Raw genomic sequence first — 57,671 nt, forward strand, 5'->3', positions numbered from 1 at the left:
CGTGGGGCATGCGCTCGCGGGCCATGCGCTAGGGTGCGTCCCATGTCCGCGCTTTCGCCCCGGAACGGTTCGGCTCAGAACCCTTCCACCCCGAACTGGTGGTGGCCCGCTTCTCCGGCGGCCCACTGACCTTGTAGCGCGTACGCAAGACTTCGCGAAGGCCGCCCGAGGGGCGGCCTTCGGCGTTCGCGGACCGCGCGGCGCGTGCGGGTCGGCCCTCCCACACACCGAGGGACCACGACCGATGAACCGACCGACGAAGCAGCCGACGAACCGGCCCACGGACCAACCGACGAAGCAGCCGATGAAGCAGCCCACGGGCCTGCTCGGCCTGCTGGACGATCCCCGCCCGTTCGCCCTGCTGCGCCGCCGCACGCCCGGCCACGACGACGCCGTGGTGGAGCTGCTGCTCGGCCCCGTCACCCCCCGTGAGCGCCTGGCCGACCTTCCCGACGAAGGGCTGGCGCTCATCCCCTTCCGGCAGATCCGGGAGCGCGGTTTCGACGTGCGCGACGACGGCACCCCGTTGCTGGTGCTGACCCCCGAGGAGCGCCACGAGATCCCGCTCGCCGAGGCCCTGGAGCAGTTGCCCACGCATGACGTGCGGGTTCAGGACGGCGGCTTCGACGTCGACGACGAGGAGTACGCCGGGATCGTCGGGCGGGTGCTGCGCGAGGAGATCGGGCGGGGTGAGGGCGCCAACTTCGTGATCCGGCGGACGTACGAGGGGGAGATCCCCGGATTCGGGCGGGCCGACGCGCTGGCGCTGTTCCGGCGGCTGCTGGCGGGCGAGCGGGGCGCGTACTGGACGTTCGTGGTGCACACCGGGCAGGAGGCGGGAGGGCGGACGCTGGTCGGGGCGAGCCCCGAGGTACATGTGCGGGCGTCCGGCGGGACGGTCGTGATGAACCCGATCAGCGGCACCTACCGCTACCCGGCCGGCGGGCCGACCCCCGAGGATCTGCTGGAGTTCCTCGCCGACGGCAAGGAGATCGAGGAGCTGTCGATGGTCGTCGACGAGGAACTCAAGATGATGTGCACCGTCGGTGACATGGGCGGGGTCGTGATCGGGCCCCGGCTGAAGGAGATGGCGCACCTCGCGCACACCGAGTACGAGCTGCGCGGCCGGTCCTCGCTGGATGTGCGGGAGGTGCTGAAGGAGACCATGTTCGCCGCGACCGTCACGGGGTCGCCGGTGCAGAACGCCTGCCGGGTGATCGAGCGGTACGAGCCCCTCGGGCGGGACGGCGCCGGGCGCGGCTACTACGCGGGGGCGCTGGCGCTGCTCGGCCGGTCCGCGGGCGGGGCCCAGACCCTCGACTCCCCCATCCTCATCCGCACCGCCGACATCGACGCGGCCGGGCGGCTGCGGGTGCCGGTCGGCGCCACCCTGGTGCGGGGCTCCGACCCGGCGGGCGAGGTCGCCGAGACCCACGCGAAGGCTGCCGGGGTGCTGGCCGCTCTGGGGGTGCGCCCCGGGCGGCCGCGTGAGGAGTCCGTACGGCCGCGGCTGGCGGACGACCCCCGGGTGCGGGCGGCACTGGACGGACGGCGGGCCTCGCTGGCCCCGTTCTGGCTGCGGATGCGGGAGCAGCGGCCGTCGGACGGCCCGGCCGGCCCGGCACCGGACGATCGGGCCCTGGACGGTCACACGCTGGACAGCCATGCACTGGACGGTCATGCGCTGGACGGTCATGCGCTGGTCGTCGACGGGGAGGACACGTTCACGGCGATGCTCGCGCATGTGCTGCGCGCGTCGGGACTCACGGTCACCGTCCGGCGGTACGACGAACCCGGGCTGCGGGAGACGGTGCTCGGGCACGACGGCCCGGTCGTGCTGGGCCCCGGCCCCGGTGACCCGTCCGACACACAGGACCCGAGGATGCGGTTCCTGCGCGGTCTGACCGCCGAGGTGCTCGGGGCGGACCGGCGCCACGGCGTCCTCGGTGTCTGCCTCGGCCACGAGCTGATCGCGGCCGAGCTGGGGCTGGGGACCGTCCGCAAGGAGGTGCCGTACCAGGGGGCGCAGACCGAGATCGACCTGTTCGGGCGGCCGGAGACGGTCGGCTTCTACAACAGCTTCGTCGCGCGCTGCGACGACGAGGCGGCGGCGGAGCTGGCGGCGCGCGGCATCGAGGTGAGCCGCGCGGCGGACGGCGAGGTGCACGCGCTGCGCGGGCCCGGCTTCGCGGCGCTGCAGTTCCACCCCGAGTCGGTGCTCACCCTGAACGGCGCGGCGATCGTCGCCGAGCTGGTCGGTCAGCTGCGCGGGACCAGGACGTTCTCCGAGCGGCGGCCCTCGGTGTAGTCGAGGACGTTGGCCACCGTGGTGTCGATGATCTGGCCGACGGCGTCCACGGTGTAGTACGCCTGGTGGGAGGTGACCAGCACGTTCGGGAAGGTGACGAGGCGGGCCAGGGTGTCGTCCTCGATGGCCTCCAGGGACTTGTCGAGGAAGAACAGGCCCGCCTCCGCCTCGTACACGTCCAGCCCGACGCCGGTGAAGCGGCCCGCGCGCAGTTCGGCGACGAGGGCCGCGGTGTCGACGAGTCCGCCGCGGCTGGAGTTCACCAGGATCGCGTCGTCCCGCATCGTCCGCAGGGCGGCCCCGTCGATCAGGTGGAGGGTCTCCGGCAGCAGCGGGACGTGCAGGCTGACCAGGTCGGACTCCGCGAGCAGCTGCTCCTTGGGTACGTAGGTCATGCCGAGGTCCCGGCAGGCGGGGTTCTCGGCGACGTCCCAGCCGAGCAGCCGCATGCCGAAGCCGTGCGCGATCCGGGCGAACGCCTCGCCGATCTTGCCGGTGCCGATGACGCCGGCGGTGCGGCCGTGCATGTCGCGGCCCATCAGCCCGTCGAGTCGGAAGTCGAAGTCGCGGGTGCGGTTCGACGCCCGGACGATACGGCGGTTGACGGCCATGGCGAGGGCCCAGGCGAACTCGGCGACCGAGTGGGGCGAGTAGTACGACACCCGGGCGACCGTCAGGCCGAGCCGCTCGGCCGTCTTCAGGTCGACGTTGTTGAAGCCGGTGGACCGCTGGGCGATCATCCGGGTGCCGCCGGCCGCCAGGATCTCCAGGACTCCGGCGCCGAGGTCGCAGTTGACGCTGGTGGAGATCACCTCGTGGCCCGCCGCGATGAGGGCGGTGTCCTCGTTGAGGAAGACATGCAGGCCGCGCACCTCGTGGTGCCCCTGGAAGGCTCGCTCGATCAAGGGCTTCTCGTCGGCCTGCACACCGAACGCGAGGATCTCCACAGGGCCCCTCCCAGGGTCGTGCCGGGAACTCTTCCGCACGCGACGGCCGCGTACACGGCGGCTGCCGTGCGCGACGGCTGCCGCATGCGCGAATATACGGGGCCGGGAGCGGATGGACGCACCTGGGCCGAACGGGGCAGGCGCGGCACGCTTTCGGTCCCGGTCCCGGATTCGGCCGGGAGGGCCGACTCCCCGGAGGACCGGGCCGGTCGGCCGACCGACCGACCGACCGACCGGTGCTACTCGTCGTCCAGACCACGTTCGATGGCGTAGCGGACGAGTTCCACGCGATTGTGCAGCTGGAGCTTGCCGAGGGTGTTCTGTACGTGGTTCTGCACCGTGCGGTGGGAGATGACGAGCCGTTCGGCGATCTGCTTGTAGCTGAGGCCCTTGGCGACCAGGCGCAGTACCTCGGTCTCCCGGTCGGTCAGCCTGGGTGCCTTGGACGCGCCGCCCTCCGGGGCGGGTGCCCGGTCGGAGGCCAGCCTGCGGTACTCGCCGAGGACCAGTCCGGCCAGGCCCGGGGTGAACACCGGGTCGCCCGCGGCCGTGCGGCGCACCGCGTCCTGCAGGTCCTGGGTGGAGGCGGACTTCAGCAGATAGCCGGTGGCACCGGACTTCACCGCCTCCAGGACGTCGGTGTGCTCGCCGCTCGCCGAGAGCACCAGCACCCGCAGCGCCGGGTTCGCGGCGACGACCTCCTTGCAGACCTGGACGCCGGGCTTGCCCGGCAGGTTCAGGTCGAGGACGAGGACGTCGGGGGCGGCGGCCTTGGCGCGGCGCACGGCCTGGTCGCCGTCGCCCGCGGTGGCGACCACCTCGAAGCCGGACTCGGACAGGTCCCGGGCGACCGCGTCGCGCCACATGGGGTGGTCGTCGACCACCATCACTCTGACCGGGCCCGGCCCGCTCCCGCCCGGCCCTCCCCCGGGCTCTCCGCCCGGCTCTCCGGCTGTCGTGTCGGTCATCGCCGCTCCGCCTTCCCCCGTACGTCCTGTTCGTCGCTGTGGTGCTTGGGCACCCTCAGCTCGACCTCCGTGCCCTGCCCGGGCACCGAGATCAGCTCCGCGCTGCCGCCGAGGTCGCGCAGCCGCCCCCGGATCGACAGGGCCACCCCGAGCCGCCCCTCGCCCTCGGCCTGGGTGAGCCGGCCCTCGGGGATGCCGGGCCCGTCGTCGCGGACGGTGACGATCACCTCGTCCGGTTCGTCCTCGACCAGGATCCAGGCGCGCGCGTCGGGCCCCGCGTGTGTGCGTACGTTGTCCAGGGCGGCCCCGACAGCGGCGGTGAGCTCCCGCGCGGCGGCCGACGCGAGCGGCACCGGCGCCCCGGGTTCGGCGAGGCCGACGAGGGTGCCGGCGTACGGGGCCAGCAGGGCACGCAGGTCGACGGGGCCGTCGCCTGTGCCGTCCCCGGCCGCGTCGGCGGTCCCGGCCGCGGTGCGCAGGTCCGCCGCTTCCCCGGCCGTGTCCTCCGCCCTTCTGGGGAGGGGGACCAGGCCGCCGGAGACCAGGGTGCGCAGTGCCACCTCCTGGTCTCCGGCCATCCGGCCCAGCTCGGCCGCCTCGCCGCCGATCGCCGCGCCGCGCCGCTGCACCATCGCGAGCACCTGGAGCACGCCGTCGTGGATGTCCCGCGCGAGCCGCTCCCGCTCCCTGGTCGCGGCCTCGATCTCCAGGGCGCGGGCGAGGGTGCGCTCGGAGACTCGGGCGACCTCGACGACGTAGCCGATGGCGATGGCGGCGACCCAGACGAGGATCACGTTGTGCACGGTGTCGCGGGCGGGGCCTCCGCGCTCGATCAGGTTGGCGACGGCGACCAGTGTGGAGGCGAGGGCGGCCCAGCGCCAGCCGCCCTTGATCGCGAAGGCGAGCACCGCGCCCGCGGTCCATATCGACGGCATGGTCGGGCCGCCGGCCGCGATCCGCTCCGGGGCGTCGGCGACGGGGGTCAGCAGGATGCCGGTGAGCGCGATGGTCAGGTCGGCGGCGAGGAAGCGTCTGGTGCAGGCGGCGGCGTTCGCGACCCGGGCCAGGGTGGCCAGGGTCCATACGGCCAGCAGGGTGAAGTAGGCGACGGCGAGCCAGGGACGCTCGAACCTCTCGTAGTCGGCGGCGAACAGGCCGACCGCGTACACCATGGTGAGGACCCGGTAACCGGTGAGCGCGCGCCACAGCGGCTGCTCGACCGACATCCTCATGACTCTCTCGCGCCTGGGCATGTCTCCCCCACCTTCGCCCCCGGCCCCCCGCCCGCAGGCCCTAGGGGTCGGACCGCCGCTGCTCGGCCGCTTGTTCCCTCTGGGCTTCCTTCTCCGCTTCCCTCCGGAGTTCCTTCTGAAGTTCCTTCGCCGCTTCCCTCTCCGCTTCCCTCTCCGCCCTCTCGGCGCGGGCGAGCTCGGCCTTCGCCGCCTTCTCGGCGTCCTTCTCGGCCTTCGCCGCCTCCGCGAGCTGCCGCTTCATGGCGGTCGCGTACATGTCGACGTACTCCTGGCCGGAAAGCTTCATGATCTCGTACATGACCTCGTCGGTCACCGCGCGGAGCACGAAACGGTCGTGCTCCATGCCCTGGTAGCGGCTGAACTCCAGCGGCTTGCCGATGCGGATGCCCGGCCGGATCAGCTTCGGGACGACCTTCCCCGGTGGCTGGACCTTCTCGGTGTCGATCATGGCGACCGGGAGCACGGGCGCGCCGGTGGCGAGCGCCACCCGTGCGAGGCCACCCGGCTTGCCGCGGTAGAGACGGCCGTCGGGCGAGCGGGTGCCCTCGGGGTAGAGGCCGAACAGCTCACCGCGTTCGAGGACCTCTATGCCGCTCCTGATCGCCGCCTCACCGGCGCCGCGCGCGCCGGAACGGTCCACCGGGAGCTGCCCGGCGCCCTTGAAGAAGGCGGCCGTCAGCCGACCCTTCACCCCCGGTGTGGTGAAGTACTCGGCCTTGGCTATGAAGGTGACCTTGCGGTGGAGGACGGCCGGCAGGAAGAAGGAGTCGGAGAACGACAGGTGATTACTGGCCAGGATGGCGGGGCCCTCGGCAGGGACGTTCTCCAGGCCCTCCACCCAGGGCCTGAAGGCAAGCTTCAGCGACCCTCCGACGGTGACCTTCAGCGCGCCGTACAACAACCGAGTGCCTTCCTCTACGTGTGGCTCAGACCCTAACCCGGAGTCCCGTCAATGGCTCCGACGGCCCTGGTCGGTGTCAGTGCGGTCGCGTACGGTGAAGGTCCTGCAACCCGTGTGCAGCCCGTCGGCTTCCTCGGCTCTTTCCACGACTTCCAACGCTCCGACGACTCCGACGACTTCCACGACTCCGACGACTCTTACGACCGGGAGGCCGAAAGTGCCGCTCCTGACCGGAGCCGAGCCGTATCGCCACGAGGGCGGGGAGGCCGCTGTCCTCCTCTGCCACGGCTTCACCGGTTCGCCTCAGTCGCTGCGCCCGTGGGCGGAGCATTTCGCCGAGCACGGCCTGACCGTCTCGCTGCCCCTGCTCCCGGGGCACGGCACCCGCTGGGAGGACCTGCGGACCACCGGCTGGCAGGACTGGTACGCGGAGGTGGACCGTGAGCTGCGACTGCTGCGGGACCGCTGTTCGCGCGTGTTCGTGGCCGGTCTGTCCATGGGCGGCGCGCTGGCCCTGCGCCTGGCCGCGCGGCACGGCGACGCGGTGAGCGGTGTCATGGTCGTCAACCCGGCGAACCGGGTGCACGGTGTGGCCGCACACGCCCTCCCGGTGCTCCGTCATCTCGTCCCTGCGACGAAGGGCATCGCGAGCGACATCGCCAAGCCGTCGGTCGAGGAGCTGGGCTACGACCGGGTGCCGCTGCACGCGGCACACTCCCTGCGCACCTTCCTGCGCCTGCTCGACGGCGAGCTTCCCCAGGTCACCCAGCCGCTGCTGCTTCTGCGCAGTCCGCAGGACCATGTGGTGCCGCCCGCGGACTCGGCCCGGATCCTCGGCCGCGTCTCGTCGCTCGACGTGACGGAGGTCCTGCTGGAACAGAGCTACCACGTGGCGACGTTGGACCATGACGCGGAGCGGATCTTCCAGGAGAGCACCGCGTTCATCGGGCGGCTCGCACCCGGCGCCGTCAAGGAGCCCGGTCTCGGCAAGGAAGGGACGACCACAGGTGGCTGAGCACGACTCGGACCGCGAGGACCGCGAAGGGCGTGAGGACCAGGAGGCCCGCGAGGCACGGGCGGGCCAGGGGCGTGGCGGCAGTGGCGGCAGTGGCCCGGAACATCAGGACCAGGACGTGCCCTTCGACGAGGACGCCGCGTGGGAGGCGATCGTCGCCGGATACGGGAACGAGCCGCCGGACCCGGCGGGTGCCAAGCCGTTCAAGTCGGTCGAGGACCTGGCGCTGCTGGAGTCCGACACCAACACCGACACGCGCACCGAGGCCGCCGACGACGGGGCACCGGCCGAGGCGCCGACGCGGGCCGGGGACAAGCCGGTCAAGCCGCTGGGTGGTTCGGTCGCCTTCGCACCGGGTGTGGGCGGCCCGCGCGACTACAGCGTGTCCGAGCCGTCGGAAAACGACTTCGAGGACGGCGACGAGGGCCACTTCGTGCCGCCGGAGCCCCCGCCGCTGCCCGAGACCGACGTCACGTCCAAGTTCGCGTGGCTGGGGGTCCTGGGCGGTCCGGTGCTGCTCCTGCTGGCGATACTGCTCGGCTGGGAGATGACCTGGTTGCTGACCACCCTGTGCATCGGCGGCTTTCTGGGCGGCTTCGCCACGCTGGTGATGCGCATGCGCACGGACGACGAGGACGACGACCCGGGCCGGGGCGCGGTGGTCTGAGGACGCCCTGGATCAGGCGGCCGGGATTCTGAGGGCGGCCAGGACCGGAAGGTGATCCGTGGCCGCCCGCAGGTCGGTCCCGGTCACGCCGGGCTGACCGTGCGGCACCCCGCAGCCCAGGACCTCGACGCCCTTGGTGGTGAAGAGCGCGTCGATGCGCTGGTGCGGATCGACGGGGGTCGAGGTGTACTCACCGCCCCAGGGCGCAGCCGCCCGGCAGTCCGTCAGCCCCTCGCCCACCAGCCGCCGGAAGGTACGGCCGTCCGGCCGCTCGTTCAGATCGCCGCCGGCGACCGCGTGCTCCACGCCCATCCCGGCGAGTCGGTCCAGGAGTATGCCGCCCTGTGCGTACCGCTCGTCCTTCTGCAACGACAGATGGCAGCTCAGCACGCCCAGCCGGGCCCCGCCGAACCGTACGACGGCGGTGGCGAACCCGCGCCGGTGCAGTCCCGGGGTGAGCGGCAGCAGCACGTCCTCGGTGCGCTCGACGGTCGTCCGCAGCGAGCACAGGATCGCGGGACCGGCGGCCGTGGCACCTCCGGAGAGGGTCACCAGCCCGGAGGCGGAGGCCAGCCGGGCCAGTTTCTTGCGCCAGCGGAAGAACCGCGGTGCTTCCTGGACCAGGACCAGATCGGGGGCGCACGCGGTGATCACCCGGGCGAGGGCATCCGTGTCGTCGTACATCGACCGGATGTTGTAGCTCAGGACACGGATCACGGCCGAACCGTCCGGCTCGGTGCGGGAGTCCGGCAGCAGCGGAGTCGTCGCCATGCGGATCAAGATACGCCGCACCGCACGGCCGAAGGCGTCATGCGGGCCGGCATCGGCACGGAATGAACCGGTCGGCGACCCGCGCACCGGGGAAATCGCGCCACGCGAACGAGGAGACCACGAACCGCTCCGCTGTCCGTCCTTCTCCTGGGAGTCGCGCACGGGGCCGGTGAACGGGGCCGGGTTCGCCGGTACGGCTTCGCGAGGGCGTGGACCGCGCCCCGCGCGAGGTGCGGGGTGCGGACGTGGGCCGCGTCGCCGGCCGAGGCCGCCCGGCCCACGTGCCACGGCTCGTCGACCGTCACCTGGGGGACGCGGGAGTACACCACGGCGGACGGGCCGGTGCCCGTGGTGGGGGCCTCGGCAACCGGGCCCGGGAACATCGTCAGCCGTTCGACGAGCCGCTCATGGGCACGCTCCGGATCCGGCCGCGAAGGCCCGGCACGGAGAACCGATACGGAGAACCGGCACGGGGCCCGGCACGGAGAACCGGCACGGGGCCCGGCACGGAGAACCGGCACGGGGCCCGGCACGGAGAACCGGCGTGGAGAACCGGCGTGGGGGACCGGCGTGGGGGACCGGCGTGGGGGATGGGTGCCGGGAGGGCTGCCCGGCGCGCCGAGCCGACCCGGACCCGGTTATCGTGACGGCCACGATCGAAGGTCAACTCCCGGGCGCGACAAGGGGAATCACGGTGGATCAGCAGGACGCGGGCATGGACACCCCCATACGGATCGACACCAGCAGGCCACACCCCGCGCGGATGTACGACTGGTTCCTCGGCGGCAAGGACAACTACCCGGTGGACGAGGAGCTGGGCCGGCAACTGGTGGGGTTCGCGCCGGTCATCCCGGTCATGGCGCGGATGAACCGGGCTTTCATGCACCGTGCCGTCCGCTGGGTGGCCGGCCGGGGAGTGCGCCAGTTCCTCGACATCGGGACCGGCATCCCGACGGAGCCGAACCTGCACCAGGTGGCCCAGGAGGTCGCTCCCGAGACGCGCGTCATGTACTGCGACAACGACCCGATCGTGCTGGCCCACGCCGGAGCACTGCTCCGGGGCACCCCCGAAGGGGTCGTCGACTATGTGCAGGCGGACGCCCACGACACCGCCGGCATCCTGGAGCACGCCCGCGGAACGCTGGACTTCGGACGGCCTGTCGCGCTCTCCCTGATCGCGCTGCTGCACTTCATCGGCGACGAGGACGGGGCCTACGAGCTGGTGGAACGCCTCAAGGAGGCCCTGGCACCGGGCAGTTACCTGATCATGTCCCACCTCACCCCCGACTTCCACCCGGAGGAGGCCTCGCGGAAGGTCAGCGACCTGTACAAGGCGGGTGGGCTCACCATGGACATGCGCAACCGGGAAAGGTTCGCCCGCTTCTTCGAGGGGCTGGAGCCCGTGGAGCCGGGCATCGTGGCGGCCGAGGACTGGCACCCGGAACTGGGGGAGCCGGTCCCTGGCCAGGAGAACGTCCTCAGCGGGTCCTATGTGGCGGTGGCACGCAAGGGGTGATCCCGGCACGAGGACGGCCCACGGGCGGGGCACGGCATCTCGTGCGACCTCGTGCGAAAGGTGGAGGTGCGTGGGCACCCACACATGAGTACCGCGGGGCTCGCCCTCCCCGAACACGGCGGCGCCCGCCGTCCCCGGAAGGGTCGGGCGGGCGCCGCCGTGCGCATGTGGGTGCGGAGGTCACATCACCGGGTCGGGTTCCCGGGCCAGGTCCGCCGCGCCCACCAGACCGGCCTTGTTGCCGAGCTCGGCGGCCCGGACGTCGGCGACCGGGCGCCAGTTGCCGCCCACCAGCCAGCGCTTGTACGACTTACGGATCGGGTCGAGGAGCAGTTCCCCTTCGTCGGAGAGGCCGCCGCCGACGATGAAGGCGGAGGGGTCGAAGAGGGAGGCCAGGTCGGCGAGGCCGGCGCCGACCCAGCGGGCCAGCTCGCGGTAGGAGTCGACGGCCACCGGGTCGCCCTGCCGGGCGGCCATCGAGACGTGCTTGCCCTCGATGCCCTCAGGGGTGCCGTCGCCGAGGGCGAGCAGCGTCTCCGCGTTTTCCGGGGTCGCGTTGGCGCGCTGGGTGGCGTACCGGACGAGGGCGCGGCCGGAGGCGTACTGCTCCCAGCAGCCCTGCGAACCGCAGCCGCACAGCAGGCCGTCCGGGACCATCCGGATGTGCCCGAACTCGGCGGCCACGCCGAAGTGGCCCCGGCGCAGCTTGTTGCCGATGATGACGCCGCCGCCGAGGCCGGTGCCGAGCGTGATGCAGATGACGTTGCGGTGCCCCTTGCCCGCGCCGAACTTGTACTCGCCCCAGGCGGCCGCGTTCGCGTCGTTCTCCACGACGACCGGGAGATCCACGCGGGCTTCGACCTTCTGCTTCAGCGGCTCCTGACGCCAGTCGATGTTGGGGGCGAAGTACACCGTCGAGCGTTGGCGGTTGACGTATCCGGCCGCACCGATTCCCACGCCGACGATGTCGTTCCCCGCGCGTGCGCCCTCCACCGCGGAGGCGATGGCGTCCACGATGCCGTCGGGCGTGTCCGGGGTCGGCACCTTGTGGGTCGAGAGGATGTTGCCTTCCTCATCGACCACGCCGGCCGCGATCTTCGTGCCGCCGATGTCGACGCCGATGGTGAGTCCCATGAATCCCTCAGTTCCGGTCGAGCCCCGCTACCGCCCACGGTACCCGAGGCCCCGGGGTCGGCTTCCCGGTACGGGAGACCTGCGCGGGCCTTCGGGGCTCTTCCGGAGGATCTCCGTCGGCAGGGGTCCCCGGTCCGTCACCGCTCCTCAGTCCAGGTCGATGCGCTCCCCGCCGGAGCCGGGCTCGTCGCCCCGGTCGCGGCGGTGGTCCTCGCCCGTGGCGCTGTCGCCGTCGTGCTCCCGGCTCCCGTGCGTGTCGTCTGCGCTGTCCTTGGCGCCCTTGGCGTCCTTGTCGTCCTTGGTGCCCTTGTCGTCCTTGGCCTCGTCCGGGTCCCAGGGGCGGGTGTCGCGGGTGGTCCAGCGGCGCTCCTGGTCCTGGACCGCGGAGCGGTAGGCGGCGAGGAGTTCGTTGCCGGCGGCGGCGAGGTGGTCGAAGACGTCCGGGTTGCGTTCGACGACCGGTTCCGCGGCCGCCTTGGCCTGCTGGACGACCTGACGCACCACCTGCTGCGCCGCCGGTCCGGCGACCGCGCCGAACAGCGGCGCCCCGAGCCCGGTGAGCCGGTCGAGCTTCTCCGCGACCACGTCGACGAGTTTGCGCAGCTCCTCGGCGGCCGACACGGGGGGCGGCCCGTACTGAGCGCGGCGGCGGGCCTTCTCCGCCTCGAGGTCCTCGGCGCACGCCGTCGCCCAGGCGTCCGCGTCGACGGCCCGCCCGTCGGAGTCACCGGACCGTACGTCGTCGGCGGCGGCGGCCGTGCGCGCTTCGGACGCGGAATCGCCCACGGGCTCGTCCCCGGTGTCGTCGGGCGGGGGGAGCTGTTCGCTCATGACGGACTCCTGACTACGGTCGGCCCTTCCGACGGTACCCGAACGGAGGTACCGGCTTCACGGGGTGCGCGGCCACAGCCGCGGATCCGGCCGGAACCGGATGCGCAGTTCGCCCTCGCGCAGGGCCGCGCCGTCGACGGTGCAGCGGCGCAGCACGGAGGGCAGCGGGACCGTCCGCCGGAACGGTCCGGCGGTGACGGCGATCTCGTCGCCGTGCCGGATCAGGTCCAGTTCCTCGCGCCGGGCGCCGGGCAGTGGGATGTGCCAGACCAGGACGCCGTCGTCGGCGGTGGGGGTCCCCCCGCTCGAGCTGATCCGTGAGTGGGGGAGGCCGGTGACGGGCCACTCGGCCACCGCGGGCCCCGCCGTGGCGTCGGACGCGCCGGATGCGGATGCGGCGGATGCGGATGCGGCGGATGCGGATGCGCCGGGTGCGGCGGGCACGCCCGGTACGGCGAGCGCGGTCAGGTCGTCCGGGCCGCGCGGGTCGCGGCCGAGATGGGCGACGGGGCGGACGTCGTATGTCTGGCGCCACTCGTCCAGCGTCTTGCGCTGCTGGGCGACCGGGCCGGCGAGCCAGCCGTCCCCGACGTCCTCGGGCAGTACCCGGTCGGCGACCAGCACGTCGGTGCGCAGTCCGCGCAGGGCGAGGCCGAGTCCCGCGGTGCGTACGGCCTCGGCGCCGGCGGGGCCGGGTTCGGCGACCAGCCGTACGGTGGTGTCCCGGTCGGCGAGGACGGCTTCGACGGCGGCCAGTTCGGTGTCCCACCGGGCGGCCGTGCCGTACAGCCATTCCGCGGGCATCGGGACCCCGGCGAGGCGGCCGAGCACGGGGCGCAGGGCGCGGGCGGCCTGGCGTTCCGGCGGGAGCAGCCTGCCCAGGGCACGGCGGAGGTCCTCGGGGAGGGCGAACAGGGCCAGGGCCCGCTCGGCGGGCGGCAGGTCGACGACGAGCAGGTCGTACGCCCGGGACAGTGCGGCGTCCCGCAGGGCGCGCAGCACGGAGAGTTCCTCGGCGCCGGGCAGCGGGCCGAACTGCTCAGGGTCGAGCCGGGACGCGCCGAGCAGGCCGAGCGCCGAGGCGGCCCGGTCCTGCAGCGCGGCCAGGTCCGCGCGGAAGTCCTCACCGGCGTCGACCCGTCGCGCGGTGAGGCCCTCGGCGACCTCGACGGGCGCGGCGCCGACGGGCGTGCCCAGCACCGCGCCCAGCGTGTCCGTCCGGTCCGTGCCGAGCAGCAGGACGCGGGTGCCCGCACGCGCGGCGGCGAGCGCGGTGGCCGCCGCGACGGTGGTACGTCCGCTGCCGCCGGGGCCCGTGATCAGGAGGGTGCGCATGAGGGTGAACGCTACCGGTGCGCGCACCCGCGTCCGACCGGCCGCAAGAGCGACAGCGCGCTACTCGGCGCCCGGCTTCCCGCCGGACCCGGTTCCCGGTTCGGTGCCGGGCCCGGTCCCGGTGTCGGTACCCGGCTCCTCGCCGGCCTCCACCCGCTTCTTCAGTCCCGCCAGGGCCCGGTCGATGATGACCTTCTCGGCCTTGCGCTTGATCATGCCGAGCATCGGGATCTTGACGTCGACGGTGAGCCGGTAGGTGACCTCGGTGGCGCCCGCGCCGGCCGGCTTCAGGAGGTAGGAGCCGTCCAGGGAGCGCAGCATCTGGGACTTCACCAGCGTCCAGGACACCTCGTGCTCACCGGTCCAGGTGTACGCGAGGGTCTGGTCGTCCTTGATCGCGCCGGCGTCCATGACGAGGCGTACCTGCTCCGCACGGCCCCGGCCGTCGGTTGCGAGGACCTCCGCCTCCTTCACCTCGCCGGTCCAGTCCGGATAGCGGGCGAAGTCGGCGATCACCCCCATGACCTCGGCCGGTGCCGCCTCGATCGTGATGCTCGAGCTGGTGTGTTCCGCCATCGCCGTGGCTCCTCCAGATGCGGGCCGTAGTCGGATCGCCGTGCGCGGCCCACGCGCACGCCCGTGCAGCGGAAGGCTATCGCGCGCCCTGCCGGCGCAAGTCACCCGACCTGGGACATCCTCACCATTCGAGGACCCAGGGTCGGCCGCGACTCGCGAAGTGCCCCACGTTCACGCACTCGGTGGCCCCCACCCGCATGCGCCGGACCAGCGGCTGGTGCACATGCCCGAACAGCGCGTACCGGGGCCGGGTGCGGTGGATGGCGTCCAGCAGGGCGCGGCTGCCGCGCTCGAAACGGCGGGCGACGGTGTCGTACACCAGCTCCGGTACCTCCGGCGGGATGTGCGTGCACAGCACGTCGACCTCGCCGACGGCCTCGATCTTCGCCGCGTACTCCTCGTCACTGATCTCGTACGGCGTGCGCATGGGCGTGCGCAGTCCGCCGCCGACGAAGCCGAAGACCCGGCCGCCGATCTCCACCCGCTCGCCGTCGAGGACGGTGGTGCCGGGTCCGGCGTACTCCGGCCACAGGGCCGGTATGTCGACATTGCCGTAGGTGGCGTAGGTGGGGGCGGGAAAGGCGGCGAACAGTTCGGCGTACTGCTTGCGCACCGCCTCCCGGATCGCCGAGGCGCGGTCCGCGCCGATGCCCGCCCACAGCCGGGCCTGGAAGTCGCGCGCCTCCTCGAAGCGGCGGGCGGTGCGCAGTTCCACGATGCGGTCGGCGTTCTCCGTGCCGAACAGGTCGGGGAAGATGCCGCGCGAGTGGTCGGCGTAGTCGAGGAAGAGCACCAGGTCGCCCAGACAGATCAGGGCGTCGGCGCCGTCACCGGCCGTGGCCAGGTCGCGGGCGTTGCCATGGACGTCGCTGACCACGTGGACGCGCGTACGGCGGTTTCCGGCCGGTGTGGATGCCATGGCGATCAAGCGTAGCCAGGGTGCGGCCCTTGTGAACAGGGGCGGCCGGACCGGCGGCCAGTGGCCCCCTTTCAAGGGGGTGGACTACTGTGCGCGATGGTAATCAACTCGTTCACCAACGTGTGTGACACAGCGAACATCTCAACGGGCCCCCCTGTCGTTCCGGCCATACCGGCGGGTAACGTCCGGGCAGTCCACTCGTGCTCAGGGTTTCAACAGGTGAACCCTCGAGCACCCGCCCGAGCCTTGGACCGCGCTGTCGTCGCATCCCACACCGTCGTGGCGCCGGCGCCCTAAGAGGAGCAGCAGTCTTGCGCGAGTTCAGCCTTCCGGCTTTGTACGAGGTCCCTGCGGACGGAAATCTGACCGACATAGTCCGCAGAAACGCCGCGCAGCATCCCGATGTCGCCGTCATGGCCCGCAAGGTCGACGGCGTGTGGCAGGACGTGACGGCCACCGTCTTCCTCGCCGAGGTGCGCGAGGCCGCCAAGGGACTCATCGCCTCCGGCGTCCAGCCCGGCGACCGGGTCGCCCTGATGTCGCGCACCCGCTACGAGTGGACGCTGCTCGACTTCGCGATCTGGAGTGCCGGCGCGGTCACGGTGCCGGTGTACGAGACGAGCTCGGCGGAGCAAGTGGCCTGGATCCTCGGCGACTCCGGTGCCACCTCCTGTGTGGTGGAGTCGGACGGCCACTCCGTCATCGTCGAGTCGGTGCGCGACCGGCTGCCCGTCCTGAAGCACGTGTGGCAGATCGACCGCGGCGCGGCCGGGGGCGGCGCGGTGGAGGAACTGGGCCGCCTGGGCCAGGGCGTGGCCGACGAGACGGTCGAGGAACGCAGCTCCGTCGCCGGCGCCGACGACCCGGCGACCATCATCTACACCTCCGGGACCACCGGCCGCCCCAAGGGCTGTGTACTCACCCACCGCAGCTTCTTCGCCGAGTGCGGCAACATAGTGGAACGGCTGCGTCCGCTGTTCCGTACCGGCGAGTGCTCGGTCCTGCTCTTCCTTCCGCTCGCGCACGTCTTCGGCCGCCTGGTGCAGATCGCGCCGATGATCGCGCCGATCAAGCTGGGCTGCGTCCCCGACATCAAGCAGCTCACCGACGAACTGGCCTCGTTCCGGCCGACGCTGATCCTGGGCGTGCCGCGGGTCTTCGAGAAGGTCTACAACTCGGCGCGCGCCAAGGCCCAGGCCGACGGCAAGGGCCAGATCTTCGACAAGGCCGCGGACACCGCGATCGCGTACAGCAAGGCGCTGGACACCCCGTCGGGGCCGTCCCTCGGCCTGAAGATCAAGCACAAGGTGTTCGACAGACTCGTGTACAGCAAGCTGCGCACGGTACTCGGAGGGCGCGGCGAGGCCGCCATCTCCGGCGGCGCCCCGCTGGGCGAGCGTCTCGGCCACTTCTTCCGCGGCATCGGCTTCACGGTGCTGGAGGGTTACGGGCTCACCGAGTCGTGCGCGGCCACCACGTTCAACCCCTGGGACCGGCAGAAGATCGGCACGGTCGGGCAGCCGCTGCCCGGCTCGGTGGTCCGCATCGCCGACGACGGCGAGGTACTGCTGCACGGCGAGCACCTGTTCAAGGAGTACTGGAACAACCCGGGCGCGACCGCGGAAGCGCTCGCCGACGGCTGGTTCCACACGGGCGACATCGGCACCCTCGACGAGGACGGGTATCTGCGGATCACCGGCCGCAAGAAGGAGATTCTCGTCACGGCGGGCGGCAAGAACGTCGCCCCCGCGGTGATCGAGGACCGGATCCGCGCGCACGCGCTGGTCGCGGAGTGCATGGTCGTCGGCGACGGGCGGCCGTTCGTGGGCGCGCTGGTCACGCTCGACGAGGAGTTCCTGGGCCGCTGGGTGGCGGAGCACGGGAAGCCCGAGGGCTCGACGGCGGTGTCGCTGAGCGAGGACCCCGAGCTGCTCGCCACGATTCAGACGGCTGTCGACGACGGGAACGCGGCGGTCTCCAAGGCGGAGTCGGTGCGGAAGTTCCGGGTGCTGCCTTCGCAGTTCACGGAGGAGTCGGGCCATCTGACTCCGTCGCTGAAGCTGAAGCGGAACGTGGTGACGAAGGACTTCGCTCACGAGATCGAGGCGATCTACGCGAAGTAGGGTTCGGGGCCGGCCGGTGGTCGGCGGTTGATGGTTGATGGTTGGTCATGGCGCGGGCTCCCTGGCGTGCGGGGGCCCGCGTTGTGGTGCGGGAGGGCGGGTGCCGCGAGGCCTTTTCGCCCCCGCCGTCCCTTCCCGTCCCGTCCGTCCCCGGGGGCGCTGCCCCGGGCCCCGCTCCTCGAACGCCGGGGGGAGGGGACGGCTCTTCCCGAAGCCGGCTACAGCAGGGTCTTCAGGGTTTCTGCCAGGAGGTCCCAGCGCCACTTCTCTTCGACCCAGGCCCGGCCCCGTTCGCCCATGCGGTGACGGAGTCCGGGGTCGGCCAGGAGGGTGATGACGCGGTCGGCGGACTCGGCGGGGGTGTCGCCGCGGACGACCCAGCCGGTCTCGCCGTCGAGGACCGCGTCGGGGGCGCCGCCGGAGTCGCCGGCCACGACGGGCAGGCCGGTCGCGGAGGCCTCCAGGTAGACGATCCCCAGCCCCTCGACGTCCAGTCCCCCGCGCCTGGTCCTGCACGGCATCGCGAAGACGTCGCCGGCGCCGTAGTGGGCGGGCAGCTCGGACCAGGGCACGGCTCCGGTGAAACGGACGGAGCCGGCCACCCCGGTGTCGTGCGCGAGGCGGCGCAGGTCCTTCTCGTAGGGCCCGCCGCCGACGATCAGCAGGACGGTGTCCGGCTCGGCGGCGAGGATCGCGGGCAGCGCGCGGATCAGCGTGTCCTGCCCCTTGCGCGGCACCAGCCGGGAGACGCAGACCACCACCGGACGGTCCGTCAGGCCGAGCCGGGCCCGGACCTCGTGGCCGCCGGAGCCGGGGTGGAACGTCTTCTCGTCGACTCCGGGCGGCAGTTGCACCATCCGCGAGGCCGCCTCGGGGGTGAGCGCGCCGGCGATCCGTGAGCGCGTGTACTCGCCGAGGTAAGTGATGGTGTCCGTGGACTCCCCGATGCGGCGCAGCAGTTGCCGGGCCGCGGGCAGCTGGGCCCAGCCCGCCTCATGGCCGTGGGTGGTGGCCACGATCCGCTCGGCGCCCGCCCGGCGCAGCGCCGGTGCCATCAGCCCGAGCGGCGCCGCCGCCCCGAACCAGACCGAGGCACAACCGTGTTCGCGCAGCAGCCCGACGGCCTGCCGGGTCGCCTGCGGGGTCGGCAGCAGCATCGGCGTACGGGCGCGTACGACGGTGAAGGGCTGCTCGGCGTCGAAGGCGGCGGTCGTCCGGACGCCCTCCCGGGAGCGCTTCCAGGTCGAGGCGTACACGACGAGCTGCGCGGGATCGAGGCGCAGCGCCATGTTGTGCAGAAACGCCTGGATACCGCCCGGCCTGGGCGGGAAGTCGTTGGTCACGATCAGGGTCTTTCGCATCGTGGCAGACCCTACCGAACCGGTGTGTCCGGGCCGTGGGCGCGGCGGGCCGCTGTGGCACTCTCTCTCAGGGGCGCGGGACGTCATGGCCCCTCGGGGCGGCGCACGAACGCGTACGGACGCGCACGGACACGCATGGACACGCATGGACGGACAGGGATCACGTGGACACGACGGGCTCACGCGGGTACCCGGCTCGGCCGCCGGCGCGCCGACAGACGGTGTTCCGGCCTCTGCTGGTGTGGGTACCGACGAGAGCGCTGCTGCTGTTGTTCGTCCTGAAGGTGATCGTCTTCCCCGGCCCGGACGTCACCAGCGACGTGTCCGTGATCTACCAGGGCTGGTACGACGTCCTGCGCGCCGGAACGTTCCCGTTGGACGACGTCACCTGGCAGTACCCGCCCGCGGCGGCGCTGGCGATCCTCTCCCCCGGCCTGCTGCCGTTCCTGGAGTACGCGACGGCGTTCTTCGTCCTGGTGTTCCTCGCCGACCTGGCCACCCTGGTCCTGCTGCTGTACGCGGGCGGCCGGCCGGGCCGGACCCGGCTCGGTGCCTGGGTGTGGGTGGCGGGCGTGCCGCTCCTCGGGCCGACGGTGTATGCCCGCTACGACGTGATGGTGACCGCGGTGGCGGTGGCCGCACTGCTGGCCGGACCCGGGCGTCCCCGGCTGCTGGGGGCGCTGGCGGCGTTCGGCGCGCTGCTGAAGGTGTGGCCGGCGATGCTGCTGCTCGGTGTCCGCCGGCGTTCCGCGTGGGTGTCGGCCGTGGTGACCGGGGCCGGCGTGGCGGCCGTGTTCGCGGCCCTGATGCCGGGCGCGTTCGCGTTCCTGGGTTTCCAGCGCGACCGGGGCACGGAGGTGGAGTCGCTGGGGGCGCTGGTCTTCCATGTCGCCCGGCATTACGGCTGGGACGGCGAGGTGCTGCTGAACTACGGCTCGGTGGAGTTCATCGGCCCCTCCGTGGACCGGGTCAGCGCGGGCGCGATGTTCCTGAGCGGGGCGGCGCTGGCCTGGCTGGTGCTGTGGCGGCTGCTGGCCCGCCGTTTCGAGCCGCACACCTTCGCCGACGCCGCGTTCGTGGCGGTGCTGATGTTCACCACCACCAGCCGGGTGATCAGCCCGCAGTACGTGGTGTGGCTGGTCGGGCTCGCCGCGGTCTGTCTGTGCCATCGGGCGAGCCGGATGCGGGTGCCGGTGGTCCTGGTGCTGGTCGCGTCGTTCGTGACGGTGCTGGAGTTCCCGCTGTGGTTCGCACACGTCGTGGCCAGTGACGCGCTCGGTGTCACCCTGCTGTTCGTGCGCAACGGCCTGCTGGTGGCGGCCACGTTCCTCGCCGCCCGCACCCTGTGGCGCTCGACGGTCACGCCCGGGCTCCCGTCCGCCCCGGCCCCCGCTCCGGCGGCCCGCACCGAGAAGGCGCCGGCCTCCCCCTGACCCTCCCCCGACACTGCTCCTGTGTCCCTGCACCCGTCCTGGTCCTGCGCCTGCACCCGTCCTGGTCTTGGCCCTGGTCCTGTGCCCGTGCCCGTCCCTGTGCCCGTGCCCGTCCCTGGTTCTGGTCCCGTCCCTGGACCCGCCCCTGGTCCTGCGCCTGCACCCGTCCTGGTCTTGGCCCTGGTCCTGTGCCCGTGCCCGTCCCTGTGCCCGTGCCCGTCCCTGTGCCCGTGCCCGTCCCTGTGCCTGGTCCCGTCCCTGGTTCTGGTCCCGTCCCTGGACCCGCCCCTGGTCCTGCGCCTGCACCCGTCCTGGTCTTGGCCCTGGTCCTGTGCCCGTGCCCGTCCCTGTGCCTGGTCCCGTCCCTGGTCCCGTGCCCGTCCCTGGTCCCGTGCCCGTCCCTGGTCCCGTGCCCGCCCCTGGTCCTGCGCCTGCACCCATCCTGGTCCCGTGCCCGCGCCTGCGTCTGCCTCTGTGCCTGTGTCTCAGCCGAACTGCTCGCGCAGGTAGCCCTGCCATCGCATGGTGAACTCCTCCGGTGTGGTGCCGAGGACCCGCCGCATCGCGTCCTCCACCGCGCCGTCCCTTTGTCCGTGCGCGCCCACGGCCCGGTAGAAGGCGCCGAGCCGTTCCTCGCCCCAGTGCTCGGCGACGAGGTGGCAGGCCATCCAGCCGCTCTCGTAGGCACGGGCGAGGCCGTCGGCGTTGTCGGTGAAGCCGAAGTCGTCGTCGGCCGGCAGTCCGGAGGGCACCTCGCCGTGGCGCACCGCTCGGGCGAGTTCCGGCGCCGCCTCGGCCGGGACGTGGTCTCCGCCCCGGTAGCCGACCCAGTCGGCGAAGCCCTCCGACAGCCACAGCGGGGTCGCGGCGGTGGTGTGGGCGCGGGTGGCGACGTGGGTGGTCTCGTGGGTGACGACGACCTGCCGGCCCGAGTCGCCGAGCAGTCCGAAGGCGTCCGGGTTGACGACGACCCGGTCCGCGGGCGCCTGTGCGTCGGCTCCGGTCTCGCCGGTGGTGACGGCCGCGATGCCCCGGTAGGAGGAGGCGGGCGAGCCCAGCAGTCCCGCCATGTCCTCCAGGGACCCCGGGACCAGGAGGACGACCCGCCGCGCCCAGCCCGATCCCCAGGCGTCCGACACGGCGGGCACCGCCCGGTCGGCCAGCGCCGCGTAGTCGCGCAGCCTCACGTCGGTCTGCCCGACGCCGAGCACCAGGCTCCGTTCTCCGTGCACGGCGCGCACCGCGCCCTGGTCCCACAGCTGGCGGCCGGACTTCCCGGCCGGCCGGTCGGAGACGACGGCCCATCGGCCGTTCTCGTCCCGGCTCAGGCGCAGGGTGCGGGCGGTGGTGACGGGGGCCCGGTCGTAGCCCTCGACGCGGTAGCCGAGGTCGGCGTCGACGGTGGCGGTGTCGCCGGTGCGGTGCACGGTGGTGACCCGGTAGCTCCAGGCGGCCAGCGGCACCTCGCGCAGGCTGTCGTATCCGGCCCGGGTGCCGGTACGGGCGTAGGCGACGGCGTCCTCGCCGAGGACGGCGTCGGCCCGCCGGTCGAGCAGGGCCTGCACCTCGGCGCGGGGGCTGTCGACGGCCGGCCCCTGGCCGCACGCGACCAGGGCCACGAGCAGGGAGACGAGCAGTAGGCACCGCACCGCCGCCACCGGCGCCCCGGGCGCCCACCTTCGTCCAGCCACCCTTGTGAGGGTACGGGCGCCGGGCCGTTCGGGTCAGACCGCCCGGACCGACGGCCCCGGCAGGTCTCTCACGACCGGCCGACCGGCCGACCGACGCCGCCCAGGCCGCTCCGGCCGGCCTGTCGTGGCCGCCCGTTCCGGTCAGACCCTGGTGACCGACGAGACGGGCATCATCCCGACCGGGTCGTAGCGGACGGGGGCGCCGGGGTAGGGCGCGTGGATCACCTGACCGTTGCCCACGTACATGCCGACGTGGCCGGCGTCGGTCCGGTAGACGACCAGGTCGCCGGGGCGGGCCCGGGAGAGCGGTACTTGTGTGCCGGCGTACCGCTGGGCCTGCGAGGTCCGCGGGAGGGCGACCCCGGCCTGCGCGTACGACCACTGCGTCAGACCGGAGCAGTCGAACCCGGAGGGCCCGTTGGCGCCCCAGGCGTAGGGCTTGCCGAGGGCGGAGCGGGCGGCTGCGACGGCGGCTGCCGCGCGGCCGGAGGCGGCGGTGGCGCCGTCCGGGCCGTCCGGGCCGGGCAGGTCCGCGCCGCGGCCGGAGCGGGCGGCCCGCTCATGGGCGGCGCGCTCGTCGTCGGGGAGGGCGTTGAGCAGCCGCCGGGCCTGGGCGAGCTTGTGCTCGACGGTCTTCTTGTGGGCTGCGACCGCCTTGCGGCTGCGGTCCAGCTCGCCCAGCTTGCGGGAGGCCTCCGCACGGTCCTGGTCCAGGGTGCGCACGGCCTCCTGGAGTCCCTTCAGCTCGCCGGCCCGGCGGGCGGTGAGCCGGTCGAGCACCGAGGCCCGCTCGAGGTAGTCCTCGGGGTCGGCGGAGAACAGCAGCGCGAGGGACGGGTCGAGCCCGCCGGAGCGGTACTGGGCGCCGGCCAGCGAACCCAGCGACTGCCGCATGCCGTTGACGCGGTCCTGCTGCCGGGCGATCTCGTCCTGAGCCGCGTTGACCTGCCCCCGCAGGGTGTCCGCGCGCTCGTCGGCCTTGTTGTACGCCTCGGTCGCCCGCTCGGCCTCCGCGTAGAGGCGGTCCACTTCGGTCCTGGGGTCCTCGTGCGGGGTGGCCGTGGCCGGTACGGCTCCGAGGGCGGCTGCCGCCACGGACAGGAGCCCTACGGCGACGGTGGTGCCCCGGTCGGGGCCGGGGGACGGTGCAAGGCGGCGATGGGACCCCACGGGGAACCGCGCTCCTTCCGCTGACGGACGGGGAAACGCGGGAGACAGTAGCCGTGGGGCGGGCTGCCGGCCAACGGCCCCGGCGGCCGCACACCGTGGCGCCCCGCCTCCGACGCAGGTCACAGGCGGGGCGCGGGGCCGGGCGGCGGCGACGCGATTCCCCCGAACGGGGGCACGCGTCCGGGTCCGGAAGCGGTCGGGCAGGACCGGTGCGAACCCCGTGCCAGCCCTGGCCGGGGCCGGCACGGGCTCCGGCGGAACGTCAGACGCGGACGCCGAACATGAACGGGCCGCCGATGGTGTTCATCGACTCGTAGCGGACGACGGTGCCGCTGCGCGGGGCGTGGATGATCTGGCCGTTGCCCGCGTATAGACCCACGTGGTGCAGGTCGTTGAAGAAGAAGACCAGGTCGCCGACCTGGAGCTGGCTGGTCGAGTAGATCTTGGTGCCCGCGCCGGTCTGCGACTCGGAGGTACGCGGGATGGAGACGCCGGCCTGGGCGTAGGCCCAGGAGGTGAGGCCCGAGCAGTCGTAGGAGGACGGGCCGGTGGCGCCGTAGACGTACGGGGAGCCGAGCTTGCTCTGGGCGGCGGCGAAGGCGGCACCGGCGCGGCCGGAGCCGCTGCCGACCGGGGTGGAGCTGCCGGTGTCGGTGTTGGTGGCCTTGAGGACTTCCCGCTCGCTGGTGCGGGTGGCGCGCTCCTCCTCCTCGGCGAGCTGTGCCTTCTCCTCGGCGGTGAGGGTGTTGAGCAGCTTCTGCGCGGCACCGAGCTTGCTCTGGACTTCCGTCTTCTTCTTGCCCAGTTCGGTGCGGGTGGAGGAGAGGTCCTTGAGCTTCTCGGAGGCCTCGGAGCGCTGCTGGGCGAGCTCGCGCTGCTTCTCCTGGATCTCCTTGAGCGCGTCGACCTGCTGGGTGCTCAGCTGGTCGAGGGCGGACGCCTTGTCGAGGTAGTCGTCCGGGTCGGCGGAGAGGAAGAGCTGGAGCGAGGGGTCGATGCCGCCGCTGCGGTACTGGGCGCTGGCCATCGAACCGAGGCCGTCGCGCAGCTCGTTGAGATCCTGCTGCCCCTTGGCGACGTTGTCCTGGATCGTGGAGATCTCCTTCTGGAGCTTCTCCTGCTTCTCCTTGGCGCCGTTGTACTTCTCGGTGGCCTGCTCCGCCTCCTGGTAGAGCTTGTCGACCTTGGCCTTCACCTCGCCCTTGCTCGGCTTCTCGCTGGGGGCCGCGTTGGCGGCCTGCGAGCTCAGGACGACGGCAGCTGCGGCAGCGGTGGTGAGCACTGTGACACGTGCCCGGTTCGGCTGCTTGGGACGACGGTGGGACGCCACGGAGGCGAGCTCCTTCTTCCTCCAGCCGCCTACCGACACGCCGGTGGGCGGGGGCCTCCGCCGTCGCCACCCCATGTGAACGATCAACCGAGCGGAGGTTCGAACTCCGACCCTAGTGATTCTCTTGCGATCAGTTCAAATCCCCGGACATGAATTCTCTGTCACAGTATGTTTCTTTACCCTCAACTCACCTGCAGTGACATCACCCTGACGCTGCGTTGCGTCGATATCGCACCAATTCGGGCAATCGGTGGGTACGTTGCCGTTGGGGCTTACGTTCCAGATGGGACGTACCGCACTTTGCGACCCGCGGGGCCCACGGGGCCGGCGGGCCGACGCGGGCCTCTACGCCCGGGAGAAGCGCTTCAGCAGGACCGCGGAAGCGACCGGGCGGGCGCCCGCGCGGGCGACCCCGTCGGCGACCTCGCGGTCGGTGGAGACGACGATGACGGGCCGTCCCGGCGGCTCGGCGCGGACCAGTTGGCGGATCAGTTCGTCGGCGGTGACTCCCGGCTTGGAGAACAGCACACGCACTCCCCGCGGCGGCGCGAGCAGGACGGGAGCGGCCAGTTCGGCCCCGTCGAAGACGCAGGTCATCTCTGCGCCGGTCTGCGCGGCGAGCCGGGCGAGCTGGCCCAGGATCCTCAACCGCTGCTTCTCCAGGGGCATCTGGGGGTATCCGGTCTTGGTCACGTTGTAGCCGTCGACGACGAGATGTGCCTGCGGCAGCGCCAGCAGCTGGTCGAGGATGGCCGGGTCGCCCTCGGACAGCGCGCGGGCGGCGATGTCCTTGGGGGACATGCTGCCGGGCTCGACGGCGTCCACGGTCTCGGCGGGCCGGACGGACACGGGAGGCAGCGCGAGTTCGCGACGGAGCCCCTGGGCGGCCTCCAGCACGGTGTCCAGGAGCAGCCGTACCCGCATGTCCTCGACGCTGCGCCCCTCGCGGGCGGCCCGGCGGGCGGCCTCCAGAGCCGCCTCCGACTCACCGAGGCGCGCCTTGAGCCGCCGGGACTCGCTCTCGGCGGCGGACACCTGGGACTGCCCGTCCGCGCGGAGGGCGTCCATCTCGCCCTGCAGTTTGCGCAGCGCGGCCGCACCGCGCTTGACGTCGCTGAGCGCGGACCGCAGTTTGCGGTGCAGCGAGTCCGCTTCTTTCCTGGCGGCTTCCAGGTCGGTGCGCAGCCGCTCGGTCTCGGACCTGGTGTGCTCGCGGGCATGGGCGAGTTCCCCGCGCAGCCGCTCCAGCTCGGCCCGGGTCTCGTCGTCGACGCGCTCGGCGTCGGCCCGCTGGGCCTCCTCACCGGCGGCGGTCACCAGTTTCACCCAGCCCGGCGGCCGTATGACATAGGCCGCGGCCGCCACGTCCAGCGGGTCCGCGGCCGGAGGCGGGGAGCCTGAGCCGAGAGCGCCGGCCAGTTCCGGCTGGGCCTCTCTCAGCTGCTCCCCGATGCGCTGGCGGAACAGCGGCTCGGTCTCCAGGGCGGCGGCCATCGCGTTGCCGGCGAACTTGGCGCGGCGGGTCGGGGTGAACCGGGCGTACTGCCTGAGCTGGGCGGGCAGCTCGGAGACGGTCAGTCGGCCGAAGCCGTCGGAAACGATCTGGACGACCCGGCGGCGCACGCCGTCGGGCAGCGGACGGTCGAACACCTCGGCGGTGCCGCTCTCCGGCCCTCCGTCCGCGGTCTCCACCATCCGTCACACCCCATTGCCTGTGTCCGACCCCGCGTGCGGGGTCCCTGGGCGGGGCCCGCTCCCTCAGGAGCCGGCGCCCGGCCTGTCGACGAGTTCCACCTGGTCCACGGCGTTGCACCAGCGGCACCGCACCGACTCGATCGTCTCACCGAGGACCTCGCGCTCCTCGACCTTCGGCTCCCCGGCCAGATCGAGGTGGACGTACTCCACGACCTTGGACGAGCGGGTCACGTCGAAACGGGTGAGGTTGCCGCAGAGGGTGCAGCGCCACCGTGTCGAGGTGGTCGGCAGGGGGACCGTCATCGTGGCTGTTCGCCTTCCTTCCAGTGTCCGTGACGCGGCGGGCACCCGACGCGTCTGGCACATAACCCTACGGCCTGGCAGGTCTTCGCCGCCCGCCCGTTCACGGCGGCGAGGCGGTCTGTGCGGTTGCGTCCGCTTACGTCATGCTCTGTGTTCATGATCCGCAACTGGGGCGCGGCGGCTGCCGGGGCGCTGAGACGCCCGTCGGCACCGGTGACCCACACCCTCATCGCTGTATGCTGCCTGGTCTTCCTGCTCGGGCCGGCCTCGGGACTCGATCCGGGGTACGGGACCGGGGACGAGCTGCTCGCCGCGCAGCGCGGCTACTTCCGCCACTGGGGGGTGATTCCCGCAGACGTGTTCGAAGGGTCCCCCTGGAGTGCCCTCACTCCGGCCACGGCCCTGTTCGTCCACGGCAGCTGGGTGCATCTGCTCGGTAACATGCTCTTCCTCCATGTCTTCGGGACGATGACCGAGGCCCGCATGGGCCGCCTGCGGTTCACCCTGTTCTACGTCGGCTGCGGGTACCTCGCCCTGCTCGGGTACGCCGTGGCCAACGCGGACTCGGAGCAGTCCCTGGTCGGCGCCTCGGGGGCGATCTCGGGGATCGTCGGCGCGTTCCTCTTCCTGTTTCCCCGGGCGCGGGTGACCAGTCTGCTGCCGTTCCTGTTCTTTCTGCCGGTGCGCTTCCCCGCGTGGGTGGTACTGCCGTTCTGGGTGGCGCTGCAGTGGCTGGCGGCGGGGCGGGCCTCCGACGGGCCGGGGGTGGCGTACCTGGCCCACCTGCTGGGCTTCGGGCTGGGCTTCTGCTGGGCGTGGGTGCGGTTCAAAGGGGCGACTACAGTGAGAACAGCCCCAGCTCCGGCCCCCGAGGGAGAGAACCAGTAGTGATCACCGCGATCGTCCTCATCAAGACCAGCGTGGACCGGATCCCCGAGATCGCGGAGCGGATCGCCGCGCTGGACAGCGTCAGCGAGGTCTTCTCCGTCACCGGGACCTACGACCTGATCGCCATGGTCCGGGTCAAGGCGCACGAGGACCTGGCGGAGGTCATCCCGGGCCGGATCAACAAGATCCCGGGTGTGGAGGGGACGGACACGCACGTGGCGTTCCGCACGTACTCGCAGCACGACCTGGAGGCCGCGTTCGCGATCGGCCTCGACAACTGACCGGCCCGGACCGGGAGGGCCCGCGCGGCGGGAGTGCCGGGGCGCCCTAGGGCCTGTCCGGCGGATCAAGTCGGAGGTAATCGGCGGTGTCCGTCCATCTGGGACAAGTGGGGTCTGGTGCGTTCAGCTGCAAGGCGGAGGAGGGCGCCGACGCGATGGGGGTCCCTCCCGCGCATGGGGGTCCCTCCCGCGCATGGGGGTCCCTCCCGCGCATGGGGGTCCCTCCCGCTCGAGCGCAGTCGAGAGTGGGGGAGCAGCCGAGCGTGGGGGAGTCGGCAACCGACGACAACGCCGCTGGGGGTCCCCCCTGCTCGAAGAGCTCGGGGGAGAGCGTGCCAGACCCCACGTCTCCGGCATGATCCGCCGGACAGGCCCTAGGCGTCCCGGGCAGCCGCGACGGGCCGAGGACGAAGAGTTCTTCGTCCTCGGCCCGTCCATGCCGTCCGGTCCGGATCGGACCGGACCGGAGGATCGGTCCCATGATTTTCGACCGCCGGAGGGCGGCCCCGACCGCGCCCTCCCTCGCGGCCCCCGCCGTCCGGCGGGCGGTGCCCGGTGGTGCCCGGCGGGGTGCGCGCGTACCGGGGCGGGCGACCGGGGCTCAGGCGGAGGTGTCCGGCACGCAGCGGCCGTCGACCGTCCGGTAGCTCCAGCGGGCGCCGCCGCGCACCAGCTCCCGGACGGCGCGGACGAAGCGCTCCACGTGTTCGTCCGGCGTTCCCGCGCCGAAGCTGACGCGGACCGCGTCGAGGGACGTCTCACCGGGCGCCGCCTCGGGGGCGCCGCACTCGCCCTGGTGGTGCGGATCGCCGCCGCGCAGGGCGCGCAGCAGCGGGTGCGCGCAGAACAGTCCGTCCCGTACGCCGATGCCGTACTCGGCGGAGAGGGCCGCGGCGAAGTGGGAGCTGTTCCAGCCGTCGACGACGAAGGAGAGCACGCCGACGCGCGGCGCGTCGTCCCCGAACAGGGACAGGAACCGCACCTCGGGCACGTCCGCGAGGCCGTCCCGCACGGTGCGGATCAGCCGCTCCTCGTGGGCGGCCAGCGTGCCGAACCCGGTCTCGGCGAGCGCCTTGCAGGCCGAGGCGACGGCGTGGGCGCCGATGACGTTGGGCGAGCCGGCCTCGTGGCGGGCGGCGCCGTCGTGCCACTGGACGTCCACTCCCCCGTCCTCGCGCCGGGTGACCTTGCGGCTGGCGCCGCCCCCCGCGAGGTAGGGCTCGGCCTCCCGCAGCCAGTCGGCGCGGCCGGCCAGGACGCCGGCACCGAACGGGGCGTACAGCTTGTGCCCGGAGAAGGCGACCCAGTCGACGTCCAGGTCACGCAGGCTCACCGCGTGGTGCGGGGCGAGCTGGGCGGCGTCCAGGACGATCCGGGCGCCGTGCGCGTGGGCGGTGGCGGCCAGCTCGCGTACGGGCCACAGCTCGCCGGTGACGTTGGAGGCGCCGGTGACGCAGACCAGGGCGGGACCATGGGGGTCGCGGGCGGCGAGGGCGTGTTCCAGGGCCCGTACGGCCTGCTCCGGGCTGTCCGGGGCGTCGAGGAAGGTGACGCGGGCGTCGCTCCCCCCGCGCCTTGCGGCCCGGGGGGACCCCCAGGGCAGCAGGGCGGCGTGGTGCTCGGTCTCGAAGACGAAGACCTGGCAGTCGTCCGGGAGGGCGGCGGCGAGCAGGTTGAGCGAGTCGGTGGTGGACCGCGTGAAGACCACCTGGTCCCCGTCCCGGCAGTCGAGGAACTCGGCGACGGTCCGGCGTGCGTTCTCGAACAGCTCGGTGGAGAGCTGGGAGAGGTACCCGGCGCCGCGGTGGACACTGCCGTAGTAGGGCGCGTACGCGGCCACGTCGTCCCACACCCGCTGGAGCGCCGGGGCGCTGGCGGCGTAGTCGAGCGCGGCGTAGGTGACCTCCCCGCCGGTGACGAGCGGAACGGTGACGTCCCGGCCGAGCACGGGCAGCGGGGCGCGGCCGGACGGGCCGTCGTCGGCGGGGATGACGGTGGCGACGGTGGCAGTAGCAGCGGCAGCGGCAGCGGCGACGGTGGAAACAGACATGGCTGAACTCCCGTGGAAGCAGGCGGAATCACCACGCGAGCGCACCCGGCTCGAGCGTGGGAGAAGGGGATGGGGAATCTGCGCGGGCGTGGTTCCCCGGCCTCGGAACGGCCGGCGGAAACGCCTCGGGGTCTGTCCTGGGGATCGGACCCCAGGGCCTGTTCCGCGGATCACGTCGGAGGGGCCGACGGCATCTGTCCCCCTGGGGTGAGCGAGGACCGGTGCGTTCAGCCGCACGGCGGAGAAGGGCGTGCCGCTCCCCGTGCCTCCGGCATGATCCGCCGGACAGGCTTAGGGCGTGTTTCGAAAGGAGCGTCGGCCGCCCGGAGGGCGGGCCCCCGCGGTGTCATGGGGGTCCCCCCTGCTCGAGCGGAGCCGAGAGCTTGGGGGAGCCGTGCGATCGCACGGCGGAGGGTCGCCCGCGTACCGGTCGTACGTGGGCGACCCCGACAACGCGGCTGGGGGTCCCCCTGCTCGAAGAGCTTGGGGGAGTGCGTGCCGGACGCCGCGGGGCAGGCGGGACTTTCGAAACACGCCCTAGCGCATTCGCTTGCTCACGGAAGGCTCCCTCGAACGACCAGGACCCCTGGTGTGTCACTCGATCGAGTGCGAGGGGTCCGCGCTTGCCGCGAGCCTTGCTGCTCACGGCCTGGTCCTCACCCGGGGCACCCCGCCACGGACGGAGGGTTGCCGGACAGCCGGCCGGGGCCTGATGGCTGTCGCTCATGACCTGGTCCCAGATCTTGCCAACACAGCCCCGTACGCGCAAGGCGCGGTCCGGATCCTGGACGGATCCGGACCGCGCCGATGGCTCGGGACGTACGGCTCGGGACGTACGGCTCAGGATGTACGGCTCACGCGTTGCTGGCCAGCACCCAGCGCTCCAGAACCCGCCGGGCGGCGCCCGAGTCGATCGATTCGGCGGCCTTGGCCATCCCTGCCCCGAGCTGCTCCGCCAGCGTCCCGGTGCCCGGTTCGAGTGCCACCAGCGCCGCCGCCGAGTTCAGCAGTACCGCGTCCCGCACCGGGCCGTGTTCGCCGTCCAGCACCCGGCGGGCGACCTCCGCGTTGTACGACGCGTCGGCGCCGCGCAGGGCCTCCAGCGGCACGGGTTCGATGCCGACGTCGCGCGGGTCGAAGCGTTCCTCGGTCACCTGCCCGTCCCGGACCACCCACACCGTCGAGGGGCCGGTGGTGGTCAGCTCGTCGAGACCGTCGTCGCCGCGGAACACCAGCGAGGAGTGTCCGCGTCCGGCGAACACACCGGCCATGATCGGAGCCATCCTCGGGTCGGCGACCCCGACGGCCTGGGCCCTGACCCGGGCCGGGTTGGCCAGCGGGCCGAGGAAGTTGAACACCGTCCGGACGCCCAGCTGGCCCCGCGCGGCCGCCACATGGCGCAGCGCCGGGTGGAACTTCACCGCGAAGCAGAAGGTGATGCCGGCTTCCTCGGCGACCTCGGCGACCCGCTGCGGGGTCAGCTCCAGGTTGACGCCGAGCTTCTCCAGGACGTCGGAGGCGCCGGACGCGGAGGAGGCGGCCCGGTTACCGTGCTTGACGACCTTCGCCCCGGTGCCGGCGATGACGACGGAGGACATCGTGGAGATGTTCACCGTCCTGGCGCCGTCGCCACCGGTACCGACGATGTCGACGGTCCGCCCGGGCACCTCGATGCCGATGGCGTGGTCGTACATCGCCCGGACGCAGCCGGTGATCTCCTCGACGGTCTCGCCCTTGGCCCGCAGGGACACGGCGAACCCGGCGATCTGCGCGTCGGTGGCCTCACCGCGCATGATCAGGTCCATCGCCCAGGCGGTGTCGTCGGCGGACAGGTCGTGGCCGTCGAGCAGGCCGTTCAGCAGGGCGGGCCAGGAGCGGTCCGCCGCGGTGTTGCCTCCTGCGGGGGTCACAGCGCTCATCGGCCGCTCCTGGGTCCTCGACGTCTTCGGCAGACGGATGGGTAGGGGTTTCGTCCCCACCCTATCGATCCGGGGGCACGACGAAGGGCCCCCGTCCGGTCCTCGGACGGGGGCCCTGCGCAGTCGTGTGGCGACTCGGTTGCCTTGGGAAGGCGGTTGAGGCGGTGCGGGGGATCAGTGGTGGCCGTGGCCGCTCGTGATCTCCTTGTACTCCTCGACGGTCGGCTTCGGAATCTGGGACTCCCCGCCGTAGTAGCCCTTGCTGAGCTTGACGCGCAGCTTCTCGAGCGGCTTCACCTTGCGCTCGACACCGTTCTCGTCGACGAGCGGGCCGATCTCGGCCGGCTGGTACTGCTCGTGCGCCGTGAGGGTGTGCAGCTGCTCCTGGCTGAGCGGCTCGTGGACCTCGATGAACTCACCGTGCGGCAGGCGCTTGATGATGCCCGACTCGCGGCCGTGCAGCACCTTGTCCTTGTCCCGGCGCTGCAGGCCGAGGCAGATCCGCTTGGTGACGATGAACGCCACCACGGGCCCGGCGAAGAACCCGATGCGGACGAACCAGGTGATCGCGTTGATCGACAGGTTGAAGTGGGTGGCCCACAGGTCGTTGCCACCGCCGACGAGGGCGATGAAGTACATGGTGATCCAGGCGACACCGAAGGCGGTCCGCGTCGGGGCGTTGCGCGGGCGGTCCAGGATGTGGTGCTCGCGCTTGTCCCCGGTCACCCAGGACTCGATGAACGGGTAGACGGCGATGGACGCCAGGACCAGCCCGAAGACCATCAACGGGATGAACACACCCAGGACGAGCGTGTGGCCCCAGAAGTTGATCTCCCAGCCCGGCATCACCCGGACCAGGCCCTCGGAGAAGCCCATGTACCAGTCGGGCTGGGCTCCGGTGGAGACCATGTCCGGCCGGTAGGGGCCGATGTTCCAGATCGGGTTGATCGTCGCGATCGCCGAGACGACGGCCAGCACGCCGAAGACCAGGAAGAAGAAGCCTCCGGCCTTCGCCATGTACACCGGCAGCAGCGGCATGCCCACGACGTTCTTGTTGGTCTTGCCGGGGCCCGCGAACTGCGTGTGCTTGTGGTAGAAGACCAGGATCAGGTGCGCCACCACGAGGCCGAGCATGATGCCCGGCAGCAGCAGGATGTGGATCGAGTAGAACCGGGCGATGAAGTCGTCCCCCGGGAACTCCCCGCCGAAGATGAACATCGAGAGGTACGTGCCGACGATCGGAATCGACAGGACCGCGCCCTGCGTGAAGCGGATACCGGTGCCGGAGAGCAGGTCGTCCGGGAGCGAGTAGCCGGTGAAACCGGTGAACATGCCCAGGACGAGGAGCAGGAAGCCGAACAGCCAGTTGACCTCACGCGGCTTGCGGAACGCGCCGGTGAAGAACACGCGCATCATGTGCACGAACATGCCGGCCACGAAGATCAGCGCGGCCCAGTGGTGGAGCTGCCGGATCAGCAGACCGCCACGGACGTCGAAGCTGATGTCCAGCGTCGACTTGTAGGCCTCACTCATCAGCTGTCCCTGCATCGGGACGTAGCTGCCGTGGTACACCACCTCGTTCATCGACGGGTGGAAGAACAGCGTCAGGTACACACCCGTGAGGATGATGATGATGAAGCTGTAGAGGCAGATCTCACCCAGCATGAACGACCAGTGGTCGGGGAAGATCTTGCGCATGTTGGCCTTGGCCAGGGAGTAGATCCCCAGCCGTCCGTCGGCCCAGTCCGCGACGCGTTCGCCGGCCGGGGCCTTCCCGCGGGAGCGGCCCGGCCCCTCGGCGCCGGACGGATTCGTGGTGCTGGTCGTGGTACTCATCCGCGCTCCCAGAAGGACGGACCGACGGGCTCTTCGAAGTCGCCGAGCGCTTCGAGATAGCCCTCGTCGTTCACACCGATACGCAGCTGCGGCAGGGCGTGACCGGCGGGACCGAAGATGACCCGGGCCCCGTCGGAGAGGTCGAAGGTGGACTGGTGGCAGGGGCACAGAGCGTGGTGCGTCTGCTGCTCGTACAGGGAGATCGGGCAGCCCACGTGGGTGCAGATCTTCGAGTACGCGACGATGCCCTCGTGCGACCACTCGAGCTCGCGCTTGTCCTTGATGTCGTCCGGCTGGATACGGACGATCATCAGGGCGGCCTTGGCGATCTCGTTCATGAACCCGTGCTCGTGCGGATCCAGGCCCTCCGGCTGGGCGAAGGTCAGCGAGCCCACGATGATGTCGGACGGCCGCAGGGGCTCGTTCGTGTTCATGTTGACGAGCAGCTTGCCCTTTTCCCACGCCGTGTGGCGGAGCTTGGTCCCGGGCAGCGGACCGAGGTCGCGCAGCAGGACCACTCCGGAGAGCGGGACCAGGGCCAGCGCGCCGAACATCGTGTTGCGGATCAGCTTGCGCCGTCCGATCACGGACTCCTTCGCGCCCTGGCGGAAGTCGTCCATGACCTGCGCGCGGACCTCCGGCGACGCGGCGACCGGGTGCCGCTCGTCGGCGATCTCGTGGTCCGACATCAGCGTGCGGCCCCAGTGGACCGCGCCGGCGCCGATGGTGAACAGGGCGATGCCGAGGGTCATACCGAGCGCGAAGTTCAGCGCGTTGATGTGACCGATCGGGAAGATGTAGACGGACTGGTCGACCGGGATCGTCACGAACGACGCGATGAAGCCGACGGTGGCCAGCATCGACAGCGTGAACAGCAGGGCGACCGTACGCTCGGACCGCTTGGCGGCCCGCTCGTCGATGTCCTGGACCCGCGGCTCGTGGGGCGGCAGCCCCGGGTCGGCGAACGGGTTCTTCTCGTCCGCGACACGCACCGCGCCGTGCGCGGTGTCCTGCCCTGCGGGCAGTTTCTCTTCGGGAGTCTCTTGGGTACTCATGACTTCCTGGCCTTTGCGGTCCGAGCGGCGACCCAGACGGCGACCGCGATCATCCCGCCGAGTCCGAAGATCCAGGCGAACAGACCCTCGGAGACCGGGCCGAGCCCACCCAGCGACAGGCCGCCGGGGCTCACGGTCTCCTCGCCGTTCACCGTCTTCACGTAGGCGATGATGTCCTTCTTGTTCTGCTCCGACAGCGAACCGTCGGGGAAGGAAGGCATGTTCTGCGGGCCGGTCAGCATGGCCTGGTAGATCTGCTTGGCGTCCACGCCCTCGAGGTCCGGGGCGTACTTGCCGTGCGTGAGCGCGCCGCCCTTGCCGGTGAAGTTGTGACACTGCGCGCAGTTGTTGCGGAACAGCTGACCACCCTGGGCGATGTCGGCGCCCTCGGGGCCGTACTGCTCCGCGGTGGGAACGGCCGGGCCGGCGCCCAGGGAGGCGATGTACGCCGCCAGCTGGTCGATCTCGGCCTGGGTGTAGACGGCCTTCTTCTTCGGAAGCTGCGCGGCCTGCGAGGTGGCGGCCGGCATACGGCCGGTGGCCACCTGGAAGTCGACGGCCGCCGCTCCCACGCCCACCAGGCTCGGACCATCGGTGGTGCCCTGCCCACCGGTGCCGTGGCAGCTGGCACAGCCGACCGCGTAGAGCTTCTTGCCCTCCTCGATGGTGAGGGATTGGGCGGTTTCGTCGGCCTGCGCCTTGCTCGCGGGTGCGAACACGGCGTACAGCCCCCCGGTGCATGCCAGCGCGAGGAGCAGAACGACGAGCGCCGCCAACGGGTGGCGTCGTCGTACGGAGAGCTTTTTCACGGATTACCCCGGTGTCAGGATCTTCTGCGTCGATGCTTCTGGTGAGTGCGCTTCTTCGAGCGCGCGGATTCGGGTCCGCCTACTTGATCATGTAGATCGTGGCGAAGAGGCCGATCCAGACGACATCGACGAAATGCCAGTAATAGGACACGACGATGGCCGCCGTCGCCTGGTCATGGGTGAACCTCCGAGCCGCGTAGGTCCGGCCCAGGACGAACAGGAAGGCGAAGAGGCCTCCCAGCACGTGCAGGCCATGGAAGCCGGTGGTCAGGTAGAAGACCGAACCGTAGGCGTCCGAGGAGATGGACAGACCCTCGTGCTTGACCAGCTCGGTGTACTCGATGACCTGGCCGGCGATGAAGACCGAGCCCATGATGAACGTGACGATGAACCACGCCCGGAGCTTCTTCACGTCACCGCGCTCGGCGGCGAAGACGCCGAGCTGGCAGGTGAGGGAGGAGAGCACCAGGATCGTGGTGTTCGTCAACGCGAACGGGAAGTTCAGCGTGTCGGCCTTCTCCGACCAGAAGTCGGGTCCGGTCACCGATCGCAGGGTGAAATACATTGCGAAGAGGGCCGCGAAGAACATCAGTTCGGAACTCAGCCAGATGATGGTTCCGACGCTGGTGAGGTTCGGTCGATTGACCGACGGGTGCGCGTGCCCGGTGTCTACTGTCGTTGCTGTCGCCACGCCGACATTATGTCGGTCGCTTATCCCGCCCTCACCCCGGGGGGTGCCGTTCGGTGCGTTCGCCCGTCGTGTACTGCCCGGATGGCCTATCGAAGCGGTGTCCGAACCAGTGTTGACAAGCTGCCGGAAGGGGTAGCATCCGCGCCATCGGCACCACTGGTGCCGGACGATGCCGTGCCCCCTCACGAGTGTGGAGGAACAATGCAGGCGACCGCCACGGTGCTGGTCTACAGCGACAACTCAGGCACCCGGGAGCAGGTGCGGCTCGCCACCGGCCGGCGGCCGGCCCCGGACGTACCCGTCGTGGAGTTCGTGGAGTGCGCGACCCTCCCGGCCGTCCTCAAGGAGCTGGAGCGGGGCGGGATCGATGTCTGCGTCCTGGACGGCGAGTCGTCGCCGGTGGGCGGTATGGGCGTGTGCCGCCAGATCAAGGACGAGATCTTCGCGTGTCCGCCGGTACTGCTGCTCATCGGCCGGCCCCAGGACGCCTGGCTGGCCACCTGGAGCCGCGCGGAGGCCGCTGTGACGCTGCCGGTGGAGCCGGTGGAGTTCGCCTCGGCCCTGGCCTCCCTGCTGCGCCAGAAGCACGCCCTGAGCGTTTAGGGCCTGTCCGGCGGATCAGGCCGGGGACGCGGGGGCCGGCACGCCCTCCCCCAAGCTCTTCGAGCAGGGGCCCCAGCGGCGTTGTCGTCGGTTGCCGACTCCCCCGAGCTCTCGGCTTCTCCCCCGAACTCTCGGCTCCGCTCGAACAGGGGGGACCCCCATGAACAGGGGGACCCCCATCGCGTCGACGCCCTCCTCCGCCTTGCGGCTGAACGCTCCCCCACGCTCGAACATGCTCGCGCGGGAGGGTCCCTCATCGCCCCCCGCTCGGCCCGGCCGGACAGACGCCGCCGGTCACCTCCGGCTCGATCCGCCGGACAGACCCCAGGGCCTTCCGTTCGGATCAGGCCGCCCGGGGGCGCAGCCGTGCCTGCTCCTCGGGGGCGGGGGCGGCTGCGGTGTCTCCCGCCAGGGCGCTGCCCGCGCGCCATTGGGCCCAGGTGAGGTTCCAGTCGCCGAAGCCGTTGCCGAACGGCTCCATGGTGGTGCCGCCCGAGTTGGCGACCTCGACGAGGTCGCCCTGGTCGAACGTGTCGAAGAACCACTCGGCGTCGTCGGTGCTCATGCCGACGCAGCCGTGGCTGACGTTGTCGTAGCCCTGGGAGCCGACGGACCAGGGAGCGGCGTGCACGTACTCGCCGCTCCAGGTCACCCTGGTGGCGAAGTGGACGGACATGTCGTAGGACTCGGAGGAGCCCTCGGCGATGCCGATGCTGGTGCTGAGCATACGTACGAGGCGTTCCTTGGCGAGGACGACCTTGACGCCGTTGCGGGTCTCGAAGCCCGGCTTGCCCGCGGTGACGGCGATCGTCCTGATCTCCTCGCCGCTCTTGTGGACCGTCAGCCGGTGCGCGGCGACGTCGACGACGGCTATGACCCGGTCGCCGGTCCTGAGGGTCAGCGGTTCGGCCTTGCCGCCCCTCAGCCGGTCGCCGATCCTGACGCCCTCCAGGTTGCTGCGCATCCTGACCGTGGCGTTCTCGGGCCAGTACTCCTTCGGGCGGAAGTGGAGCGACTTGTCGTCCACCCAGTGCCAGGCGCCGTCCACCGCGGGTGTGGAGGACACCTTGAGGCCGCGCTCCACGACGGCGCGCTGGGCGGGGTCCCGGACCGGTGCGCTCAGCTCGGCGGTGAGCGGCTGGCCGACGCCGTAGGTGCCCGTTCCGGGGCCGAAGGTGACGCCGAGGCTCTTGGCGTCGCCGCTCTTGGTGGCGAGCCTGCCCGTGGTGAAGGTGAGGACCTCGCGGCCCCGCGCGCCGTCCTCGTCCTCGGTGCTGACCCGGACCGTGTAGGCGGCGTCGGCGGCGAGCGGGGAGGTGCTGTGCCAGCGGCTGCCGTCGGCGGCGAGTTCGCCCGCCACGTGACGGCCCGCGGCGTCCACCGCCGTGACGTCGGTGATGCGCCCGTCGGAGTCCTCGGCCACGACCTCCAGGGGCAGGTCCGGGTCGGCCTTCTTCCCTTCGGAGGGACCGCTGAAGCTGATCCGGTCCGCGGCGTCGTAGGGCTCGGAGGACAGCCGGTCCTCGCCGGAGGAGCAGCCGGTGCCGCCCGCGCCGAGGGCGATCACCAGCAGCGTGCAGCCGACGACGGTGCGGTTTCGAGAAGCACGTCTCATGACCTCACGCTAGGGAGCCTCGTCAACTGCGGCACGCCGAAAGGCTCGAACGAGTGACATCCCGTGCGGCCGAACGCGACGCGGGGCCCGTGCGGCCGGACACGACGCAGGGCCCGGACGCTCCTGAGGGAGTGTCCGGGCCCTGCGCGGGACGCCCGTGTTACCGATGCGTACTACTGGGTGCGGTTCTCACCGCGGTAGTACTCGAAGACCCAGCCCCAGAGGCTGAGCACGATCAGCGGTGCCGCGAAGTACATCAGCCACCAGCCGACGGCGACGGCCAGGAAGGCGACCGCGGCACCGAGGCCGAGACCGAGCGGCTGCCAGCTGTGCGGGCTGAAGAACCCGACCTCGCCGGCGTCGTCGGCGACGTCCGCCTCCTTGTCGTCCTGAGGACCCACGTCGACCCGCCGGGCGGTGAAGCCCAGGTAGAAGCCGACCATGATGCTCAGGCCGAAGGCCAGGAAGAGGGCCGTGGTACCGGCCGGCTCCTTCGACCACACGCCGTAGACGACCGCCACGGCGAGCAGGAAGACGCTCAGCCAGATGAACATCTTGCCCTGGATCTTCACTTGCCGGCCTCCTTGCCGCCGGAGAGGACCTTCTCACCGTGACCGGTGTTCTCGAGCTGGTCGAGCGCGGCGATCTCCGGGTGGTGCAGGTCGAACGCCGGGGATTCGCTGCGGATCCGCGGCAGGGTGAGGAAGTTGTGGCGCGGCGGCGGGCAGGAGGTGGCCCACTCGAGCGAACGGCCGTACCCCCACGGGTCGTCGACCTCGATCTTCTTGCCGTACTTGGCCGTCTTCCAGATGTTGTAGAAGAACGGCAGCATCGACATGCCGAGCAGGAACGACGCGATGGTCGAGACGGTGTTCAGCGCGGTGAAGCCGTCGGCCGCCAGGTAGTCCGAGTAACGGCGCGGCATGCCCTCGGCACCCAGCCAGTGCTGGACCAGGAACGTGCCGTGGAAGCCGGCGAACAGCGTCCAGAAGGTGATCTTCCCGAGGCGTTCGTCGAGCATCTTGCCGGTGAACTTCGGCCACCAGAAGTGGAAGCCGGCGAACATCGCGAAGACGACGGTGCCGAACACCACGTAGTGGAAGTGCGCCACCACGAAGTACGAGTCCGTGACGTGGAAGTCCAGCGGCGGCGAGGCCAGGATGACGCCCGTCAGACCACCGAAGAGGAAGGTCACCAGGAAGCCCGCCGACCAGAGCATCGGTGTCTCGAAGCTCAGCGACCCCTTCCACATGGTGCCCAGCCAGTTGAAGAACTTCACCCCGGTCGGGATCGCGATCAGGAAGGTCATGAAGGAGAAGAACGGCAGCAGCACACCGCCGGTGGCGTACATGTGGTGCGCCCACACCGTCACCGACAGACCCGCGATCGCGATGGTCGCGCCGATCAGGCCCATGTAGCCGAAGATCGGCTTGCGGGAGAAGACCGGGACGATCTCGGAGACGATGCCGAAGAACGGCAGCGCGATGATGTACACCTCGGGGTGACCGAAGAACCAGAACAGGTGCTGCCAGAGCAGCGACCCGCCGTTGGCCGGGTCGAAGATGTGCCCGCCGAACTTCCGGTCGTACTCGAGCGCGAAGAGCGCCGCCGCGAGCACCGGGAAGGCGAGCAGGACCAGCACACCGGTCAGCAGCACGTTCCAGGTGAAGATCGGCATGCGGAACATCGTCATGCCGGGAGCGCGCATGCAGATGATCGTGGTAATGAAGTTGACCGCACCGAGGATCGTGCCGAAGCCGGAGAGGGCCAGGCCCATGATCCACATGTCACCGCCGAGCCCCGGTGAGCGGACGACGTCCGTCAGCGGGGAGTAGGCGGTCCAGCCGAAGCTGGCGGCGCCGTCCGGGGTGAGGAAGCCGCCGAGCGCGATCAGCGAGCCGAACGTGAACAGCCAGTAGGCGAACATGTTCAGCCGCGGGAAGGCGACGTCGGGCGCGCCGATCTGGAGCGGCATGATCCAGTTCGCGAAACCGGAGAACAGGGGCGTCGCGAACATCAGCAGCATGACCGTGCCATGCATCGTGAACGCCTGGTTGAACTGCTCGTTCGACATGATCTGCAGGCCCGGCCGGGCCAGCTCGGCGCGCATGACGAGCGCCATCACGCCACCGATGCAGAAGAACACGAACGACGACGCCAGGTACATGGTGCCGATCGTCTTGTGATCAGTGCTGGTGAGCCACTTGACGATCACATTACCGGGCTGCTTGCGCCGGACCGGCTGCTCGCCCTCGTAGGAGTCCACAGTCGCTGCGGCACCCCGGGGTTCATTGAGGATGCTCACAGGATGTTCGCCTCCCGGTTCTTCTCGTGGCTCGTCTGGTCGATGCCGGCGGGAACGTAACCGGTCTGTCCCTTCTCCGCGAGCTCCTTGAGGTGCTGCTCGTAGCGCTCGGGGGAGACGACCTTCACGTTGAACAGCATCCGGGCGTGGTCCACGCCGCAGAGCTCGGCGCACTTGCCGAGGAAGGTGCCCTCACGGTTGGGGACCACCTCGAAGGCGTTGGGGTGACCCGGGATGACGTCCTGCTTCATCAGGAACGGCACCACCCAGAAGGAGTGGATGACGTCCCGCGAGGTCAGGACGAAGCGGACCCGCTTGCCCTCGGGCAGCCACAGGGTGGGGCCCGGGTTGTTGGTCTGCGGGTTCCGCGTCGAGGGGGTACCGCAGTCGTTGACACCGCCGGCGTCGGCCGGGAAGGCCTTCTTGTAAAGGTCCGGCACCGCCTCGAGTGCCTTGTCGGTCTTGGCGTCGCCGGTGGAACCCTCGACGTTCGCGATGTAGTTGAAGCACCAGCTCCACTGGAAGCCGACGACGTTCACGGTGACGTCCGGCTTCGGATCGAGCTTCATCAGCTCGGACTCGTCCCGGGCCGTGAAGTAGAAGAAGACCGAAACGATGATGAGCGGAACCACGGTGTACAACGCCTCGATGGGCATGTTGTAGCGGGTCTGCGGAGGTACCTCGACCTTGGTGCGGCTGCGCCGGTGGAAGAAAGCACTCCACAGGATCAGGCCCCACACCAGCGCGCCGATGGCGAGCGCGGCGGCCCAGGATCCCTGCCACAGGGAGAGGATTCGCTCGGCCCCCTCTGACGTGGGGGTGGGCATACCAAGGCGGGGGAAGTCCTCCCATGTGCAACCGGTGGCGGTTGCCAGGACCAGGCCCGCAGTCAGTGCCTGCAGCAGCTTCCGCCGCGTCGGGCGCCGCGGCGAGCGGTCGGAGCCGTTGGGACTCACGTAGCGCCTTCCCGAGAGTCTCGCCCGCGCTGTACGGCTGCGGCCTGGCCTTCTCGCTGGTCGGTCGCCGCCCTGCGTCGGGCAGGGGTTTGGATGTTTATGCGGACCAAACCCTAGCCGACGCCTTCCGGGGGGTCGCGGGGAGGGGGTCATACGCGCCGCCCGTCACCCCGAAGGGGTGGAAGGCGCGCCCGATGGCCGGGAGCGCGGCTCGTGCGGTGGCAACGGCCGGGCCCGGCAGGCACAAAGAGCGCCGGGGCGCTCGCGCCCCCACCTCCCCGTTCTCCTCCCCTTCCCGTTCCCCTCCGTCCCCACTCCCTCCCCCGCCGGGCCGCGGCTTACCGTTGCCGTATGGCCTACTTCGACGCCGCGTCCGCCGCTCCGCTCCATCCCGTCGGCCGTCAGGCCCTGTTGGCCGCGCTGGACGACGGGTGGGCCGATCCGGCGCGACTGTACCGGGAGGGCAGGAGGGCCCGGCTGCTGCTGGACGCGGCCCGCGAGGCGGCGGCGGAGGCGGTGGAATGCCGCCCGGACGAGCTGGTGTTCACCCCGTCCGGCACCCGGGCGGTGCATGCCGGGATCGAGGGCGCGCTGGCCGGGCGGCGGCGCGTCGGGCGCCACCTGATCGTGTCAGCGGTCGAACATTCTTCCGTCCTCCATGCGGCTGAGGTCCACGAAGCCCTGGGCGGTTCGGTCACCGAGGTCGGGGTGGACCGCACGGGGGCCGTGACTCCGGACGCCTTCGCCGGTTCGCTGCGGCCGGACACCGCGCTGGCCTGTCTCCAGTCGGCCAACCACGAGGTGGGGACGGTGCAGCCGGTGGCCGAGGTCGCCGAGGCGTGCCGGGCGGCGGGTGTGCCGCTGCTGGTGGACGCGGCCCAGTCGCTGGGCTGGGGGCCGGTGGCGGGCGACTGGTCGCTGCTCACGGCGAGCGCCCACAAGTGGGGCGGCCCGTCGGGCGTCGGGCTGCTCGTGGTGCGCAAGGGGGTGCGGTTCGCTCCCCGGGGACCGCTGGACGAACGGGAGTCGGGGCGGGCCGCCGGGTTCGAGAACATCCCGGCGGTGGTGGCCGCGGCGGCCTCGCTGCGGGCGGTGCGTGCCGAGGCCGCCGAGGAGGCGGCCCGGCTGCGGGAACTGACGGAGCGGATCCGGACGCGGGTGCCCGCGCTGGTGCCGGACGTGGAGGTGACCGGCGATCCGGAGCGGCGGCTGCCGGGGATCGTCACCTTCTCCTGTCTCTATGTCGACGGGGAGACGGTGCTGCACGAACTGGACGGCGCCGGCTTCTCCGTGTCGTCCGGTTCGTCGTGCACTAGCAGCACGCTCACCCCGAGCCATGTGCTGAGGGCGATGGGGGTGCTGAGCGAGGGCAACGTCCGCGTCTCGCTGCCGCCGGGGACACCGGCCGAGGACGTCGAGCGGTTCCTGACGGTCCTGCCGGGGGTGGTGGCGGGGGTACGGGAGAAGCTGGGGGCACCGGTGCCGTCCGGGGGCGGCGTACGGGACGCGGAGCGGGGCGACGAGGAGAGCGGCGCCCCGCCCGTGGATACACCGACCGTGGATACACCGGCCGGGGGCACTCCGGCAGGGGCGTCCACGGCCGGGGGCGCGCTGGTCGTGGACGCGCTGGGCCGGCGGTGCCCGGTCCCGGTGATCGAGCTGGCCCGGGTGATCGGCGACGTGCCCGTGGGCGGCACGGTACGGGTCCTCGCGGACGACGAGGCGGCCCGGCTGGACATCCCGGCGTGGTGCGAGATGCGCGGGCAGGAGTACGTGGGCGAGGAGCCGGCGGACCGGGGCTCGGCCTATGTGGTCCGCCGGGTCTCGTGAACGGCGGGGGCCCGGGCCCCGGGGATGCGGGGCCCGAGGGCTCGGTGACCCGGAGCCGAGGGCCGGTGACCCGGGAGCCGGGTGCCGGTGACCCGGGAGGCCGGTGACCCGGGAGCCGGGAATGCGGGGCCCGAGGGCTCGGTGACCCGGAGCCGAGGGCCGGTGACCCGGGAGCCCGATACCCCGGTGACCCGGAGCCGAGGGCCGTTGACCCGGGAGCCGTTGCCCCGGGGCCCGATACCCCGGTGACCCGGCAGCCGGGGCCCGATGCTCTCGGGGTTCGGGGGCCGGGGCTCGGTGCCCTCGGGGTTCGGGAACCGCTGGTGCGTCAGACCAGGTGCTTCTTCACCTCGGCCGCGGGCTCGTCGCCGTAGGCCTGGGCGAAGCGCTCCATGAAGTGGGCGCGGCGCAACTGGTACTCCTGGGTGCCGACGGTCTCGATGACCAGGGTGGCGAGCATGCAGCCCACCTGCGCGGCACGCTCCAGCGAGACGCCCCAGGCCAGTCCGGACAGGAATCCGGCGCGGAAGGCGTCGCCCACACCGGTCGGGTCCGCCTTGCGCTCCTCCTGGGCGCAGCCGACCTCGATGGGGTCCTCTCCTGCGCGCTCGATGCGCACGCCGCGGGAGCCGAGGGTGGTGACGCGGTGGCCGACCTTGCCGAGGATCTCGGCGTCGCTCCAGCCGGTCTTGCTCTCGATGAGCCCCTTCTCGTACTCGTTGGAGAAGAGGTAGGTCGCCCCGTCCAGCAGTATCCGGATCTCCTCCCCGTTCATCCGGGCGATCTGCTGGGAGAAGTCGGCGGCGAACGGGATACCGCGGGTGCGGCACTCCTCGGTGTGCCGGAGCATGCCCTCCGGGTCGTCGGCGCCGATGGAGACCAGGTCGAGGCCGCCCACCCGGTCGGCGACCGTCTTCAGCTCGATCAGCCGGGCCTCGCTCATCGCGCCCGTGTAGAAGGAGCCGATCTGGTTGTGGTCGGCGTCCGTGGTGCACACGAAGCGGGCGGTGTGCAGCGTCTCGGAGATGCGGACGGAGGCGGTGTCGACGCCGTGCCGCTCCAGCCAGGCCCGGTACTCGTCGAAGTCGGAGCCGGCGGCGCCGACGAGGATCGGCCGGGTGCCGAGCTGCCCCATGCCGAAGGAGATGTTCGCGCCCACGCCGCCCCGGCGTACATCGAGCTGGTCGACCAGGAAGGACAGCGAGACCGTGTGCAACTGGTCCGCGACGAGCTGGTCGGAGAAGCGTCCGGGGAACGTCATGAGGTGGTCGGTGGCGATGGAGCCGGTGACTGCGATGCGCACGGCGTGGACTCTCCTGAGGGAGGGGGATTGAAAGTCCACGCTATCTGGTGGGGGCCGTCCGATGAAGCCCGGCAAAACTACCCGATAGTAGATCTTTCTTCGTGACCTGCGGCATGCATACGGTGCCGACATGACGAACCTCAAGGTCCACGCCCCCACTCAGGCCGACCTCGACGGCGACCTCGCGTCGCTGCGCGGCGACTGCGCCCGGATGGCTCCCCGCTGGACGGCACAGGCCCGGGACGCCGCCCGCCCGGTCTCCCCGTCCCTGATCCACGGCGTGTCCGTCCCCTCGTCCTCGGCCCGTCTGCTGGACGAGACGTCGGAGTACGGCGACTGAGCCGGGTTCTTCCGCGGCCGGACCGGCGCCCGGGGAACCGTGCGCTCCTCCGTTGCGTCCCATCGCTGTCCCCCGTAAAGGGGATGCGGGATACGACCCGTCAGCAGTCCCGGTGCGACCGGGCAGGGTCTTCAGGGACAGCTGTGCAGCCGAAGGAGCGATGCGGTGAACACCGAGCGACCCGACAACGACGACGCCGGGGGACAGACCCCCGGCAGCGCGCGCGACACCGGGGGCGCTTCGGCCGACGGTGCGGACACCCCGCAGGGCGCGCAGTCCCCGGAGGGGGCCGCCTTTCCCGGCTCCTCCCCCGAGGTGCCCGCTCCGGAGACCGGCGAGTCCGGGGCGCCGGGGGCGGACACCGGGAACGCCGAGGCCGACGGCGACCGGCCGCCGGGCGGCGAACCCGAGAAGGCCCCGGGAGCCGGGAGCGAGGCCCCGGAGGCATCTGAAGCCCGCACCGACCCCCCGCAGACCGGAGACACGGCGGACGGCGGGGCGGCGGACGGCGGGGCGGCGGACGGCGGGGCGGCGGAAGGCGCCGAGGGCCGTGGGCCGAAGAGTGACTCCGTGCCCGCCCCCGGCGCCCAGGGCGGACGGTCGGCGCCCGGGGACGCCGGGACCGGAGCTCCGTCCGCCGGGGACGCGCAGGCCGGCTCCGCACCCACCGACGCCACCACGCCGTCGGCGCCGAAGCCGGTGGACGCGCGCGCACCCGGTGCGGAACCCCGGGCACCGCAGGCGGACGCACCGGAACCCCGGGCCCAGGAGACCGGCGCCGACAGGCCGTCCGCGTCGGAGAGCACGGACGCGACCTCGCCCGGAGCGGAGCCTGAGGCACCGCGGACCAATGGTGCCAAGACCCCGGCGCCGGATGCCGCAGCCCCCGGGAGCGCTGCCGCGGAGGCGGACGGCGGCGAGAACGACCAGGTCGCCGCGAACGAGTCTGTGGAGGCTCCTCGGAGCCCGGACGGGACTACGGCGGCCGAGGAGCCGAAGGCCGAGTCCGCGGTCACCGGGGTTTCCGGGCCCGATGCGCCCTTGGCCGGGGCCGCCGCCGGTGACGGTGCGGTGACGGACGAGGACGAGGGGCGTACCGGTGCGGGCCACGGTGCCACCGCGGCCCCCGCCGACGTGCACCGTGACGGTGACGGACCCGGAGCCGCGCGGTGGCGGTCGCCGGGGCTGGTCGCGGCGGTGGCCGCGGCGGTGCTGCTGGTCGGGGGCGGTGGGGCGTATCTCGCCGCCAGTGCCGTCGGCGGGTCGGGCGGCGGTACGACTCCGGGTGCGAACGGGGACGGCACTCCCCCGCCGCTCACCCTCGACGCCTACGCCGAGGGCGGGGCGCACGGCATCGCGCCGGGTGAGCCCAACCCGTACGGTGCCGCCTACCGCGCCGACGGCCCGCTCCCCGAGGGGCCCGGCTCGGCGCCGGTGTACCGCGCTCAGGGGCAGATCACCGAGGCGCAGGTGACCGGCCTGGCGCAGGCGCTCGGGGTCGACGGGAAGCCGGTGGCGGAGGGCGATGCCTGGCGGATCGGCGGCAAGGACGGCAGCGGGCCCACACTGCGGGTGGACCGCCGGGCCCCCGGCACCTGGACGTTCAGCCGGTACACGCCGGGCCCCGACGCCTGCACGGGCAAGGGCGGGACCTGCGAGGCCCCGTCGGCCGGCGACGCCCCCGCGGTGGGCGAGGAGGCCGCGAAGAAGGCCGCCGCGCCCGTGCTGAAGGCGGTGGGCCAGGACGACGCGAAGCTCGACGCCGGCCAGGCGATGGGCGTCAAGCGGGTGGTGAACGCGGAGCCCGTGGTCGGCGGGCTGCCGACGTACGGCTGGACGACCGGGGTGGTCGTCGGCGCCGGCGGTGAGGTGGTCGGCGGCAGCGGCCGGCTGTCGACGCCGGTGAAGGCGGACACGTATCCCGTGACGGGCGCGGAGAAGGCGCTGGAGCTGCTGAACACGGCGCCGGGCGCCGGGGAGCGCGCGAAGATCGGCGGCTGCGCCACTCCCGTACCGCTGGAGGGCGACGACCGGCAGGCGCAGCAGGAGCCGTGCGCCACGGTGACGACCCTGCCCGCCAAGGACACGGTCACCGTCGAGAAGGCGGTGTTCGGGCTGGCCGCGCACTCGGTGGACGGACAGCAGGCACTCGTACCGTCCTGGCTGTTCGAGGTGCGGCCGACGAAGGCGCAGGACGGCGGCACGGTCACGTACCCGGCGGTCGAGCCGGAATACCTCGCCCCGCGGGCACGGACCGGGGAGACCGGCACGCAGCCGGCGAAGCCGGGGGACGGTGACCGGCCGACCTCGGCGCCGGCCGCACGCGATGTCGCCGTCGAGGGCTACACCGCCGAGGGCGGCGAGCTGACGGTGACCTTCACCGGCGGGGTGTGCGCCGACTACAAGGCCACGGCGGACGAGAGCGGCGGCCGGGTCGCGGTCACCGTGACCGAGACGCCCTGGCCGGACAAGGTCTGCATCCTGATCGCCAAGGAGTACCAGCAGACGGTGCGGCTCGACGCGCCGCTGGCCGGCCGCGACGTGGTGGACGCCGACGGCGAGCCGGTGCCGCTGCACAAGGACGGCGCGCGGCTTCCCGCGGCGCCTTCGGAGCGGTGACGGGAGGCTGAAGGCCCGAAGGCGGCGGTCCCGTGGGAACGGGACCGCCGCCTTCGTGGTGCACCGTGCCGCCCTGGAGAGGTCCCGGAGCGGCGGTGGAGTCTGTTCAGCTGAAGGAGTCGCCGCAGGCGCAGGAGCCCGTGGCGTTCGGGTTGTCGATGGTGAAGCCCTGCTTCTCGATGCTGTCGACGAAGTCGATGGTGGCGCCGCCCAGGTACGGGGCGCTCATCCGGTCGGTGACGACCTTCACGCCGTCGAAGTCCTTCTCCACGTCGCCGTCGAGGGAACGCTCGTCGAAGAAGAGCTGGTAGCGCAGGCCGGAGCAGCCGCCGGGCTGGACGGCGACGCGCAGGGCGAGGTCGTCACGGCCTTCCTGGTCGAGCAGCGCCTTGACCTTGGCCGCGGCGGCTTCGGTCACGAGGATGCCGTCGGTGACGGTGGTGGTCTCGTCCGATACGGACATCTACATCTCTCCCGGGTTGTACGGAGACTGCTTGCCGACGGTTGCAACCGGAGGGGCCGCGGATTCATTCCGGGCCGGGAACGTGTTCTCTCGGCTCCGTCTTCATGCTCGCACACGCCCCGGCAAGCGGAAAACGGTCCATCCGGCCCTCTTCCGGACACCGCCCCGGAAACAGCCCCCGGACCTCACCCCGGAACCTGCCCCGGAAACCGCTCCGGAACCGCCGAAGTCCGGCCGGGAACGAACGAGCCTCCACCGGGATTCACGTCACATGGACGCTATGGCCGTCGTCAAACTGACGCGAGCCGGATATGATAGATAGCGTCAATTCGACGAGAAGTTGAACCGGTGTCCCGCTTGTCCCGCCGGGTCCGCTCCATGCGGACCCGGCGAGCCGCAGAACAGAAAGGGTGCGTGTCGTGACCACCGCCCAGACCCAGGAGCTCGACGTCCAGCCGTCGCCCCTCGCCCTGCTGCTCCTCGGCCGGGAGGCCGACCCGAGGAGCGAGCGCGGTGTGGAGTGTCCCGGAGACCTCCCCTCGCCGTCCGACCCGGACCTGGTGGAGCGCGCCCGCGCCGCCAAGGAGAAGCTCGGGGACAAGGTCTTCGTCCTCGGCCACCACTACCAGCGCGACGAGGTCATCCAGTTCGCCGACGTCACGGGCGACTCGTTCAAGCTGGCCAAGGACGCCGCCGCGCGCCCGCAGGCCGAGTACATCGTGTTCTGCGGTGTGCACTTCATGGCCGAGTCGGCGGACATCCTCACCGGCGACGACCAGAAGGTGGTCCTGCCGGACCTCGCGGCCGGCTGCTCCATGGCCGACATGGCCACCGCCGAGCAGGTCGCGGAGTGCTGGGACGTGCTGACCGAGGCCGGGATATCCGACCGGGTCGTGCCCGTCTCGTACATGAACTCCTCCGCCGACATCAAGGCCTTCACGGGCAAGCACGGCGGCACCATCTGCACCTCCTCCAACGCGAAGCGCGCCCTCGACTGGGCCTTCGAGCAGGGCGAGCAGGTCCTCTTCCTCCCCGACCAGCACCTCGGCCGCAACACCGCGGTGCGGGACCTGGGGATGTCCCTGGAGGACTGCGTCCTCTACAACCCGCACAAGCCGAACGGCGGGCTGACGGCACAGGAGCTGCGGGACGCGAAGATGATCCTGTGGCGGGGCCACTGCTCGGTGCACGGCCGCTTCAGCCTGGACTCGGTCAACGACGTGCGCGAGCGCATCCCGGGCGTGAATGTCCTGGTCCACCCCGAGTGCCGGCACGAGGTCGTGGCCGCGGCGGACTACGTCGGGTCGACCGAGTACATCATCAAGGCGCTGGAGGCGGCCCCGGCCGGTTCCAAGTGGGCGATCGGCACGGAGCTGAACCTGGTGCGCCGGCTGGCGAACCGTTTCGCTCCCGAGGGCAAGGAGGTCGTCTTCCTCGACAAGACGGTCTGCTTCTGCTCCACCATGAACCGCATCGACCTCCCCCACCTGGTCTGGACCCTGGAGTCCCTCGCCGAGGGCAACCTGGTCAACCGCATCGAGGTGGACAAGGAGACCGAGCAGTTCGCCAAGCTGGCCCTGGAGCGGATGCTGGCACTGCCGTAACCACGTCGACCACGACGGAGGGCCTGCCCGGAACCGAAGTTCCGGGCAGGCCCTCCGTCGTACGCGACCGACTCGCGAACCGGTCAGACCTGCGCCGACGCCGTGTCGTCCGCGGACTCGGCGGACTTCTCCGCTTCCGCCGGCTCCGCTTCGTCCCCGGCCGCCGTGTCCTTCTTCAGGGCCTTCTTCTTCGCGCGCCGCTCCTTGCGGAGCTCCAGCATCGCGTAGAGGGTCGGGACCAGGAGGAGGGTCAGCAGGGTCGAGGTGATCAGACCGCCGATCACCACCACGGCCAGCGGCTGCGCGATGAAGCCGCCCTCGCCGGTGACGCCGAGCGCCATCGGGAGCAGGGCGAAGATCGTCGCCAGGGCCGTCATCAGGATCGGGCGCAGCCGGTGCCGGCCGCCCTCGATCACGGCCTCGACGACACCGTAACCCTGGGCGCGGTACTGGTTGACCAGGTCGATCAGCACGATCGCGTTGGTGACCACGATGCCGGTCAGCATCAGCATGCCGATCATCGCGGGGACGCCCATCGGGGTGCCCGTGACGATCAGCAGGCCGATCGCGCCGGTCGCCGCGAACGGGATGGACACCAGCAGGATCAGCGGCTGGGCGAGCGAGCGGAAGGTGCCGACCAGGAGCATGAAGATGATCGCGATCGCCGCGAGCATCGCCAGGCCCAGGTTGGCGAACGCCTCGTCCTGGTCCGCGGACACGCCGCCGATCTCCGCCGTCGCGCCCGCCGGGAGGGTGAGCGCGTCGATCTTCGTCTGGAGCTCCGCGCTGACCGCGCCGGTGTTGTCGCCGGTCGGGCGGGCGGTGACGGTGGCGGAGCGCTGGCCGTCGATCCGGGTCATGGACACCGGGCCGTCCACCAGCTCGACGGTGGCGATGTCGCCCAGCTCCACCGGGCCCAGGGGCAGCTTCTTCAGTTCGGCCAGCGTGGTGGCCGGCTCTGCCGAGCGGATGACGACGTCGCGCTCGGTGTCGTCGAGGACCGCCTTGGCGGCCGGGGTGCCCCGGACCGCCTGGGCGACGGCGGCGCCGAGCGTCCGGTCGTCGAACCCGGCCGCGGCGGCACGGGAGGTGGCCTCGACGGAGATCCGCGGCACGCTCTGCGACAGGTCGCTGGTGACGTCCGTGACGTCGTCCAGCGAGGCCACGGCCTCCTGGACCTGGTCGGCCGCCTTGCGCAGCACCTGCGCGTCGGCCGCCTTGACGACGACGCTCAGGTCCTGGCTGCCGAATCCGTCGCCGCCCGCGATGGTGGTGGTGCCGATGCCGTCGAGTTCGCCGAGGCCCTTCTCGATGCGCTTCTGCACGTCTGCGGAGGACGCGGAGTCATCCAGCATGACCTGGTAGGTGGCCTGGTTGCTGTCCGTACCGCCGCCGAAGGCGGCCATGAAGCCGGACGAGCCGATGGTGACCTGGTGGTCCTTGACGCCCTTGGTGTCGCCGAGCAGCTTCTCGACCTTCTTGGCCTGCTCGTCGGTCGCCGCGAGGCTGGTGCCGGGCTCCAGCTCCTGGCGGACCGTGAGGACCGGCTGCTCGCCCTGGTCGAAGAAGTTGGTCTTGAGCAGCGGGGTCATCCCGAGGGTGCCGATCAGGACGACGGCGGCGATGCCGATACTGGCCAGCCTGCGCCGGGTGGCGAAGCCCAGGACGGAGACGTAGACGCGCTGGAGGCGGCTCTTCGCCTCCTTCTCCTCGGCAAGCCGGCGGGCTTCCTCGGCGTCCTCGGGGGTGCCCTTCGGGGGACGCAGGAACCAGTACGACAGGACGGGGACGACCGTCAGCGACACCAGCAGGGAGGCGAGCAGCGCCGCGGTGACGGTGAGGCTGAAGGAGCCGAACAGCTCCCCGACCATGCCGCCGACCAGGCCGATCGGCAGGAAGACGGCGACGGTGGTCAGCGTCGCGGAGGTCACCGCGCCGGCCACCTCACGGACGGCGACCAGGATCGCCTCGCGGCGCTCCTCGCCGTAGCCGAGGTGCCGCTTGATGTTCTCCAGGACGACGATGGAGTCGTCGACGACCCGGCCGATCGCGATGGTCAGCGCGCCCAGGGTCAGCATGTTCAGCGACAGGTCGCGCGTCCACAGCACGATCAGCGCGAGCACGATGGACAGCGGGATGGACACCGCGGTGACCAGGGTCGAGCGGATCGAGGCCAGGAAGACCAGGATCACCAGGACCGCGAAGACCAGGCCGAGCGCGCCCTCGACGGTCAGGCCCTCGATGGCCTGGGCGACGGCCGGGCCCTGGTCGCTGACGACGGTGAGGTCGGCGCCCGCGCCGAGTGCCTCGCGCAGCTCGGGCAGCTTCTCGTCGACGGCGTCCGAGATGGCGACGGCGCTGCCGTCGTGGTCCATGGTGACCACCACGGCGAGGCTGGGTTCGCCGTTGGTGCGGGTGAGGGAGTCGGCCCTGGCCTCCTGCTGCTCGACCTTCGCCACCGAGCCGAGACGGACCGGCTTGCCCTTGCCGCCGGGCTCGCCGGTGACCATCAGGTCCTCGATCTGCTCGAGCGAGGTGTAGCCGCCGCCCACCTGGACGGTGCGGTTGGCGCCGTCCTCGTCGAAGGAGCCGGCCGGGACGGTCGCGCCGCCCGCCTGGAGGGCCTGCAGGAGCGACTGCGTCGTGAGGCCGGCGTCGGCGAGCTTCGCGTCGTCGGGGGTGACGGTGACCTGGAGGTCCCGTACGCCGTCCACGGCGACCTGGCCGACGCCGTCGATGGCCTCCAGCTCGGTGACCACTGTCCGGTCGAGCTGGTCGGCGAGGGCCTGCTGGTCCTTGTCGGAGGTGACGGCGAGGACCACGGTCGGGATGTCGTCGGTGCTGCCGGCGACGACCTGCGGGTCCACGCCGTCGGGCAGCACGGCCCGGGCCCGGTTGACGGCCTGCTGGACGTCGGCGACGAGCTGCTTGGTCTCGTTGCCGAAGTCGAAGGAAGCCATGATCACGGCGTTGCCCTCGCTGGCCGTCGAGGTGACGCCGGAGATGCCGTCGACGGCCTCCAGGTTGTTCTCGATGGGCTCGACGACCTGCTTCTCCACCACGTCCGGGGACGCGCCCTGGTAGGGGGCGATCACGGAGATCATGGGCAGTTCGATGGTCGGCAGCAGCTGCTGCTTGAGCTGAGGTATCGCGATCGCCCCGAACACGAGCGCGACGATCGACATGAGTCCGATCAGGGCGCGTTGCGCGAGGCTGAATCTGGCCAGCCAGGACATGGGTTACGGATCTCTCTTCTGTGAGCGTGTGTGAGCGGTTGGGAACGTCTGCGAGCGGTTGGAAGTGCGGTCTGAAGGGGGGTGGGAAGTACGGTCACCGGCACCGTCCGACGCGCGGTCACGGGCACGGGCGGGGGCACGGCGGCTCAGCCGGGTGCCCGCTCTACACAGTGGTGCATGGGGAGGGGCCGATCCGTAGGCCGGGAGTCCCGTTCCTCGGGGCGGCGGCTACTCCCCCCGCAGTACACGCGGTCGCGTTCAGTCCGCCCTCGGGCGGACCAGGCCGGACTCGTAGGCGGTGACCACCAGCTGGGCCCGGTCGCGGGCGCCCAGCTTGGCCATGGCCCGGTTGACGTGTGTCTTCACGGTCAGCGGGCTGACCTCCAGGCGTTCGGCGATCTCGTCGTTGGAGTGGCCGCCGGCGACCTGGACCAGCACTTCGCGCTCCCGCACGGTCAGCGAGTCGAGCCGCCGCGCGCGGGCCGGGTCGAGGTCGGCGCCGTCGGACGGGCCCGCCTGGGCGAGGAAGCGGGCGATCAGGCCCTTGGTGGCGGCCGGGGACAGCAGGGCCTCGCCCTCGGCGGCGATCCTGATGGCGCTGAGCAGTTCGCCGGGTTCGGAGCCCTTGCCGAGGAAGCCGGAAGCGCCGGCCCGCAGCGACTGCACCACGTAGTCGTCGACCTCGAAGGTCGTCAGGATCACCACGCGGACCCCGTCGAGTTCGGGGTCCGCACTGATCAGGCGGGTGGCCGCGAGACCGTCGGTGCCGGGCATCCGGATGTCCATGAGGACGATGTCGGCGCGCTGTTCACGGGCCAGCCGGACCGCCTCGGCGCCGTCGGCGGCCTCGCCCACCACCTCCATGTCCGGCTCGGAGTCGACGAGGACGCGAAAGGCGCTGCGCAGCAGGGCCTGGTCGTCGGCGAGCAGGACGCGGATGGTCATGGGTTCCCCCCGGGAGCTCTGGTCACGGGCCGCACCGGGCCGTGGACGGGTCACGAACCGTCCTGGGCCGCGGACGTACGGGTCTCGACGGGCAGGATCGCATGGACGCGGAAGCCACCGCCGTAGCGGGGGCCGGTGGTGAGGGTGCCGCGCAGGGCGGTGACGCGTTCCCGCATGCCGAGCAGACCGTGGCCGCCGCCGTCGCCCGCGGGGGCTTCCTGCCGGCCGGCGCCGGTGCCGTCGTCGAGGACGGTGACCTCGAGGTGCGGGCCCACCCGGACGACGCTGACCTCAGCCTTCGCCACGGCGCCCGCGTGCTTCTGGACGTTGGTGAGCGCCTCTTGAATGATCCGGTAGGCGGCCAGGTCGACGGCGGCCGGCAGCGCGGAGGCGTGCTCCGGGCGCTGGTCCTCGCGGGCCACCAGGACGTGCAGGCCGGCGTTGCGGAAGGTACCGGCGAGGTCGTCGAGGCGATCCAGTCCGGGGGCGGGCTCGGTGGGGGCCTCGGGATCTCCGGACTGGCGCAGCAGGCCGACGGTGGCCCGCAGTTCGCCGAGCGCCGAACGGCTGGCCTCGCGTACGTGGGCGAGGGCCTCCTTGGCCTGGTCGGGCCGCTTGTCCATGACGTGGGCGGCGACCCCGGCCTGGACGTTGACCAGGGCGATGTGATGGGCGACGACGTCGTGCAGGTCGCGGGCGATGCGCAGGCGCTCCTCGGCGACGCGGCGGCGGGCCTCCTCCTCGCGGGTGCGTTCGGCCCGCTCGGCGCGTTCCCTGATGGCCTGGACGAAGGCACGGCGGCTGCGGACGGCGTCCCCGGCGGTGGCGCCGATCCCGGTCCAGGCGAGGATCCCCAGGTTTTCCTGGGCGTACCAGGGCAGCGGGCCGGCGATCATGGCGGCGCCGGTGAGGACGGTCATGGTGAGCAGGCCGACCCGCCAGGTGGTGGGGCGGTCGGTGGTGGAGGCGACGGTGTAGAGCGCGACGACCACGCACATCGAGAGCGGGGCGCGGGGGTCACCGGTGACGGACTCCACCAGGGAGACCCCGCCGGTGAAGGCGAGGACCGCGAGGGGCGCCCGGCGCCTCAGGACGAGTGCGGTGGCGCCGAGCACCATGAGGACCAGGCTGAGCGCGTCAGGCGTGCGCAGCGCCCAGGTGACGCCGTCGGGGCCGTGCGGCTCCACGAGGGACCCGGCCACCATGCACACCAGGACGCCCGCGGCCAGGGCCGCGTCCAGGGCGAAGGGATGCGCGCGCAGCCGGCGCCGGGCGCGCTGGAAGGTGCTCACGACGGTTCACCGTACGGGGTCGCGGGAGCGTACGGGGTGCGGGCCGGGGGTGGACCGGTGGTGAGGACCGCACCTGTCGTGAACGGACCGACAGTGAGCGGTACGCGGGTGAGCGGTTCCGGTATGAGCGGTACGCGGGTGAGCGGTTCGGCCGCGGGTGGCCCGGCGGGCCGGGGGCTCATGTGCCGGGGATCGGTCCGTCGCCTGGGCCCGGGATCAGTCCGTCGTCGTCGCTGAGCAGTTCCCGGACCTCCTCGATCGTCGCGTCCGGGGAGGGGAGGATGAGGTCGGAGGGTTCCAGGGCGTCGTCCGGCAGCGGCTCGCCGAGCTCGTGGACCCTGTTCAGCAGGGCGGTGAGGGTGCGGTGGAAGCCGGGGCCGTCACCGTTGTCCATCTCGACGACGAGTTCCTCGTCGAGTTTGTTCAGCTCGGCGAGGTGGCTCTCGGCCAGAGCCACCTGCCCCTCCCCCATGATCCGTACGATCATGTCGGCCTCCTGAGCCGCCCTCGCGGGGGCTCGGTCGTCGTCGGCACGGTCTCCCGTGCGGCGGTCACTGCTTGTCGAACCGCGGGGTGTCCTGCGGCTGCTGCTGGGCCTGGGACTGCTCGCTGCCGCCCTCGATGGCCTGCTTCTGGCCGGAGGTGCCCCCGGCCAGCTCGGCCTTCATGCGCTGCAGTTCCAGCTCCACGTCCGTACCACCGGAGAGCCGGTCCAGCTCGGCCTGGATGTCGTCCTTGTGCATGCCGGACTGGTCGTCGAGGACGCCGGAGGCGAGCAGCTCGTCGATGGCACCGGCCCGCGCCTGGAGCTGGGCGGTCTTGTCCTCGGCCCGCTGGATCGCCTGCCCGACGTCGCCCATCTCCTCGGAGATGCCGGAGAAGGCCTCGCCGATCCGGGTCTGTGCCTGCGCCGCCGTGTACGTGGCCTTGATGGTCTCCTTCTTCGTGCGGAAGGCGTCGACCTTGGCCTGGAGGCGCTGGGCCGCGAGGGTGAGCTTCTCCTCCTCGCCCTGGAGCGTCGCGTGCTGCGTCTCCAGGTCCGTCACCTGCTGCTGGAGGGCGGCGCGGCGGGAGAGGGCCTCGCGGGCGAGGTCCTCACGGCCCAGCGCGAGCGCCTTGCGGCCCTGGTCCTCCAGCTTGGAGGACTGGCCCTGCAACTGGTTGAGCTGGAGCTCCAGGCGCTTGCGGCTGGTCGCCACGTCGGCGACACCCCGGCGGACCTTCTGGAGCAACTCCAGTTGTTTCTGGTACGAGTAATCGAGGGTCTCGCGCGGATCCTCGGCCCGGTCAAGGGCCTTGTTCGCCTTCGCGCGGAAGATCATCCCCATACGCTTCATGACACCGCTCATGGGCTTCGCGCGCCCCCTTCTGACGGACTCCGGCTCACACTTCTGCGACAGACCCCACAGTACGGGCCCTGCATCCATTACCGCACTGTCCAGGGGTGGATGCGCTCATCCCCAAGGACGACTGCGCATCCTCCCGATCCGGCGCAGGGAGTAGGTGATCCCCGGGTGCCGGCCGGACAACCCGCCCCAAGTCGCACACAACGCCCCCGCCTGTCTGTCCTCTACAGACGCGTGGTGTTGCCGGATCGTTCCCCCCGGGGCTGGGGTCCAACCCCGGATACCCCGTACCCTTGGGTTTTGTGTTCCGTAGCCGTGCCAAGGAAGAGAAGGCCCACGCCGACAAGGCGACGGTGACCGACTCCAAGCAGACCCGCCACCCGGAGGCCCCGAAGGGCCGTCCCACGCCCAAGCGCAGCCAGGCCCAGACCCAGCGGCGCAGCGTGGCCAATACGTCGATGACGCGCAAGGAGGCCGCCAAGCGGCAGCGTGACGAGCGTCGTGCCGCGATGGAGCGCCAGCGCCAGGCGCTGGCCAGCGGCGACGAGCGCTACCTGCCCGCCCGTGACAAGGGGCCGGTGCGCCGGTTCGCGCGCGACTACGTCGACTCGCGGTTCAACATCGCGGAGTACTTCCTGCCGATGGCGGTGATCATCCTGGTGCTGAGCATGATCCGGATGCCCCAGGTACAGAACGCCGCGCTGCTGCTGTGGCTCGTCGTGATCGCGATGATCGTGCTCGACTTCTTCGTGACCGGCTTCCGGCTGAAGAAGCGGCTGGCCGAGCGCTTCCCCGACGAAAAACGCCGCGGCGCCGTCGCCTACGCGCTGATGCGCTCGCTGCAGATGCGCCGGCTGCGCCTGCCCAAGCCCCAGGTCAAGCGCGGGGAACGGCCCTGAGCACCACGCCGTTCGTCGACGGCGAGGCACCGGCGACGGTGCCCGCGCAGACCCCGCCCGCACAGAGCTCGCCCGCACAGGCCCCGCCCGGTCCGGGCGGGCCGTCCGGTGACCTGCGGGAGGTCGTCCAGCAGGAACTGCTGGCCCGCCAGCTCGACGAGCAGATAGTGGGGCGGTTCCCGGTCGGGCGGCGGCTGCGCGTGCTGGACGTCGGCATGGGCCGCGGCACGCAGGCGCTGCGCCTGGCACGGGCCGGCCACCAGGTGACCGGTCTGGAACGGGACGCGGGGATGGTCTCCGCCGCGCGCGCGGTGCTCGCCGGGGAACCCGAGGGCATCCGGGAGCGGGTGCGGGTAGTCGAGGGCGACGGCCGCGACACCGGTGTGCACTTCCTGCCGGGCAGCTTCGACGTGGTGCTCTGCCACGGCGTCCTCATGTACGTGACGGAGCCGGACCCGCTGGTGGCGGGGCTGGCCCGGATGCTCGCGCCCGGCGGCCTGCTGTCGCTGCTGGTGCGCAACGGCGACGCGCCAGCGATG

Annotated in this window: 48 protein-coding genes, 1 pseudogene and 1 riboswitch (1 of these 50 only partly in view); of the genes and pseudogenes, 15 read left to right on the forward strand and 34 right to left on the reverse strand. The window is 71.8% G+C overall.

Features of this window, described 5'->3' with window-relative positions; genetic code table 11:
- Positions 1–304 precede the first annotated feature (304 nt).
- Entirely contained in the window at positions 305–2,308 is a 2,004-nt protein-coding gene (locus V4Y04_RS08830) for an anthranilate synthase family protein (RefSeq protein WP_443080168.1), read from the forward strand.
- Here the strand turns inward: V4Y04_RS08830 and V4Y04_RS08835 are convergent.
- The 4 genes from V4Y04_RS08835 to V4Y04_RS08850 all read right to left on the reverse strand — a co-directional run bounded on the left by V4Y04_RS08835 (position 2,260) and on the right by V4Y04_RS08850 (position 6,362).
- Positions 2,260–3,255 carry a 2-hydroxyacid dehydrogenase gene (locus V4Y04_RS08835; protein ID WP_332426825.1) on the reverse strand — a complete coding sequence of 332 codons (996 nt, stop codon included), beginning with the start codon at positions 3,253–3,255 and terminating at the stop codon, positions 2,260–2,262. The genes V4Y04_RS08830 and V4Y04_RS08835 overlap by 49 nt on opposite strands.
- A 239-nt stretch (positions 3,256–3,494) precedes the next feature.
- On the reverse strand, positions 3,495–4,223 hold the full coding sequence (locus V4Y04_RS08840; protein ID WP_443079979.1) for a response regulator: 729 nt from the start codon (positions 4,221–4,223) through the stop codon (positions 3,495–3,497).
- Positions 4,220–5,476: a MacS family sensor histidine kinase gene (gene macS / locus V4Y04_RS08845; protein WP_332426826.1), complete on the reverse strand. Its 1,257-nt coding sequence runs from the start codon at positions 5,474–5,476 to the stop codon at positions 4,220–4,222. Before macS ends, V4Y04_RS08840 begins: the two co-directional genes overlap by 4 nt.
- Positions 5,477–5,516: 40 nt before the next feature.
- On the reverse strand, positions 5,517–6,362 hold the full coding sequence (locus V4Y04_RS08850; RefSeq protein ID WP_332432763.1) for a lysophospholipid acyltransferase family protein: 846 nt from the start codon (positions 6,360–6,362) through the stop codon (positions 5,517–5,519).
- A 232-nt stretch (positions 6,363–6,594) separates the two neighbouring features.
- Between V4Y04_RS08850 and V4Y04_RS08855 the strand changes: the two genes are divergently transcribed.
- Together V4Y04_RS08855 and V4Y04_RS08860 are read left to right on the forward strand one after the other, a co-directional pair.
- A complete protein-coding gene (locus V4Y04_RS08855) occupies positions 6,595–7,392 on the forward strand; it encodes an alpha/beta hydrolase (protein WP_332426827.1) in 798 nt (265 codons plus the stop codon).
- Positions 7,385–8,059 carry a hypothetical protein gene (locus tag V4Y04_RS08860; RefSeq protein WP_332426828.1) on the forward strand — a complete coding sequence of 225 codons (675 nt, stop codon included), beginning with the start codon at positions 7,385–7,387 and terminating at the stop codon, positions 8,057–8,059. The genes V4Y04_RS08855 and V4Y04_RS08860 overlap by 8 nt, the downstream gene beginning before the upstream one ends.
- Positions 8,060–8,071: 12 nt before the next feature.
- Here the strand turns inward: V4Y04_RS08860 and V4Y04_RS08865 are convergent, their stop codons facing one another.
- Positions 8,072–8,830, reverse strand: coding sequence for an endonuclease/exonuclease/phosphatase family protein (locus tag V4Y04_RS08865; RefSeq protein ID WP_332426829.1), 759 nt, complete (start codon positions 8,828–8,830; stop codon positions 8,072–8,074).
- A 5-nt stretch (positions 8,831–8,835) separates the two neighbouring features.
- Positions 8,836–9,261 (reverse strand): annotated as a pseudogene (locus tag V4Y04_RS37700) (hypothetical protein); the annotation flags it as partial.
- Between the two features lie 284 nt (positions 9,262–9,545).
- Here V4Y04_RS37700 and V4Y04_RS08875 point away from each other — a divergent pair.
- Positions 9,546–10,346: an SAM-dependent methyltransferase gene (locus V4Y04_RS08875; RefSeq protein WP_332426830.1), complete on the forward strand. Its 801-nt coding sequence runs from the start codon at positions 9,546–9,548 to the stop codon at positions 10,344–10,346.
- A 180-nt stretch (positions 10,347–10,526) separates the two neighbouring features.
- On the opposite strand, the gene V4Y04_RS08880 is transcribed toward V4Y04_RS08875, so the two are convergent.
- From V4Y04_RS08880 to V4Y04_RS08900, 5 genes are all read right to left on the reverse strand, one after another.
- Positions 10,527–11,480, reverse strand: a complete 954-nt coding sequence (locus V4Y04_RS08880; protein ID WP_332426831.1) for an ROK family glucokinase — start codon at positions 11,478–11,480, stop codon at positions 10,527–10,529.
- A 147-nt stretch (positions 11,481–11,627) separates the two neighbouring features.
- Complete coding sequence (locus V4Y04_RS08885) at positions 11,628–12,311, reverse strand: DUF5304 domain-containing protein (RefSeq protein ID WP_443079980.1); 684 nt, start codon at positions 12,309–12,311, stop codon at positions 11,628–11,630.
- A 57-nt stretch (positions 12,312–12,368) separates the two neighbouring features.
- The gene (locus V4Y04_RS08890; RefSeq protein ID WP_332426832.1) at positions 12,369–13,646 is read right to left on the reverse strand and encodes an ArsA family ATPase; all 1,278 of its coding nucleotides are present in this window, start codon (positions 13,644–13,646) and stop codon (positions 12,369–12,371) included.
- 60 nt (positions 13,647–13,706) lie between these two features.
- The gene (locus V4Y04_RS08895) at positions 13,707–14,222 is read right to left on the reverse strand and encodes an SRPBCC family protein (RefSeq protein ID WP_332426833.1); all 516 of its coding nucleotides are present in this window, start codon (positions 14,220–14,222) and stop codon (positions 13,707–13,709) included.
- Between the two features lie 121 nt (positions 14,223–14,343).
- Positions 14,344–15,141: a metallophosphoesterase family protein gene (locus tag V4Y04_RS08900; protein WP_332426834.1), complete on the reverse strand. Its 798-nt coding sequence runs from the start codon at positions 15,139–15,141 to the stop codon at positions 14,344–14,346.
- A 311-nt stretch (positions 15,142–15,452) separates the two neighbouring features.
- On the opposite strand from V4Y04_RS08900, the gene V4Y04_RS08905 reads away from it, so the two are divergent.
- On the forward strand, positions 15,453–17,264 hold the full coding sequence (locus V4Y04_RS08905) for an AMP-dependent synthetase/ligase (RefSeq protein WP_332426836.1): 1,812 nt from the start codon (positions 15,453–15,455) through the stop codon (positions 17,262–17,264).
- Between the two features lie 218 nt (positions 17,265–17,482).
- Here V4Y04_RS08905 and V4Y04_RS08910 read toward each other — a convergent pair whose 3' ends face one another.
- Positions 17,483–18,625 carry a glycosyltransferase family 4 protein gene (locus V4Y04_RS08910; RefSeq protein WP_332426837.1) on the reverse strand — a complete coding sequence of 381 codons (1,143 nt, stop codon included), beginning with the start codon at positions 18,623–18,625 and terminating at the stop codon, positions 17,483–17,485.
- Between the two features lie 221 nt (positions 18,626–18,846).
- Between V4Y04_RS08910 and V4Y04_RS08915 the strand changes: the two genes are divergently transcribed.
- Positions 18,847–20,058, forward strand: a complete 1,212-nt coding sequence (locus V4Y04_RS08915; protein WP_443079981.1) for a glycosyltransferase 87 family protein — start codon at positions 18,847–18,849, stop codon at positions 20,056–20,058.
- Between the two features lie 485 nt (positions 20,059–20,543).
- On the opposite strand, the gene V4Y04_RS08920 is transcribed toward V4Y04_RS08915, so the two are convergent.
- The 5 genes from V4Y04_RS08920 to V4Y04_RS08940 form a co-directional block, all read right to left on the reverse strand.
- On the reverse strand, positions 20,544–21,749 hold the full coding sequence (locus V4Y04_RS08920) for a hypothetical protein (protein ID WP_332426838.1): 1,206 nt from the start codon (positions 21,747–21,749) through the stop codon (positions 20,544–20,546).
- A gap of 141 nt (positions 21,750–21,890) precedes the next feature.
- Positions 21,891–22,919 (reverse strand): C40 family peptidase, encoded by a 1,029-nt coding sequence (locus V4Y04_RS08925; protein WP_332426840.1) that lies wholly within the window; start codon positions 22,917–22,919, stop codon positions 21,891–21,893.
- Positions 22,920–23,181: 262 nt separating this feature from the next.
- Complete coding sequence (locus V4Y04_RS08930; protein WP_332426841.1) at positions 23,182–24,249, reverse strand: C40 family peptidase; 1,068 nt, start codon at positions 24,247–24,249, stop codon at positions 23,182–23,184.
- A 345-nt stretch (positions 24,250–24,594) separates the two neighbouring features.
- On the reverse strand, positions 24,595–25,944 hold the full coding sequence (locus V4Y04_RS08935; RefSeq protein WP_332426842.1) for an NYN domain-containing protein: 1,350 nt from the start codon (positions 25,942–25,944) through the stop codon (positions 24,595–24,597).
- 63 nt (positions 25,945–26,007) lie between these two features.
- Entirely contained in the window at positions 26,008–26,247 is a 240-nt protein-coding gene (locus tag V4Y04_RS08940; protein WP_332426844.1) for a hypothetical protein, read from the reverse strand.
- 156 nt (positions 26,248–26,403) lie between these two features.
- On the opposite strand from V4Y04_RS08940, the gene V4Y04_RS08945 reads away from it, so the two are divergent.
- Complete coding sequence (locus V4Y04_RS08945; protein ID WP_332426846.1) at positions 26,404–27,135, forward strand: rhomboid family intramembrane serine protease; 732 nt, start codon at positions 26,404–26,406, stop codon at positions 27,133–27,135.
- Entirely contained in the window at positions 27,135–27,416 is a 282-nt protein-coding gene (locus tag V4Y04_RS08950) for an Lrp/AsnC family transcriptional regulator (protein WP_332426847.1), read from the forward strand. The genes V4Y04_RS08945 and V4Y04_RS08950 overlap by 1 nt, the downstream gene beginning before the upstream one ends.
- A gap of 601 nt (positions 27,417–28,017) precedes the next feature.
- Here the strand turns inward: V4Y04_RS08950 and V4Y04_RS08955 are convergent.
- The 6 genes from V4Y04_RS08955 to ctaE form a co-directional block, all read right to left on the reverse strand.
- The gene (locus V4Y04_RS08955; protein WP_332426848.1) at positions 28,018–29,466 is read right to left on the reverse strand and encodes an aminotransferase class V-fold PLP-dependent enzyme; all 1,449 of its coding nucleotides are present in this window, start codon (positions 29,464–29,466) and stop codon (positions 28,018–28,020) included.
- A gap of 614 nt (positions 29,467–30,080) precedes the next feature.
- A riboswitch (SAM riboswitch) is annotated at positions 30,081–30,197 on the reverse strand.
- 123 nt (positions 30,198–30,320) lie between these two features.
- A complete protein-coding gene (gene trpD, locus V4Y04_RS08960; protein ID WP_332426849.1) occupies positions 30,321–31,385 on the reverse strand; it encodes an anthranilate phosphoribosyltransferase in 1,065 nt (354 codons plus the stop codon).
- Positions 31,386–31,559: 174 nt separating this feature from the next.
- The gene (qcrB, locus tag V4Y04_RS08965) at positions 31,560–33,221 is read right to left on the reverse strand and encodes a cytochrome bc1 complex cytochrome b subunit (protein ID WP_332426850.1); all 1,662 of its coding nucleotides are present in this window, start codon (positions 33,219–33,221) and stop codon (positions 31,560–31,562) included.
- Positions 33,218–34,276 (reverse strand): cytochrome bc1 complex Rieske iron-sulfur subunit, encoded by a 1,059-nt coding sequence (gene qcrA, locus V4Y04_RS08970; RefSeq protein ID WP_332426852.1) that lies wholly within the window; start codon positions 34,274–34,276, stop codon positions 33,218–33,220. Before qcrA ends, qcrB begins: the two co-directional genes overlap by 4 nt.
- Positions 34,273–35,085 (reverse strand): cytochrome bc1 complex diheme cytochrome c subunit, encoded by an 813-nt coding sequence (qcrC, locus tag V4Y04_RS08975; protein ID WP_332426854.1) that lies wholly within the window; start codon positions 35,083–35,085, stop codon positions 34,273–34,275. Before qcrC ends, qcrA begins: the two co-directional genes overlap by 4 nt.
- A gap of 79 nt (positions 35,086–35,164) precedes the next feature.
- Positions 35,165–35,776, reverse strand: coding sequence for an aa3-type cytochrome oxidase subunit III (gene ctaE, locus V4Y04_RS08980; protein WP_332426855.1), 612 nt, complete (start codon positions 35,774–35,776; stop codon positions 35,165–35,167).
- A 201-nt stretch (positions 35,777–35,977) separates the two neighbouring features.
- Here ctaE and V4Y04_RS08985 point away from each other — a divergent pair, with 201 nt between their 5' ends.
- Positions 35,978–36,379 (forward strand): hypothetical protein, encoded by a 402-nt coding sequence (locus V4Y04_RS08985; RefSeq protein WP_332426856.1) that lies wholly within the window; start codon positions 35,978–35,980, stop codon positions 36,377–36,379.
- A 343-nt stretch (positions 36,380–36,722) separates the two neighbouring features.
- Here the strand turns inward: V4Y04_RS08985 and V4Y04_RS08990 are convergent, their stop codons facing one another.
- From V4Y04_RS08990 to ctaC, 4 genes are all read right to left on the reverse strand, one after another.
- Entirely contained in the window at positions 36,723–37,994 is a 1,272-nt protein-coding gene (locus V4Y04_RS08990; protein ID WP_332426857.1) for a L,D-transpeptidase, read from the reverse strand.
- Between the two features lie 173 nt (positions 37,995–38,167).
- Entirely contained in the window at positions 38,168–38,566 is a 399-nt protein-coding gene (locus V4Y04_RS08995) for a cytochrome c oxidase subunit 4 (protein WP_332426858.1), read from the reverse strand.
- Positions 38,563–40,299, reverse strand: coding sequence for an aa3-type cytochrome oxidase subunit I (ctaD, locus tag V4Y04_RS09000; protein ID WP_332426859.1), 1,737 nt, complete (start codon positions 40,297–40,299; stop codon positions 38,563–38,565). The genes V4Y04_RS08995 and ctaD overlap by 4 nt, the downstream gene beginning before the upstream one ends.
- Positions 40,296–41,255: an aa3-type cytochrome oxidase subunit II gene (gene ctaC / locus V4Y04_RS09005; RefSeq protein ID WP_332426860.1), complete on the reverse strand. Its 960-nt coding sequence runs from the start codon at positions 41,253–41,255 to the stop codon at positions 40,296–40,298. Before ctaC ends, ctaD begins: the two co-directional genes overlap by 4 nt.
- Positions 41,256–41,606: 351 nt before the next feature.
- Between ctaC and V4Y04_RS09010 the strand changes: the two genes are divergently transcribed.
- On the forward strand, positions 41,607–43,085 hold the full coding sequence (locus V4Y04_RS09010; protein ID WP_332426861.1) for a cysteine desulfurase/sulfurtransferase TusA family protein: 1,479 nt from the start codon (positions 41,607–41,609) through the stop codon (positions 43,083–43,085).
- 328 nt (positions 43,086–43,413) lie between these two features.
- Here V4Y04_RS09010 and V4Y04_RS09015 read toward each other — a convergent pair whose 3' ends face one another.
- Positions 43,414–44,388 (reverse strand): carbohydrate kinase family protein, encoded by a 975-nt coding sequence (locus V4Y04_RS09015; RefSeq protein WP_332426862.1) that lies wholly within the window; start codon positions 44,386–44,388, stop codon positions 43,414–43,416.
- Positions 44,389–44,518: 130 nt separating this feature from the next.
- Between V4Y04_RS09015 and V4Y04_RS09020 the strand changes: the two genes are divergently transcribed.
- Together V4Y04_RS09020 and V4Y04_RS09025 are read left to right on the forward strand one after the other, a co-directional pair.
- Positions 44,519–44,728, forward strand: a complete 210-nt coding sequence (locus V4Y04_RS09020; protein ID WP_332426864.1) for a hypothetical protein — start codon at positions 44,519–44,521, stop codon at positions 44,726–44,728.
- 1,134 nt (positions 44,729–45,862) lie between these two features.
- Positions 45,863–47,347, forward strand: a complete 1,485-nt coding sequence (locus V4Y04_RS09025; protein ID WP_332432765.1) for a hypothetical protein — start codon at positions 45,863–45,865, stop codon at positions 47,345–47,347.
- Positions 47,348–47,453: 106 nt separating this feature from the next.
- On the opposite strand, the gene V4Y04_RS09030 is transcribed toward V4Y04_RS09025, so the two are convergent.
- Positions 47,454–47,810, reverse strand: coding sequence for a HesB/IscA family protein (locus tag V4Y04_RS09030; protein WP_332426865.1), 357 nt, complete (start codon positions 47,808–47,810; stop codon positions 47,454–47,456).
- 419 nt (positions 47,811–48,229) lie between these two features.
- Here V4Y04_RS09030 and nadA point away from each other — a divergent pair, with 419 nt between their 5' ends.
- On the forward strand, positions 48,230–49,414 hold the full coding sequence (gene nadA, locus V4Y04_RS09035; RefSeq protein ID WP_332426866.1) for a quinolinate synthase NadA: 1,185 nt from the start codon (positions 48,230–48,232) through the stop codon (positions 49,412–49,414).
- An 83-nt stretch (positions 49,415–49,497) separates the two neighbouring features.
- Here the strand turns inward: nadA and V4Y04_RS09040 are convergent, their stop codons facing one another.
- The 5 genes from V4Y04_RS09040 to V4Y04_RS09060 form a co-directional block, all read right to left on the reverse strand.
- Positions 49,498–52,650: an efflux RND transporter permease subunit gene (locus V4Y04_RS09040; protein WP_332426867.1), complete on the reverse strand. Its 3,153-nt coding sequence runs from the start codon at positions 52,648–52,650 to the stop codon at positions 49,498–49,500.
- A 258-nt stretch (positions 52,651–52,908) separates the two neighbouring features.
- A complete protein-coding gene (locus tag V4Y04_RS09045; protein ID WP_332426869.1) occupies positions 52,909–53,595 on the reverse strand; it encodes a response regulator transcription factor in 687 nt (228 codons plus the stop codon).
- 50 nt (positions 53,596–53,645) lie between these two features.
- Complete coding sequence (locus V4Y04_RS09050) at positions 53,646–54,887, reverse strand: sensor histidine kinase (protein WP_332426870.1); 1,242 nt, start codon at positions 54,885–54,887, stop codon at positions 53,646–53,648.
- A 178-nt stretch (positions 54,888–55,065) separates the two neighbouring features.
- Positions 55,066–55,374, reverse strand: a complete 309-nt coding sequence (gene pspAA, locus V4Y04_RS09055) for a PspA-associated protein PspAA (RefSeq protein WP_332426871.1) — start codon at positions 55,372–55,374, stop codon at positions 55,066–55,068.
- Positions 55,375–55,438: 64 nt separating this feature from the next.
- A complete protein-coding gene (locus V4Y04_RS09060; protein WP_332426872.1) occupies positions 55,439–56,224 on the reverse strand; it encodes a PspA/IM30 family protein in 786 nt (261 codons plus the stop codon).
- A gap of 272 nt (positions 56,225–56,496) precedes the next feature.
- Between V4Y04_RS09060 and V4Y04_RS09065 the strand changes: the two genes are divergently transcribed.
- Positions 56,497–57,132, forward strand: a complete 636-nt coding sequence (locus V4Y04_RS09065) for a DUF3043 domain-containing protein (RefSeq protein WP_332432766.1) — start codon at positions 56,497–56,499, stop codon at positions 57,130–57,132.
- 140 nt (positions 57,133–57,272) lie between these two features.
- Positions 57,273–57,671, forward strand: partial view of a class I SAM-dependent methyltransferase gene (locus V4Y04_RS09070; RefSeq protein WP_332432767.1) — the 5' portion only. It continues 321 nt past the right edge of the window; 399 of the gene's 720 nt are visible here — the first part of the coding sequence; the start codon lies at positions 57,273–57,275; the stop codon falls past the right edge of the window.

The sequence above is a fragment of the Streptomyces sp. P9-A2 genome, assembly GCF_036634175.1.
In the GTDB taxonomy this organism is placed as follows: domain Bacteria; phylum Actinomycetota; class Actinomycetes; order Streptomycetales; family Streptomycetaceae; genus Streptomyces; species Streptomyces pratens.

Bases quoted from the DNA above. Each gene is read 5' to 3' on its own strand.
- V4Y04_RS08830 (WP_443080168.1), top strand. From the start codon at position 305: ATGAAGCAGCCCACGGGCCTGCTCGGCCTGCTGGACGATCCCCGCCCG.
- V4Y04_RS08840 (WP_443079979.1), bottom strand. From the start codon at position 4,223: ATGACCGACACGACAGCCGGAGAGCCGGGCGGAGAGCCCGGGGGAGGG.
- macS (WP_332426826.1), bottom strand. From the start codon at position 5,476: ATGCCCAGGCGCGAGAGAGTCATGAGGATGTCGGTCGAGCAGCCGCTG.
- V4Y04_RS08865 (WP_332426829.1), bottom strand. From the start codon at position 8,830: ATGGCGACGACTCCGCTGCTGCCGGACTCCCGCACCGAGCCGGACGGT.
- V4Y04_RS08875 (WP_332426830.1), top strand. From the start codon at position 9,546: ATGGACACCCCCATACGGATCGACACCAGCAGGCCACACCCCGCGCGG.
- V4Y04_RS08880 (WP_332426831.1), bottom strand. From the start codon at position 11,480: ATGGGACTCACCATCGGCGTCGACATCGGCGGCACGAAGATCGCGGCC.
- V4Y04_RS08885 (WP_443079980.1), bottom strand. From the start codon at position 12,311: ATGAGCGAACAGCTCCCCCCGCCCGACGACACCGGGGACGAGCCCGTG.
- V4Y04_RS08890 (WP_332426832.1), bottom strand. From the start codon at position 13,646: ATGCGCACCCTCCTGATCACGGGCCCCGGCGGCAGCGGACGTACCACC.
- V4Y04_RS08895 (WP_332426833.1), bottom strand. From the start codon at position 14,222: ATGGCGGAACACACCAGCTCGAGCATCACGATCGAGGCGGCACCGGCC.
- V4Y04_RS08900 (WP_332426834.1), bottom strand. From the start codon at position 15,141: ATGGCATCCACACCGGCCGGAAACCGCCGTACGCGCGTCCACGTGGTC.
- V4Y04_RS08910 (WP_332426837.1), bottom strand. From the start codon at position 18,625: ATGCGAAAGACCCTGATCGTGACCAACGACTTCCCGCCCAGGCCGGGC.
- V4Y04_RS08935 (WP_332426842.1), bottom strand. From the start codon at position 25,944: ATGGTGGAGACCGCGGACGGAGGGCCGGAGAGCGGCACCGCCGAGGTG.
- V4Y04_RS08940 (WP_332426844.1), bottom strand. From the start codon at position 26,247: ATGACGGTCCCCCTGCCGACCACCTCGACACGGTGGCGCTGCACCCTC.
- V4Y04_RS08945 (WP_332426846.1), top strand. From the start codon at position 26,404: ATGATCCGCAACTGGGGCGCGGCGGCTGCCGGGGCGCTGAGACGCCCG.
- V4Y04_RS08955 (WP_332426848.1), bottom strand. From the start codon at position 29,466: ATGTCTGTTTCCACCGTCGCCGCTGCCGCTGCCGCTGCTACTGCCACC.
- trpD (WP_332426849.1), bottom strand. From the start codon at position 31,385: ATGAGCGCTGTGACCCCCGCAGGAGGCAACACCGCGGCGGACCGCTCC.
- qcrB (WP_332426850.1), bottom strand. From the start codon at position 33,221: ATGAGTACCACGACCAGCACCACGAATCCGTCCGGCGCCGAGGGGCCG.
- qcrA (WP_332426852.1), bottom strand. From the start codon at position 34,276: ATGAGTACCCAAGAGACTCCCGAAGAGAAACTGCCCGCAGGGCAGGAC.
- V4Y04_RS08985 (WP_332426856.1), top strand. From the start codon at position 35,978: ATGCAGGCGACCGCCACGGTGCTGGTCTACAGCGACAACTCAGGCACC.
- V4Y04_RS08990 (WP_332426857.1), bottom strand. From the start codon at position 37,994: ATGAGACGTGCTTCTCGAAACCGCACCGTCGTCGGCTGCACGCTGCTG.
- V4Y04_RS09010 (WP_332426861.1), top strand. From the start codon at position 41,607: ATGGCCTACTTCGACGCCGCGTCCGCCGCTCCGCTCCATCCCGTCGGC.
- V4Y04_RS09020 (WP_332426864.1), top strand. From the start codon at position 44,519: ATGACGAACCTCAAGGTCCACGCCCCCACTCAGGCCGACCTCGACGGC.
- V4Y04_RS09030 (WP_332426865.1), bottom strand. From the start codon at position 47,810: ATGTCCGTATCGGACGAGACCACCACCGTCACCGACGGCATCCTCGTG.
- V4Y04_RS09040 (WP_332426867.1), bottom strand. From the start codon at position 52,650: ATGTCCTGGCTGGCCAGATTCAGCCTCGCGCAACGCGCCCTGATCGGA.
- V4Y04_RS09045 (WP_332426869.1), bottom strand. From the start codon at position 53,595: ATGACCATCCGCGTCCTGCTCGCCGACGACCAGGCCCTGCTGCGCAGC.
- pspAA (WP_332426871.1), bottom strand. From the start codon at position 55,374: ATGATCGTACGGATCATGGGGGAGGGGCAGGTGGCTCTGGCCGAGAGC.
- V4Y04_RS09060 (WP_332426872.1), bottom strand. From the start codon at position 56,224: ATGAAGCGTATGGGGATGATCTTCCGCGCGAAGGCGAACAAGGCCCTT.